Here is a 50016-nt window from a genome sequence, read left to right on the forward strand (position 1 = left end):
CCCGTCCCACCGGGGCGGGTGCCTCGTTCGTGATTCGTGTGGCGTGTGCCGGGAAGGCCTAGTGCTTTTCCTTCGGCAGGCCGTACTGCATGCTGAGGTTGTATGCGCCCCAGATCAGCAGGATCGCGCCCATGGCCATGAGCCAGAAGTGCCAGAAGGCGATACCCATGCCCAGGACACCGACGGCGCCGGCCATCCATGCCGGGTAGACGGAGCCCGGGGAGAAGAAGCCGAGGATACCGGCCTTGTCCTCGACCTCAGCCTCTTCCCAGTCCTCGGGGAGGACGTCAGAGCGGGAGTCGGTGAAGTGGAGGTAGACACCGAGCATGAGAGCCAGTGCGGTGGAGAGAACCAGCGCGGTGATGCCGACCCACTCGGTGCGTCCGCCGTAGCCGTCCTCTGCGATGAAGCCGGTACCGAAGGTGTAGATCACAGCCATCACAGCCAGGAAGGCCGCGATGCCGTACATCAGTTTAGAACCAGAGTTCATTGTGACAATCCTCCGTTAGATGTTGGCGTTGTGGTCGACGTAGTTCTCGCCGTCCCAGGTCTGACGGGACGAGTTGAACGGGTGGGTGGTGGTGGCGTACGGAGCCTCACCGATCGCCGCCAGTGCCTCGGAGTTCGGGGCATCCGGGTTGTCGATGCGGTACTGCATGTACTGGGTGAAGGCCTCCGGGGAGACGACACGCAGCTCGAAGTTCATCATGGCATGGTAGGTACCGCACATCTCGGCACAGCGGCCGACGAAGGCGCCCTCTTCCTCGATGGCCTCGATCTGGAAGGCACGCTGCTGCTGGTTGGCCTCCGGGTGAGCGTAGGCGTCACGCTTGAAGAGGAACTCCGGGATCCAGAAGGAGTGGGCGACATCGCCGGAGGCGAGCTGGAACTCGACCGGGGTGTTGCTCGGGAGAACCAGGACCGGGATCTCGTCGGTGGTGCCGACGGTCTCGATCAGGTTGTAGTGGAGGTAGGAGTGGTCACCCTTGGACATGCCGTGAATCGGGTTCGGGTTCTTCACGAGCTCCGGGTCGTCGTACTTGGTCGCCTCGGCCAGGGCCGTGCGCTCCTCGTCGACACCGTTGTACTCGGAGCCGGTCGGGCTGAGGTTGGCGGCGACGTTCTGGTAGCCGAACTTCCAGTTCCACTGGAAGGCGGTCACGTCAACGGTGACCTCCGGGTTCTTGTCCAGGGCGGTGACCTTCTGCTGGGTCTGGACCGTGAAGAAGAACAGGCCCATGACGATGAAGATCGGCATGATGGTCAGGACAAGCTCCAGGGGAACGTTGTACTGCAGCTGCTTCGGGAACTCGCCCTCGCCGCGCTTCTCAGCCTTCTTGGCGTTCCAGCTGAAGACGGCGACGAGCATGAGAGCCCACATGATGATGCCGATGATCCAGGCGGTGACCCACACCCAGACCCAGAAGTTGTACATGGCGGTTGCCTCCGGGGTGATACCCGTCGGCCAACCCATGCCGATGATCCTGCCGACGCTCTCCGGCGGAGCGACGTCACAAGCGGCGAGAGCGAGGCCACCAAGTGCCATCACACCGCCGAGACCCGCCTTACGGGCGAAGCCGCGCTTCTTACGCTGTTCCACGTGTGTCTGCCTTCCTGTCCACACTAAATCCTTGAACACTGGTTTAAGCATTCCTGATACAGCAGGATAGTTCATTCACGGTGGTTATCCATGCTGTTTCCCTCCTGCCGAGATCTTCCGGATGTCACCGGTGCCCCTCGAAGTACCCCGGATGTTACAGCCCATATGGGCTTACTCACGAATGACGGCCCACCCCCTCCCGATTCCGTGTTACCCATCTCACAATCCCCAGGTCATGGGATCATCCGAAAGTATCCACCCATATATCCGTCCTTTCTACCCCCTGCCCCACCTGCGGCGGAACATCCCCGACGGCCTGCCCGGCCGCTATCTCGTGCCGGTGTCGCTTCACGACGCCCCCGGGCCGTATCGTAGGACCGAACACTTCCGTTATATAGAGGAGAACATTTCCACATGTGCGGCTTTCTTGGCATGCTCACCGCCGGCGGTGACGCAGAGGCCTTCGTTGACGCTGTGACCCGGGCCCTGCCGTGCATGCGCCACCGCGGTCCGGACGACGCAGGCACCTGGCACGACGAGGACGTCATCTTCGGCTTCAACCGTCTCTCGATCGTCGACCTGGAGCACTCGCACCAGCCGCTGGTCTGGGGACCGGAGGAGTCGCCGGAGCGCTACGCCCTCATCTTCAACGGCGAGATCTACAACTACGTGGAACTCCGCGAGGAGCTCAGCGCTGCGGGGCATGAGTTCCGCACCCGCGGGGACTCGGAGACTATCGTCGTCGGCTACCACCACTGGGGCGAGGACGTGGTCGAGCACCTGCGCGGCATGTTCGCCTTCGCCATCTGGGACACCGAGGAGAAGGTCCTGTTCGTCGGCCGCGACCAGTTCGGCATCAAGCCGCTGTACTACGCCACGACCCCGGCCGGCACCGTCTTCTCCTCCGAGAAGAAGTCCATCCTGGAGATGGCCCCGGAGCTCGGTCTCGGCCTGGACCTTGACCGTCGTGCGATCGAGCACTACGTCGACCTGCAGTACGTGCCGGAGCCGGAGTCGCTCCACTCCTCCATCCGTCGTCTCGAGTCCGGGTGCACGGCGACGCTGCGTGCCGGCGACGAGGTCGTCGCCCGCCGCTACTTCAAGCCGCGTTTCGACGTCACCCCGGTCCCCAAGGGGAAGGAGCAGGACCTCTTCGACCGGATCGCCCGAGCGCTGGAGGATTCCGTCGAGAAGCACATGCGTGCGGACGTCACCGTGGGATCCTTCCTGTCCGGCGGCATCGACTCCACCGCCATCGCCACCCTGGCGAAGCGCCACAACCCGGATCTGCTGACCTTCACCACCGGTTTCGAGCGTGAGGGCTACTCCGAGGTCGACGTGGCCGCGGAGTCGGCCGCCGCGATCGGCGTGGAGCACATCGTCAAGGTGGTCTCCCCGGAGGAGTACGCCGACGCGATCCCGAAGATCATGTGGTACCTGGATGACCCGGTGGCGGACCCGTCGCTGGTGCCGCTGTACTTCGTGGCGCAGGAGGCTCGCAAGCACGTCAAGGTCGTCCTGTCCGGTGAGGGTGCGGATGAACTTTTCGGCGGCTACACCATCTACAAGGAGCCGCTCTCGCTGGCACCCTTCGAGAAGGTTCCCACCCCGCTGCGCCGTGGCCTCGGCCGCCTCTCCCGCGTGCTTCCCGACGGCATGAAGGGCAAGTCGCTGCTCGAGCGCGGTTCCATGACCATGGAGGAGCGCTACTACGGCAACGCGCGCTCCTTCAACTTCGAGCAGCTCCAGCGCGTGCTGCCGTGGGCGAAGGAGGAGTGGGACCACAAGGAGGTCACCGCCCCGATCTACGCGCAGTCCACCCACATGGACCCGGTCGCCCGGATGCAGCACCTCGACCTGTTCACGTGGATGCGCGGCGACATCCTGGTCAAGGCCGACAAGATCAACATGGCCAACTCCCTGGAGCTGCGCGTGCCGTTCCTGGACAAGGAGGTCTTCGAGGTCGCCCAGACCATCCCGCACGACCTGAAGATCGCCGGGGGCACCACCAAGTACGCCCTGCGCAAGGCCATGGAGCAGATCGTCCCGCCGCATGTCCTGCACCGTAAGAAGCTGGGCTTCCCGGTGCCGATGCGTCACTGGCTGGCCGGCGACGAGCTCTTCGGCTGGGCCCAGGACACCATCAACGAGTCGCAGACCGACGACATCTTCGACCGGAAGGCGGTGCTGGAGATGCTCAAGGAGCACCGCGACGGCATCTCCGACCACTCCCGTCGCCTGTGGACGGTGCTGGCGTTCATGGTGTGGCACGGCATCTTCATCGAGGACCGGATCGACCCGCAGATCGAGGAGAAGGACTACCCGGTCGACATCTGACCGGAGACAGAAAAAGCGCCCGCACTCCCTCGAAGGGGGAGTGCGGGCGCTTTTCGTCCCGTGACGAATGATTCCTAGTTGAAGGAGTCGCCGCAGGCGCAGGCGCCGCCGGCGTTCGGGTTGTCGATGGTGAAGCCCTGGGACTCGATGGTGTCGGCGAAGTCGATCTTCGCACCGCTGAGGTACGGCACGCTCATCTTGTCGACGACCAGGCGCACGCCGCCGACCTCGTCGACCTTGTCGCCGTCGAGCTCGCGGTCGTCGAAGTAGAGCTGGTAACGCAGGCCTGCGCAACCGCCCGGCTGGACGGCGATGCGCAGCGCCAGATCATCGCGGCCCTCCTGATCGAGCAGAGCCTTGGCCTTGGCGGCTGCGGCATCGGTGAGGACTACGCCGGTGCTGGAGGCGGGAGCGGTCATGGTGGTGATCTCCTTGCATACATAGGTGCTTCGTTACGCGCCCACCATACTCGCCGGGGACCGGGGTGCGCGCTTACACATTCATAACGCGCGGGTGCCCACCCGTATTCCCGACTCCCCATCTGGCCTTGTAGCCTGGGACTCGTGAAACTCCCCTGGCAGAAATCCGATGAATCCTCCCCGGCCGAGCCCGCCGCCTCGCCGACCCCCGCCCCGGCCGAGCCCCAACGCCCGGCGCACCCGAAGGGCTACACCCCGCCGAAGGGGCGCCCGACCCCGAAGCGTCGTGAGGTCGAGATCGAGCGCGGCATCATCCGCGACCCCCGCGCCCCGAAGTCGGCGGCGCAGGCCAGCGCGCAGCGCAAGGAACTGAAGAAGTCCATGTCCAAGGAGGAGTGGAAGGCCCACAAGGCCCGCGAGCGCGAGGAGAACCGGAAGCGCCAGCAGGAGGTCCAGCGGGCCATGGACGACGGCGACGAGCGTTACCTGCTCCCCCGTGACCAGGGGGCGGAGCGTCGTCACGTCCGCGACTGGGTCGACTCCCGCCGTTTCGTCAACAACTGGGTCCTCCCGGTGGCGCTGGGCCTGCTGGTGACGCTGTTCATCGGCACCTTCGCCCCGGATGTCGCGAACATCATGTCGCTCATCGCGATGTTCCTCATGCTCATCTTCTTCATCGAGGGTGTGTGGGCCGGCATGGCCGCCAACCGTTCCGTCCGCGAGAAGTTCCCGGAGACCCGGGCGACGGGTCTCGGTCTGGGCTTCTACACTTACTCGCGTATGACGCAGCCGCGTAAGTGGCGTTCGCCGAAGCCGCGTGTGAACGTCGGCGACAAGGTCTAGAGCCCAGGAGGCCCCCATGCTTTTCGACGCCGCCGAGCCCCTCACCACCCCGGATCCGCAGATCCGGGACGAGGCACTCGCATCCGCCGCACTCTCCGGCACGGGACGTCTCCGTGAGCTCGGGGCGTGGGTCGCCGCCTGCCAGGGCACGTTCCCGCCCCGCCCGCTGGAGCGCTGCCGGGTGGTGGTGTTCGCGGGTGACCACGGTGTCGCCGGGCGGGGCATGTCCGTCCTCCCGCCGGAGCACTCGGTGGCCACCGCGGCGGACATCGAACGCGGCGGCGGAGCCGTCAACGTGCTCGCGCGGGCCGCGGGGGCGTCGGTACGCCTCGTGGACGTCTCCCTCGACCACGACGCCTGGGGGGAGGAGCGCGTGCGTCGCTCCACCGGCTCCATCGACGTGGAGGACGCCATGGAGGCCGAGGAGCTGGCCCGCGCCGTCGAGATCGGCCGCCGGGTGGCGGACCAGGAGATCGACGCCGGCGCTGACCTGCTCATTCCGGGTGATCTCGGGGTGGGCAACACCACCGTGGCGGCGGCCGTCCTCGGGGCGTTCACGGCCACCGAGCCCGTCGCCGTCGTCGGCCCCGGCGCCGGCATCACCGATGAGCTGTGGAAGATCAAGGTCGAGGCGATCCGCGACGCCATGTTCCGCGTCCGCGGCACCACGGGGAATCCCGAGGAGGTCCTGCGGAGGATCTCCTCCCCGGACCTGGTGGCGCTGGTGGCCTTCATCGCGCAGGCCGCGGCGCGCCGCACCCCCGTGCTTCTCGACGGCGCCCCCGTCACCGTCGCCGCCTACCTCGCCGAACGTCTCTCCCCCGGCACCGCCCCCTGGTGCCAGGCCGGGCAGCTGACCCCGGAGCCCGCGCACCTCATCGCGCTGCAGGCCCTCGAGCTCACGCCTCTCGTCGCCCTGGACATGAACGCCGGCCAGGGCACCGGCGCGCTGGCGGCGCTCCCGCTGGTGCGGGCCGCCGCCGAGCTGCTGGCCGACTAGGCGTTCTCCGCCGGGACCAGCGTGTGCACCCAGCCGTGGGTGTCCTCGTGGAGGCCGCGCTGGATGTCGGTCAGGCGCTCGCGCATGGCCATGGTGATCTCACCCGGCTGGTTGCCGTTGATCTCGAACTCACCGTGGTTGGACAGGACACGTCCGACCGGGGTGATCACGGCGGCGGTGCCGCAGGCCAGGGCCTCGGTCATCTCTCCGGAGGCGACGTCGTCGCGCCAGTCGAACTTGGAGATCTTCCGCTCCTCCGTCCGGTGGCCGAGGTCGCGGGCGACCTGCAGCAGCGAGTCGCGGGTGACGCCCGGGAGCAGGGAGCCGGAGAGCTCGGGGGTGACCACCGTGGCGTCGTCACCCGAGCCGTACACGAAGAACAGGTTCATGCCACCCATCTCCTCGATGTAGGTGTGCTCGATGGCGTCGAGCCACACCACCTGGTCGCAGCCCTTCTCCTCCGCCTGTGCCTGCGCGAGCAGGGAGGCGGCGTAGTTGCCGGCGAACTTCGCGGCACCGGTGCCACCGGGGGCGGCGCGGACGTAGTCCTCGCTCAGCCACACGGAGACCGGCTTGACGCCGCCGGTGAAGTAGGCGCCGACCGGGGAGGCGATGACGAAGAAGGTGTACCGGTTCGCCGGGCTGACACCCAGGGAGACCTCGGTGGAGATCATGAAGGGACGCAGGTAGAGGCTGGCCTCGCCGCCGGCGGCGGGGACCCAGTCACGGTCGACGTCGACAAGCAGTCGGATGGCCTCGAGGAAGTCCGCGGTCGGCAGCGGCGGCATGGCCATGCGCTCGGCGGACTTCTGCATGCGCTCGGCGTTGCGCTCCGGGCGGAAGGTGGCGATGGAGCCGTCCGGCTGACGGTAGGCCTTGATGCCCTCGAAGATCGCCTGGCCGTAGTGGAACACCGTGGTGGCGGGATCCATGGGGATCGCCTCGTACGGACGCACGCGGGCGTCGTGCCAGCCCTCGTCCTCGGTCCACTCGATGGTGACCATGTGATCGGTGAAGTTCTTGCCGAACCGCGGATTCTGCAGAATCTCCTCGCGCGCCTCATCGGACGTCGGGGTGGTCGTACGGTTCACGGTGAAATTGAGAGACGTCATGGGGAACACGCTACACCGACGACCCAGAGGTGATCTCTATAAGCTGGGTTCATCGCTTGTCAATCTCAGGAGGAACTTTTCATGGCGAACCCCACTTTCACCCTTCCCGCCCGCGGCACCACCCCCGCCGTCGAACTGGCGAAGAAGGCCCCGAAGTCGACCGACGCGCTGCTCGTGCCCGTCCTCTGCGGGGAGGACGGCCCCGAGCTGCCGGCCTCCACGCTTCTCGACGACACCGCCTCCCGCCAGGTCCTCAACTCCCTCACCGCCGTCGGGGCCACGGGCAAGGCCAACGAGATCACCCGCGTCCCCTTCGAGGACCGCTCCGTGATCGCCGTCGGCCTGGGTGATCCGGAGGAACTCACCGATGAGATCCTCCGCCGCGCCGCCGGCTGCGCCGCCCGCGCACTGAAGAAGGTCGGCACCGTCGCCACCACCCTCGGTGTCTTCGGCCTCGCCGCCGCCGTCGAGGGACTCATCCTCGGTGCGTACCACTACCGCGGCATCCGGAGTGAGGAGGAGGAGAACGGCGGCGTCGAGAAGCTCGTGTTCGTCGGCGGCGACAAGGATGAGTTCGAGACCGCCCGCATCACCGCCGAGGCCGTCGTCCTCGCCCGTGACCTGGTCAACACCCCCTCCTCCCACCTCTACCCCGAGTCCTACGCCGGACTGCTCACCGACGAGGGCAGGGCCGCGGGCCTCAAGGTCGAGGTGCTCGACGAGAAGGCCCTGACCAAGCAGGGCTTCGGCGGCATCCTCGCCGTCGGCCGCGGCTCCGAGCGCGGCCCCCGCCTGGTCCGCCTGACCTGGTCCCCGAAGAAGGCGAAGAAGACCGTCGCCATGGTCGGCAAGGGCATCACCTTCGACACCGGCGGCATCTCCCTCAAGCCGGGCGCCAACATGGAGAACATGATCTCCGACATGGGTGGCTCCGCCGCCGTCGCCGCCACCGTCATCGCCGCCGCGCAGCTCGACCTGCCCGTCCGCATCACCGCCACCCTGCCGCTCGCCGAGAACATGCCCGACGGCCGGGCCACCCGCCCCGGCGACGTGATCACCCACTACGGCGGCCAGACCTCCGAGATCATCAACACCGACGCCGAGGGCCGCATCGTCCTCGCCGACGCCCTCGCCCGCGCCTCCGAGGACAACCCGGACTACCTGCTGGAGGTCGCCACCCTGACCGGCGCACAGATGGTCGCCCTGGGCACCCGCACCACCGGCGTCATGGGCTCCGACGCCTTCCGCGACCGCGTCGCCGAGACCGGCCGGGCCGTCGGCGAGCCCGCCTGGGCCATGCCCCTCCTCGAGGAGCACGAGGAGACCATCAAGTCCCCCACCGCCGACATGCGCAACGTCGACAACACCCGCTGGGGTGGCATGGAGTACGCCGGCCTGTACCTGTCGAAGTTCATCGACGAGGGCATCGAGTGGGCCCACCTGGACATCGCCGGCCCGTCCTTCAACTCCGGCTCCGTCCACGGCTACACCCCGAAGCGCGCGACCGGCGTCCCGGTGCGCACCTTCCTGGCGCTGCTGAGCGAGATCGCCGCCGAGTAGGGGTCCGCAAGGTAGAAAGGTGTGCAACTCCGGCTTTTCAGGGGCCTGAAAAAGACGGAGTTGCACACCTTTCGCCCTCCCCGGAGTCAGTCCGGCAGTTCACCCCGCTCGAAGGCCGCCCGACGGCGCCGCTGCTCCTCCCGCTTACGCAGGATGCGCTCGTACTCGATCCGCTCCCGCATGCGCTGGGGGTACCCGGTCTCCTCCACGTCATAGACCGGGACGCCGAGCAGCTTCTGCACGGCGTCGATGCCCTTGGGGCCGCCGATACGGCGCCGGGTGAACTCCCCGTTCTCGTCGACGAGCACCACGGACATCTCGTTGACCACGGTCTCCGGCTCAACGAAGGCCTCCACGAAGGCCCGCCCCTCGCACCAGCTGCGGAGGTGGTCGGCGTCCTTCTGACGGATGGTCTCGCCGGGGGCGCGGGGTGGTCGGAGACCGGACCGGGACTTGTTGCGACCGAATAGATTGAACACGACTTACAATTGTAGGTGCACCGAAACTTCTAACGGGATACTCGGTGACACCAGGCTGATCAAACCCGGTACGCTGGGGTCATTAGCTATCGATCAACTAACGACTTTCGAGGAGTCAGAAACACTATGGCGTTCTCCGTAGAGATGCCCGAACTGGGCGAATCCGTCACCGAAGGCACCATCACCCAGTGGCTGAAGCAGGTTGGTGACCGCGTCGAGGTCGACGAGCCGCTGCTCGAGGTCTCCACCGACAAGGTCGACACCGAGATCCCGTCCCCGAAGGCCGGCGTTCTGCTGGAGATCAGGGCCGAGGAGGACGACACCGTCGACGTCGGCGAGGTGATCGCCATCATCGGTGAGGAGGGCGAGGAGTCCTCCGCGGATTCCGCCGAGGCTGAGGCTGAAGCTGAGGAGGCTCCGGCCGAGGAGCCGGAGGAAGAGAAGAAGGCCGCCCCGAAGGCCTCCGGCAAGGCCACCGACGTGGAGATGCCGGAGCTGGGCGAGTCCGTCACCGAGGGCACCATCACCCAGTGGCTGAAGTCCGTCGGCGACACCGTCGAGGTCGACGAGCCGCTCCTCGAGGTCTCCACCGACAAGGTCGACACCGAGATCCCCTCCCCGGTCGCCGGCACCATCATCGAGATCCTCGCTGACGAGGACGACACCGTCGACGTCGGCGAGGTCATCGCCCGCATCGGTGACGCCGACGCCGCCGAGGCCGATGACGAGGACGTCCCCTCCGAGGAGGCCATCGAGGAGGCCGAGTCGAAGGACGAGAACGAGACCGTCGACGAGGCAGCTCCGGCTGAGGAGGACGCCGCAGAGGGCGAGTCCACCGACGTGGAGATGCCGGAGCTGGGCGAGTCCGTCACCGAGGGCACCATCACCCAGTGGCTGAAGTCCGTCGGCGACTCCGTCGAGGTCGATGAGCCGCTGCTCGAGGTGTCCACCGACAAGGTCGACACCGAGATCCCGTCCCCGGTCGCCGGCACCCTGCTGGAGATCCTGGCGGACGAGGACGAGACCGTCGACGTCGGCGAGGTCATCGCCCGCGTCGGTTCCGGTGCCCCGAAGAAGGCCGAGAAGAAGGCTGAGCCGAAGCCGGAGCCGAAGAAGGAGCCCAAGAAGGAGGAGCCGAAGGTCGAGGAGAAGGCTGCCCCGAAGAAGGTCGACAACGCCAACGTCCCGTACGTGACCCCGCTGGTCCGTAAGCTCGCCGACAAGCACGGCGTCGACCTCACCCAGGTCGAGGGCACCGGTGTCGGTGGCCGTATCCGTAAGCAGGATGTCCTGGCCGCTGCCGAGGGTGGCACCCAGGCTGCTCCGGCGGCCGCTGAGAAGGGCGCCCGCGCGAACTGGTCCACCAAGTCCGTGGATCCGGAGAAGGCGGAGCTGATCGGCACCACCCAGAAGGTGAACCGTATCCGCGAGATCACCGCCGCGACCATGATCAACTCCCTGCAGACCACCGCGCAGCTGACGCACGTCCAGGAAGTCGACATGACCCGCATCGCGGATCTGCGTTCGGAGGCGAAGGAGGCGTTCGTCGCGAAGCATGGCGCGAACCCGACCTACCTGGTCTTCATCGTCAAGGCTGTCGCCGAGGCCCTGGTCTCCCACCCGAACGTCAACGCGTCCTACAACGCGGAGACCAAGGAGATGACCTACCACGCGGACGTGAACATCGGCATCGCCGTGGACACCCCGCAGGGTCTGCTGGTGCCGGTGATCAAGAAGGCGCAGGAGAAGTCCCTGGTCGAGATCGCCGAGGCCATCACCGACCTGGCTGAGCGTGCCCGCAACCGCAAGCTGCGTCCGGACGACCTGTCCGGTGGCACCTTCACGGTCACCAACATCGGTTCCGAGGGTGCCCTGCTGGACACCCCGGTGCTCACCCCGCCGCAGGCCGGCATCCTGGGCACCGCGGCCATCGAGAAGCGTCCGGTCGTCGTCACCGATGACGGCGTCGACTCGATCGCCATCCGCCAGATGTGCTACCTGCCGTTCACCTACGACCACCAGGTCATCGACGGTGCTGACGCCGGTCGCTTCATCACCACCATCAAGGACCGCCTGGAGACCGCGGACTTCCAGTCCGACCTCGGCCTCTAAGTTCTCCCGCTGAGAGGGACCGCCATCCGACCTTCCCGGTCGGGTGGCGGTTTTCTTCTTATACTCGGGTCATGGACCTGCATGCGATCACGGATCCCGCCTCCTACCTGGCCCGGCACTCCGGTCCGGACGCCGCGGAGGAGCAGGTGATGCTGGGGGTGCTGGGGTTCGATTCCCTCACTGAGCTTGTCGACGCCGCCCTCCCCGCCGACATCCGCCTCACGGAACCACTCCCCCGGCATGAGGCCCTCACGGAGACAGATGCGCAGGCGCGGCTGCGCGGGTACGCGGAGCGGAACACGGTGCTCCGCGCCTTCTACGGCCAGGGTTTCTCGGACACGATCACTCCCCCGGTCATCCGGCGCGGCGTGCTGGAGGCGCCGGGCTGGTACACCGCGTACACGCCCTATCAGCCGGAGATCTCGCAGGGGCGGCTGGAGGCGCTGCTCAACTTCCAGACGATGGTCTCCGAGCTCACGGGGCTGCCGGTCGCCAACGCGTCCCTCCTTGACGAGGCCTCCGCCACCGCTGAGGCCGTGGGCCTCATGTCGCGGGCGCAGCGGAAAGGGCGTCGGGTGCTTCTCGACGCCCGCCTCCACCCCCAGGTCCTCGCCGTCGCCGCGGAGCGGGCCCGGGCGATCGACCTGGAGGTCGCGGTCGAGGACCTGTCCAGTCAGCTGGTGGGTGAGGATCTGTGCGGCGTCGTCATCGCCTACCCGGGCACGGAGGGGGATGTGGCGGATCCGCGCCCGGTGATCGAGGCGGTCCATGAGCGGGGCGGCCTGGCCACGGTGGTCACCGATCCCCTGTCGCTGCTGCTGCTCGAGTCACCGGGTGCGATGGGGGCCGACATCGCGGTCGGTTCCTCGCAGCGTTTCGGTGTGCCGCTGTTCTACGGTGGCCCGCACGCCGCGTACATGGCGGTGAGTGACGCCCTCAAGCGGCAGATCCCGGGACGTCTGGTGGGTGTGTCCGTCGACGCGGAGGGCACCCCCGCCTACCGCCTGGCGCTGCAGACCCGGGAGCAGCACATCCGTCGGGAACGGGCGACGTCGAACATCTGCACCGCGCAGGCGCTGCTGGCGGTCACGGCCGGCATGTACGCCGTCCACCACGGGCCGGAGGGCCTGCGGGCCATCGCGGAGCGGGTGCACGGCCTGGCGTGTGATTTCGCAGCCTCCGTCCCGGGGGTGCGTCACCACTCCTTCTTCGACACCGTCGCCGTCGAGGTGGCGGACGCGCAGGGGGTCGTCGAGAAGCTGGCCGCGGAGGGATACCTCGTGCGCCCCATCAGCGACACCCTGGTCGGCGTGAGTTTCGGGGAGTCGGCGGATGAGGGGGACGTCGGGAAGCTCGCCGCCGCCTTCGGCGCCTCCCCGGCGCGCGGTGACGACCGCATCCCCACGGCCGTGCGGCGGCGGACCCCGACGCTGACGCACCCGGTATTCTCCACCATCCACTCCGAGACGCAGATGATGCGCTACCTGCGCACGCTCTCCGACAGGGATCTCGCGCTCGACCGCACGATGATCCCGCTGGGCTCGTGCACGATGAAGCTCAACCCCACGGCCGGCCTGGAGACGATCACGTGGCCGGAGTTCGCCGACATGCACCCCTTCGCCCCTGATGAGCAGGCCGCCGGCTGGCTGGCACTCATCGGGGACCTGGAGGACCGGCTCGCGGAGCTCACCGGCTACGCGAAGGTGTCCGTGCAGCCCAACGCGGGCTCCCAGGGGGAGCTGGCCGGGCTGCTGGCGATCCGCCGCTGGCACGTGGCCAACGGGGAGATGGAACGGGACATCTGCCTGGTCCCGGCGTCGGCGCACGGCACGAACGCGGCGTCGGCGACGCTGGCGCACCTGCGCGTCGTGGTGGTCGCCACCGCCGGGGACGGCTCCATAGACATGGCCGACCTCGACGCCAAGCTCGCCGAGCACGGCCCGCAGGTCGCCGCGATCATGATCACCTACCCCTCCACGCACGGCGTCTTCGAGGACACCGTGCGTGAGGTGTGCGACAAGGTGCACGCGGTCGGCGGGCAGGTCTACATCGACGGCGCGAACCTCAACGCCCTGACCGGGCTGGCGCTGCCGGGGCGCATCGGCGGCGACGTCTCCCACCTCAACCTGCACAAGACGTTCACCATCCCGCACGGTGGGGGCGGCCCGGGGGTGGGTCCGGTGTGCGTCGCGGAGCATCTCGTCCCCTACCTGCCGGCGGACCCCACCTCCCTCGACGGGGCCACCCCGGCGGCGGTCGGCACGGGGGTGCCGGTCTCCGCGACGCGGCACGGCTCGGCGGGGGTGCTGCCGATCTCCTGGGCGTACATCGCCATGATGGGCACCGACGGTCTGACCCGCGCGAGCGCCGGGGCGATCCTCAGCGCCAACTACGTCGCCCGTCGCCTGGAGGACGCGTTCCCGGTGCTCTACACGGGCCGGAACGGGCTGGTGGCGCACGAGTGCATCCTCGACCTGCGTGATCTGACGAAGCAGACGGGCGTCACCGCCGCGGACGTGGCCAAACGGCTCATCGACTTCGGTTTCCACGCCCCCACGCTGTCCTTCCCCGTCGCCGGTACCCTCATGGTGGAGCCGACCGAGTCCGAGGACCTCACCGAGCTCGACCGCTTCATCGAGGCGATGCTCACCATCCGCGCGGAGATCGACGAGATCAGCGCCGGCGGCATCGCCTACGAGGACTCCGTCCTCCACCACGCCCCCTTCACCGCGTGGAGTGTGTCCCGCGACGACTGGGACCACGCCTTCACCCGCGAGCAGGCGGCCTGGCCGGTCCCCGGTCTGCGCCGCACCAGGTACTTCCCGCCGGTCCGCCGCCTCGACGAGGCCTACGGTGACCGCAACCTCGTGTGCGCCTGCCCGCCGCCCGAGGCCTTCGACTTCTCCGAGGAGCACTAGTGTCTGACCTGCGTACCAGTCCCCTGCATGAGCACCACGTGGCGCTCGGTGCCTCATTCACCCCCTTCGGCCCGTGGTCCATGCCCCTGAAGTACGGCAACGAGCTCGACGAGCACCGCGCCGTCCGCTCCGCCGCCGGGCTCTTCGACCTCTCCCACATGGGGGAGATCCGTGTGCGGGGCGCGCAGGCCGGGGAGTTCCTCGACCATGCGCTGATCTCCACGTTCTCGACGCTCCCGGTGGGTAAGGCGCGCTACTCGATGCTTGTCGACGCCACCGGCGGCATCCTCGACGACCTCCTCTCCTACCGCCTCGCCGACGAGGAGTACCTGGTGGTCCCCAACGCGGCCAACACGGCGGTCGTGTGGGAGGCGTTCCGGGAGCGGGCCGCGGGCTTCGACGTGGACCTGGCCGACGAGTCCGCCGACACCGCGCTGCTGGCGGTGCAGGGCCCGCGGGCCGAGCAGATCATCGCGGACCTCGTCGCCGGGGAGGACGAGTCGGTCGTGCGCGCCATGAAGTACTACACGGCGGCCCCGTTGACGGTCGCGGGTGTGGACACGCTTCTGGCCCGCACCGGCTACACGGGGGAGGACGGCTTCGAGCTCTACGTCCCCGCCGCCGACGCCCCGGAACTGTGGGACGCGCTGCTCAACGCCGGTTCCGCCTACGACATGCTGCCCGCCGGCCTGGCGGCGCGGGACTCCCTGCGGCTGGAGGCCGGACTGCCCCTCCACGGGCAGGACCTCACCCGCGACATCACGCCCGTCGAGGCGGGCATGGCGGCGGCGTTCCGGAGGAAGGAGTCGGACTTCTTCGGCCGCGACGCCCTCGTCGACCGGGAGCCGACCAGTGCCCTCGTCGGGCTCCGCGGACTGGGACGCCGCGCCGCGCGGGAGGGGGCCACGGTCCACCTCGGTGGGGAGCAGGTCGGGGTTGTCACCTCCGGGCAGCCCTCACCGACGCTCGGGCACCCGATCGCGCTCGCCCGTCTGCGTCCCGACGTCACCGCCCCGGGCACCGCCCTGGAGGTGGACATCCGCGGGAGGCGTCACCCCTTCGAGATCGTCGAACTGCCCTTCTACCGGCGTCCCGGGCGTTAAAATCACCCCATGAAGACCATGAAGGATGAGCACTCCCTGCCCGAGAACTACTCCTACTCCGAGGACCACGAGTGGATCGACGCGATGCCCGAGGAGGCCTCCGGTGCGACCGTGAAGGTCGGCATCACCTCCGTGGCCGCCGAACGTCTCGGGGAGGTCGTCTACGCGGAGCTCCCGCAGGTCGGCGACCCGGTCACCGCCGGTGAGCCGTGCGGCGAGGTGGAGTCCACCAAGTCGGTGTCCGACCTCTACTCCCCCGTCACCGGTACCGTCACGGCGGTCAACGACGCCATCCACGACGACTACGCCGTCATCAACGCCGACCCCTTCGGCGCGGGCTGGCTCTTCGCGGTCGAGGTCAGCGGGGTCGGACCGCTCATGACGGCCGCCGAGTACGCGGAGGCCAACGGCGTGTGACCGCCCGGGACCGGTACCCTGGTCCCATCATGACTGCACCCCGTGAGCCCTTCTTCCCCGCGGACCGTTCGATCCGTGCGTCCGGTGAGCCCCTCGAGATCCGTCACCTCGGTCTCGTCGACTATCAGGAGGCCTGGGATCTGCAGGCCAGGTTGGCGTCGCAACGCGCGGCCGGGGAGATCGGTGACCAGGTCCTCATCCTGGAGCACCCCAGCGTCTACACGGCCGGCAAACGCACGCAGCCGGAGGACCGCCCGACCAACGGGCTGCCCGTCGTCGACGTCGACCGGGGTGGCCGCATCACCTGGCACGGGGAGGGCCAGCTGGTGGCCTACCCGATCATCCGGCTGGCTGAGCCGGTCGACGTCGTCGACTATGTCCGTCGCCTCGAGGAGGCGGTGATCGCGACGGTGCGGGAGGCGGGCGTCGACAAGGCGGGGCGTATCGACGGCCGTTCCGGTGTCTGGGTCCCCGCCGATGAGACGCGCCGGGACCGGAAGGTCGCAGCCCTGGGCATCCGCGTCACCCGTGGCGTGACCATGCACGGGCTGAGCCTCAACTGCTCGAACACGCTCGAGCACTACGAGCACATCGTGGCGTGCGGCATCGACGACGCCGACGTCACCACCCTCAGTCTGGAGCTGGGGCGGGAGGTGGGCGTCGGGGAGGTCACGTCGTCGCTTGTCGACACCCTGACGGCCGCCCTCGCCGGTGAACTCGCCGTCGCGGACCACACCTTCGCCTCGGCGCCGGATCCGACGAAGATCGCGTCGGCAAGCCGCTGACCTCTCAGTTTATGCCTATCAGTAGAAAGAGTATGGTGGCGTTGTGACTATCGCACCTGAAGGACGCAAGCTTCTCCGGGTGGAGAAGCGCAATGCGCAGACCCCCATCGAGACCAAGCCCCGCTGGATCCGCAACGCGGTGAAGACCGGCCCCGAGTACGAGGACATGAAGAAGAAGGTGGCCGGGGCCTCCCTGCACACCGTGTGCCAGGAGGCGGGCTGCCCCAACATCCACGAATGCTGGGAGTCCCGCGAGGCGACGTTCCTCATCGGCGGAGCCAACTGCTCCCGCCGCTGTGACTTCTGCCAGATCAACTCCGCGAAGCCGGATCCGCTGGACCGGGACGAGCCGCGCCGTGTCGCCGAGTCCGTCCGTGAGATGGGTCTGAACTACTCCACCATCACCGGCGTGACCCGCGACGACCTCGAGGACGAGGGCGCCTGGCTCTACGCGGAGGTCGTCCGCCAGATCCACGAGCTCAACCCGAACACCGGTGTCGAGAACCTCGTGCCGGATTTCTCGGGCCGCCCGGAACTGCTGGAGCAGGTCTTCGAGTCCCGCCCCGAGGTCTTCGCCCACAACCTGGAGACCGTGCCGCGCATCTTCAAGCGCATCCGCCCGGCCTTCCGCTACGAGCGTTCCCTCGACGTCATCCGCCAGGCCCACGACTACGGGCTGATCACCAAGTCGAACCTCATCCTCGGCATGGGCGAGACCGTCGACGAGATCCGCGAGGCCCTCACCGACCTGCACAGCGCCGGCTGCGACATCATCACCATCACGCAGTACCTGCGCCCCGGCCCCATGTTCCACCCGATCGACCGCTGGGTGAAGCCGGAGGAGTTCGTCGAACACAAGGACTTCCCCGAGGACCTCGGCTTCGGTGCCGTCATGTCCGGCCCGCTGGTACGCTCCTCCTACCGCGCGGGCCGTCTCTACTCGCAGGCGATGGCCGCCCGCGGCCGGGAGATCCCGGACCACCTCAAGCACCTGGCCGAGACCTCGCAGGGCAGCACCGACCAGGAGGCCACCACTCTCCTGGCCAAGTACGGCCCCTCCCAGGACACACCGGTCACCTCGCGTTAGGCACGCACCGGACCCTGACCTAAAGTAGAGGCCATGGCAGACGACAAGCAGAAGGCGGCAGCTAAGGCCGCGAAGGCAGAGGCACGGGCCGCCAAGCGGGCGAAGAGCAGGGAGACGCGCTCCCAGCTCTGGCAGGCGTTCAACATCCAGCGCAAGGAGGACAAGCTCCTCGTCCCGCTGATGGTGCTGTCCGTCGTGGGCGTGGCCGCCCTCTTCTTCCTCATCGGCCTCGCCTGGGGTGGACAGTGGTTCATGCTCGTCCTGGGTATCGGCCTCGGCGCCGTCCTGGCGATGTACCTCTTCTCCCGCCGCCTGGAGAAGACCATGTACGACCGCGTCGGCGATCAGCCGGGTGCCGCCGGTTGGGCGCTGGACAACCTGCGCAACACCGTCGGCATCGTGTGGCACACCAAGCAGGGCGTGGCCATGAACCGCTCCCTGTCCGCGATCGTGCACCGCGTGGTGGGCAACCCGGGCATCGTCCTCGTCGCGGAGGGCAACACCAACGCGGCGAAGGAGCTGGTCAACCAGCAGAAGCGCCGCCTCGACCGCCTGGCCGGTGACATCCCGGTGTACGAGATGTACGTCGGTGACGGCGAGGGCCAGGTGCCCCTGAAGAACCTGCAGCGTGAGCTGCTCAAGCTGCCCCGCAACTACCGCAAGAACGAGGTCTACTCGGTCAACGCGAAGATCGAGGCCATGGACACCATCGGTTCCTCGCAGCCGGGTGGCGGCCTGCCGAAGGGTCCGCTGCCGAAGGGCGGCAACCTGTCCGGCATGAACCGTCGCATGCGTCGCGCCAGCGAGCGCCGCGGCAAGTAATCTCTCTGCCTCCCGGAACGTCCTGTGATTCCCGTCTAAGGGGAGCACGGGACGTTCTGCCGTTCCGGGGTCCGTCTGACACTATGTATTCCGTGAACATTTTCGTGGAGAACCCTCTTCTCGCCCTACTCGTGATCATGGCGGTCGGTCTGTTCCTGGGCCGTCTCCGGATCTTCGGGTTCCGTCTCGGCGTCGCCGCCGTCCTCTTCGTCGGTCTGGTGATGGCGGCGATCGAGCCCGCCATCCAGATCCCCCCGTTGATCTACATCGTCGGTCTGGCGTTGTTCGTCTACACGATCGGTCTGGAGTCGGGGCACGACTTCTTCGCGACGTTCCGCTCCAAGGGCCTCCGCAACAACACCCTGGCCATCGGCGTGTTCACCGTCATCACCGCCTCCGCCTACGGGCTGGTCAAGCTCCTGGACATCAACCCGGTGACGGGTGCCGGCATGTTCACCGGCGCGCTGACGAACACCCCCGCCATGGCCGCGGTGGTCGACGCCCTGCCCTCGCTCATCACCGACAGCGGTGAGCTGCGTGCAGTGGAGCCCCTGCCGCTGGTCGCCTACTCGCTGGCGTACCCGCTGGGTGTCATCGTCGTCATCATCGCCATCGCGGTGCTGGGCAAGATGTTCCGCGTCGACCACCAGCAGGAGGCCATCGACCACGGGGTGGCCATCCACGAGCTCTACACCCGCCGCATCCTGGTGCAGCGCGATGATCTCCACGCCATCGCCGATCTCCCGGAGGATCTGGGCCTGGAGGTCATCGTCTCCCGCCTCGAGCGCGACGGTGACCAGCGTCTGCCGGGTAACGGTGCCTGGGCGAAGCCGGGCGACGTGCTCTCCGTCGTCGGCACCGCAGAGGAGCTCGACCGTGCCGTGGAGCTCATCGGTGAGGCCCTGCCGGGTGATCCCTTCCACGGCCACGACCTGGACTACCGCCGCATCTTCGTCTCCAACAACGACCTGGTCGGCATCCCCCTGTCGAAGCTGCGTCCGCAGCTCTCGGGCATGCTCATCACCCGTGTGCGTCGCGGTGACCACGACATGGTGGCCACCCCGGAGACCATCCTGCAGCTGGGTGACCGCGTGCGCGTCGTCGCGGCGCACGAGCGCATGGGCAAGGTCACCCGCCTCTTCGGCGATTCTTATCGACGTCTCTCCGACGTCAACCTCCTCCCCCTCGTCATCGGCCTCGTCATCGGCGTGGCCGTGGGCATGATCGCCGTGCCGCTGCCGGGTGGGGCGTCGCTCAAGCTGGGTACCGCCGGTGGTCCGCTGGTCGTGGCACTCGTCCTCGGCGCACTGGGCCGTTCGGGCCGCATCGTGTGGCAGATCCCCTACGGCGCCAACCTGGCGATGCGTCAGCTGGGCATCACGCTCTTCCTGGCCGCCATCGGCACGACCGCCGGCGCGGGTTTCCGGGCGGCGCTCTCCGACCCGACGTCGCTGACGATCATCGGCGTGGGTGCGCTCATCACCCTGCTCATCTCCGTGCTGGTGCTGGTCATCGGCTACAAGGTGCTCAAGCTGTCCTTCGGTGAGACGGCGGGCATCCTCGCGGGCATGCAGACGCACCCGGCGGTGCTCTCCTACGTCTCTGACGTGACCAGGAACGACCTGCCGGCGATGGGGTACACGTCGGTGTACCCGGTCTCGATGGTCGCGAAGATCATCGCGGCGCAGATCCTGCTGTTCATGTTGATCTAGCCGCGGATGACGGCGGTGCCGGTGGCGCGGTCGTGGAGGCCGCGGCCGTCGGAGTCGACCATGGCGGCCGGGAGGATGAGGCCGGTGAGCAGGGTGCGCATGACGGCGCGCCAGAGGCCGACCTTGGCGCCGCCGACGTCGACACGCGCGACACCCATGCCGAGCAGCATGTGGCCCGGGGTGCGGGCGAAGAGCCAGCCGAAGATGATGCCCAGGATGACCCAGAAGATATAGACCACGGTGCCGGTGCCGCCCAGGGCGTGGGAGTAGTTGGTGAACACGATGGCCAGGCCGAGGCAGATGAACCAGTCGATGAGGACTCCGCCGGTACGGCGGGCCACGGAGGCCAGCGAGCCGGGACCGGTCTCGGGGAGGCCGAGTTTCTCGCCGGGGTACCTGCCGGGTGCGAAAGGGTCCTCGTGTTCGCCGGGGATCTGGGGGCCGTCGAGCCAGCTACGCTTGGGGTTCGCCATACCGTAGACATTAGCCGGGGGCGTGCGGGCAGGGGAAACCCAGTTTTCCCCCGACTATTGATCGGTCAACAGATAACAGTTTAGAATGAGCGACAGGTAATAGGGAGCGGTGCCCGCACCTGTAGACTGGCTGAGATACCGCACGACCGAGAGCGTCAACAACCAAGGAGTCATCGTGGCCTTCAACACGATCGAAGATGTCGTCAAGTACATCAAGGATGAAAACGTCGAATTCGTCGACGTCCGCTTCACGGACGTCCCGGGCACCGAGCACCACTTCACCATCCCGGCCTCGATGTTCGACGAGGAGGCTGCGGAGGAGGGCCTCGCCTTCGACGGCTCCTCCATCCGCGGATTCACCACGATCGACGAATCCGACATGAACCTCCTGCCGGACATCAAGACCGCGAAGATCGACCCCTTCCGTGAGGCCAAGACGCTGAACATCAAGTTCTTCGTCCACGACCCTTTCACCCGGGAGCCCTTCTCCCGCGACCCCCGCAACGTCGCCCGCAAGGCCGAGGAGTACCTGGTCTCCACCGGCATCGCCGACACCTGCTTCTTCGGTGCGGAGGCCGAGTTCTACCTCTTCGACACCGTGCGTTTCGAGACCTCCACCAACGGCGGCTTCTACGAGGTCGACTCCGACGAGGGCTGGTGGAACCGCGGCAAGGAGCGACGCCTCGACGGGCAGCGCAACCTCGGCTACACCAACCGCGTCAAGGGCGGCTACTTCCCGGTCGCCCCCTACGACCAGACCGTGGACATCCGCGACACCATGGTGCGCCACCTGCGCAACGCCGACTTCGAGATCGAGCGCTTCCACAAGGAGGTGGGCACCGGCGGCCAGCAGGAGATCAACTACCGCTTCAACACGCTGCTGCACGCAGCCGATGATCTGCAGACCTTCAAGTACATCATCAAGAACACCGCCTTCAACGCCGGCAAGACCGTCACGTTCATGCCCAAGCCGATCGCCGGGGACAACGGCTCCGGCATGCACGCCCACCAGTCGCTGTGGAAGGACGGGGAGCCGCTCTTCCACGACGAGTCCGGCTACGCCGGTCTGTCCGACATGGCCCGCTACTACATCGGCGGCATCCTGCACCACGCAGGTGCGGTCCTGGCCTTCACCAACCCGACGCTGAACTCCTACCACCGCCTGGTCAAGGGCTTCGAGGCCCCGATCAACCTGGTGTACTCCCAGCGCAACCGCTCCGCCGCGATCCGCATCCCGATCACCGGCTCCAACCCGAAGGCCAAGCGCATCGAGTTCCGCGCCCCGGACCCGTCCGGCAACCCGTACCTCGGATTCGCCGCGATGATGCTCGCCGGCCTCGACGGCATCAAGAACCGCATCGAGCCGATGGCCCCGGTGGACAAGGACCTCTACGAGCTCCCGCCGGAGGAGGCCGCCGCGATCCCGCAGGCCCCCACCTCCCTCGAGGCCTCCCTGGCCGCCCTGGAGAAGGACAACGACTTCCTCACCGAGGGCGACGTCTTCACCGAGGACCTCATCGAGGCCTACATCCAGCTCAAGTACGACAACGAGATCACCCCGGCCCGTCTGCGTCCGACGCCGCTGGAGTTCGAGCTGTACTACGACTGCTAGTCCCCCGCTCATCGACGCCCCCCGCGGGGTGTTCAGCCGGGCAACACAACAATACCGCGAAGGCCCCCTGGGAGAGTTCCCAGGGGGCCTTCGCGGTACGAAGTGGTTGACGCTCAGGCCTCGACGGTGGTGGCGGCGCGCTCGGCGGCGTCGATGAGCTCGTCGGCGACGTCCGCGAGCATGGCAGCACCGTGCTCACCCGGGGTGAACACGAAGTCCGGGAAGTGGTCCTGGAAGGTGAACTCGACCTGGGCCGGGGTGACGATCATGCCGACGCGGGTGACGATGTCGTTCCAGTGGGAGATGGCACTGCGGGCGGCGCCGGATCCGTAGCCGATGAAGCTGACCGGCTTGCCGGTCCACTCGGCGAAGAGGAGGTCGTAGGCGTCCTTCATCGGGCCGGGGATGGAGGCGTTGTACTCGGGGGTGACGAAGATGAAGGCGTCGTAGCCGCCGATGAGCTCGGCCCAGGCGAGGGTCTTCGGGTCGGTGTAGGCGCCGTTCTCCACCATGCGCGGCGGGATGGCTGTGTTCGGGTTGAGGTCCTGCTCGAGGAGGTCGACGATCTCGTAGGTGTGGCCGTCGTTGCGGGCCTCGAGCTGGTCAACGGCCCACTGGCCGATGCGGCGGCCGTTGCGGCCCTCGCGGATGGAGCCGACAAACACGGCGATCTTCATGTTTTCCCTTTCCTTAATGATGCATCAACATTAACGTCGCTGCGGACCGTCCACCAACTTTCGTGACAACCGTCACGCCCCGACCTCGGCGCCGGCCTTGGCGCGGTCGGCGGCATCGACAAGCTCGTCGGCGAGGGCGTGGAGCATGGCCGCACCCCGCTCGCCCGGGGTGAAGACATGGTCCGGGAAGTACTCGCCGAAGGGGAACATGGCGTCGGCGGCCAGGTTGACCATGCCGACGCGCTCGGTGATGTCGCGCCAGTGCTTCACGGCGCCGATACCGCCGCCACCGCCGTAGGAGATGTAGCCGACCGGCTTGTTCTGCCACTCGATGTGGAGCTGGTCGTAGGCGTTCTTCATCATCGCCGGCACGGAGGCGTTGTGCTCGCCGTTGACGAAGAAGTAGCCGTCGAAGCCGGCGATGAGCTCGGACCAGGCGGTGGTCTTCGGATCCTCGTAGACACCCTGCGCCATGCCCGGGAGCACCTCCGCGGTCAGCGGGTCGATGTCCTGGTCCAGGAGGTCGACGATCTCGTAGGTGTGGCCGTCGTTGCGGGACTCGAGCTCCCGCAGGGCCCACTCACCGACGGTGCGGGCGTAGCGGCCCTTACGGACGGATCCGACGAAAATGGCGATCTTCACGTTGTGACTCCTCAGCATGTTTGTTGACGCGTCTACCCTAACACCATGTTGTAGACATGTCAACATCAGGGGAGCAATTGCGTCACGACGGTGGCCCGGCGCCAGCGGACACGCTTGAATGGACTTATGAATACACGCACCGCCGCCAACCGCGCGAACCAGCACCCCGCCGTGAAGATGCTGGCCCGGGGCGGCTTCATCGTCCTGGGTGTCCTGCACATCCTCATCGGCTGGATCGCCGTCCGGATCGCCACCGGCTCCGGCGGCGGGGGGGCCTCGAACTCCGGCGCCCTGGCCACCATCGTGGAGGCCCCGGGCGGACAGATCCTCCTGTGGGTCGCGGTGGCCGCGCTCGCCGCACTCGCCCTGTGGCGTCTGACGCAGCTGTTCACCGAGGAGGAGCTGAAGGACAGGGCCAAGGGCGGCGTCCTCGCCGTCGTGTTCGCCTCCCTGGCCTTCACGACGTCCACCTTCGCCGCCGGCGGCCGCACCTCCGACGGCGACACCGCCACCGACGTCACCGCCCGGGCGCTGGCCCAGCCCTGGGGCGCGGCGCTCGTCATCATCGCCGGGCTCGTCGTCCTGGGAGTCGGCCTCTTCAGCATCTGGCACGGCGCGACGAAGGGCTTCAAGAAGGGACTCGAAGCGGGTGCCGGGGCGGGCGACGTCGGCACCGCCATCGTCGGCGCGGGCATGGCCGGCTACATCGCCCGTGGCACCGCCTTCGCGATCCTGGGCGTGCTCATCGTCATCGCCGGCTGGCGGTCCGACCCGGAGCAGGCCGCTGGTCTCGACGCCGCGCTGCGCACCCTCGGCGAGCAGCCTTTCGGCGCGGTGCTGCTCATCATCATCGGCGTCGGCCTGGCCCTCTACGGCCTCTACTCCATCGCCCGCGCCCGCTACATCCGGATGTAGCTAGCACTCCTCGTGGGGGCTGTCGATGAACAGCCCGTCATGCTCGTGGAGTTCGCCGAGGTTGTAGGCGTCCCGGAGGTTGGCCTCCGTGAGCACCTCCTCCGGCGGCCCGGAGGCCACCACCCGCCCCGACATGAGCACGACGTGATCGGCAGCCCGGGCCTCCGCCAGGTCGTGCGTGGTGAGCACGACGGTGCGCCCGTGATCCGTCTCGTCGTGGATGATGTCGTCGATGATGCGGGCGGAGACGATGTCGAGGCCGGTGAGGGGTTCGTCGAGAAGCAGGACGTCATGGTCCTGCGCCATGCCCTGCGCGACGTAGACGCGCTGACGCTGACCACCGGAGAGCTCCTCCAGGTGGCGCCTGCCGAGGTCGGTGACGTTGAGCCGCTCCATGACCTCGTCGATGCGCCGCCTGTCCGCGCTGCGGAAACGTCCGAACCAGCCGGAGCTCGGGTAGCGGCCCATGCGGACCACCTCCCGGACCGACAGGGGCACACCCTCCGGGAAGGACACCGACTGCATGACGTAGCTGATCCGCTCCCGCGGATAGGCCACCTCCAGGGTGCCCGCCTGCGGCTCGATGAGCCCGCCGATGGCGTGCAGGAGCGTGGACTTGCCTGAACCGTTCGGACCGATGATGGCGGTGAGCCTGCCCAGCGGGATGCTCACGTCCGAGGGACGGACGGCGACGACACGCTCATAACCGAGCTGCAGGCCGGTGCCGACGGCGAGATCACCCGTCATGCCGCCACCTCCCTGGTGACGAAGCGACGACGCAGGTACTGGTACTCCATGATCACCAGGAAGGCGGCGATCGGGACCAGCGCCATCGTCGCGGCGGCGGCCGTGCCCAGATGGAAGGACAGGACCAGACCCGTGACGACCGAGACGGCGCCGATGAGGGCGGACACCGCGATCATCGTGGGGATCGACCGGGACAGCAGCGCCGCCGTCGCCGGCGGGGCGACGAGCAGACTGAAGACGAGCATCGTACCGACGGCCTGGAAACTGCCGATCACGGACGTCGCGATGAGCACCAGCAGCAGCGCGTGCGTCAGCTTCGGACGCATGCCCAGCGACTCCGCCTTGACGGGCGAGAACGACAGCGCCATGAGCGGGCGGTAGAGCAGCAGCGAACCGAGGATGACCACCACCGCGAGCACCGCCTGCTGGCGGATCGCGTCCCACGACACACCCAGGGCGTCACCGAAGAGGATGCTGGTCAGAGAGCCGGAGTAGGAGTCGGAGCGCGAGATGATCACCACACCGAGCGCCATCATGCCGACGAAGAGCAGGCCGATGGCGGTGTCCTCCTTGAGGTGCGTGTGCCGGTGGATCACCTCCACCGCACCGACCATCACGGCGGCCGCGACGGCGGCCCCCAGGAGGGGGCTGAAGTCGAAGACGACGGCGGCCGCGATACCCGGCAGCACTCCGTGGACGAACGCGTCGCCGAAGAAGCTCATGCCGCGCAGCACGAGCCACACGCCGACGGTGGCGCTCATCACGGCGGCGATGAGCCCACCGATGAGAGCCCGCTGCTGGAAGCCCAGCAGGAACGGGTCAAGAAGCCAATCAATCACGAACTAACTCTAGTCCTCTGCTACCTCAGGCCAGTGCCTCGGAGATGAGACGGGCGTTCTCCCTCATCATGCCCTGGTAATCGGCCGCCGGTCCGTCCTTCGGGCCGACGGAACCCTCGTAGAGGGAGACGACCCGGACCTCGCCACCGACCTCGGCGGCGAGGGCGTCGACCAGGCGCTGGTTGACGGCGGCGTTGGTGAAGATGACCCGGACGTCTTCCTCGCGGATGACGTCGGCCAGGCCGGCCAGCTCCTGGGAGCTGGGCTGGGCCTCGGTGGAGCCGCCCGGGATGACGACGCCGGCGGAGTGGAAGCCGTAGGCGTTGTTGAAGTAGCCGAAGGCCTCGTGGTCGGTGACGATGACGCGGCGCTCCTCCGGGATGTCGGCGAGCGCGTCGCGGACCTCACCGTCGAGGGCGGTCAGCTCCTCGGCGACCTCTGCGCCGCAGGTGGCCCATTCATCACTGCCTGTGAGGGCGGCGACCTTGTCGCCGACCTGCTGTGCCGCGGCGGCCATGCGGGAGACGTCGAGCCAGAAGTGCGGGTCGTACTCGCCGTGGGCATGCCCCTCGTGACCCTCGTGGCCGTCGTGCCCGCCCTCATCCCCGTGGTCCCCGGCACCCCAGGGCAGCGGGTCGATGTGCTCGGCCACGCGGAAGACCTCCGTGCCGTCGGCGGCGACCTGCTGGAGGGAGGCGTCGAGGCCACCCTCGAGGCTGAGTCCGTTGGCGACCACGAGGTCGGCCTTGACCATGTCGGCGACCTGCGCGGAGGAGGCGGAGAACTGGTGCGGGTCGGCGTTGACCGGCATGAGGGTGTCGGCGGTGCCGCCGGCGCAGGCGGCGATCTGCCCGACGACGGACCCGAGGGGGGTGGTGGTGGCGACGATGGAGACATCGGTCGGGCCGCCGTCCTCGGCATTCGAGCAGGCGGTGAGGGCGAGGACTGTGGCAGTGGCGGTGGCCAGGCCGATGGCGATGCGTGCCCGCATGGGGGACTCCTTGGTTTCTTATTGAAAAGCTACTGAAAACTATTTCCAATAGTACTCCGGAAAGTCGCCCGACACCACCCGGAGCGGGGAAGGTGGCGTCGCCAAGAAACTCCGCCACCACCACCAGGATGGGGGTGACGTCCGAGGTCTCCCCGATTGCCCACCTCACCTGGATTGATCGCCCACCGCCCCGGCCTCCCGCCGGAGTCGGAAGGTTTTACTTATGTATGGTGGAGGGCTGAAGACTCCATCGCATGACTTTGTCACCGGGTACACGGCGGTCCACGTCTTCACGGGCCGCACGCCAGATCCGCGTGCCCGGGAGCGCCGCAGACCCCCTTGGAAAGAGGTATATGTGAGCTCCCCCTACGCAGACACCCCGCGTATCGACACCCTGTGGCTGTCCGAGCCCGACATGATCGAGGCCGGCGTCACCGACTCCGCCGCGTGTGTCGACACCATGGAGGAGACCCTGATCCTGCTGGCCGACGGCGACTACCGCATGGCCGGTGCCTCCGCGAACTCCCACGGCGCCCAGATCAACTTCCCGAAGAATCCCGAGCACGAGGGCATGCCCGCCGACGGCCCCGACCGTCGCTTCATGGCCATGCCGGCCTACCTCGGAGGCCGCTTCCGCGCCGCCGGAGTCAAGTGGTACGGCTCCAACGCCGAGAACCGCAACCACGACCTGCCGCGGTCCATCCACATCTTCGTCCTCAACGACGCGGTCACCGGTGCCCCGCTGGCGATGATGTCCGCGAACCTGCTCTCCGCCTACCGCACCGGCGCAGTCCCGGGCGTCGGAGTGAAGCACCTGGCCGTCGAGAACGCTGAAGAGGTCGGCATCATCGGCCCCGGCGTCATGAGCCGCACCATCTTCGACGCCGCGCTCTCCCAGCGCCCGTCGATCAGGCGCGTGAAGATCAAGGGCCGCTCCGCCGGTTCCACCCAGCGGGTCGCCGAGTGGTTCACCGAGACCTACCCGCAGCTCGAGTCGGTCACGGTCGTCGACACGGAGCAGGAGGCCATCGAGAACTCCGACATCCTCATCGCCGGCACCTCCACCTCCCCGGACGGCCCCTCCGGCTTCCCGTACTTCAAGAAGGAGTGGATCAAGCCCGGCGCGCTCATCCTGTGCCCGGCCGCCGCCCGCTTCGACGAGGACTTCATCACCTCCGACGAGGCCAACCTCGTCGTGGACTACACCGGCCTGTACGCCGAGTGGTTCAACGAGAACGGCCCCGACGTCACCTACGAGAAGCTCCTCGGCATCCCCGGCAACCGCTGGTGGGACATGTCCGAGGAGGGCATCCTGCCGAAGGAGCGCCTGGTCAACATCGGCGACATCGCCGCCGGCCGTGCCCCGGGCCGCGAGAACGACGAGCAGATCTTCTGCTACTCCATCGGCGGCATGCCCGTCGAGGACGTCGCCTGGGCCTGGGACGTGTACCACAACGCCCTCGAGAAGGGCCTCGGCACCAAGCTCAACCTGTGGGACACCCCCACCCTGAAGTAAGCACCTGAACACCACCATCTAGGAGCCCTGACACCCGTCGTGTCTTTCCCATCCACCGCTGACCTGATCGACTTCATGCGCGATGAGGGGGTGGAATTTCTGGACATCCGGTTCACCGATGTCCCCGGAACCGAACACGCGCTGACGGTCCCCGCCTCGGCACTGACCGAGGAGACCGCAGCCGAGGGCTTCGCCTTCGACGGCTCGTCGATCGCCGGTTTCACCTCGGTCGACGAGTCCGACATGACCCTCCTGCCGGACATCTCGACGGCCTACGTGGACCCGTTCCGTCACCGGAAGACGGTGAACATGCAGTTCTTCGTCCACGACCCCTTCACCCGGGAGGCGTTCTCGCGCGATCCGCGCAACATCGCCCGCAAGGCGGAGGAGTACATGCGTGCCTCCGGCATCGCCGACGAGTGCTTCATCGGCGCCGAGGCCGAGTTCTTCGTCTTCGACTCCGTCCGCTACTCCACTGACGTGCACCGTTCCTTCCACGAGGTCGATTCCGACGAGGGCTGGTGGAACTCCGACGCCGAGACCATGATCGACGGCTCCCCGAACCTGGGCAACAAGATCCGCGTCAACGACGGCTACTTCCCCGTCGCCCCCTACGACAAGACGATCCCGGTGCGCGACGAGATCGCACACAACCTCTCCCAGGTCGGTTTCGAGATCGAGCGTTTCCACCACGAGGTCTCCACGGGCGGCATCCAGGAGGTCAACTACAGGTTCAACACGCTCCTCCACGCGGCGGATGACCTGCAGAAGTTCAAGTACGTGGTGAAGAACACCGCCGACGCCCACGGCAAGGTCGCCACCTTCATGCCGAAGCCGCTTCTCGACGACGGCGGCTGCGGCATGCACGCCCACCAGTCCCTGTGGAAGGACGGCAAGCCGCTGTTCTACGACGAGGAGGGCTACGCCGGCCTCTCCGAGACGGCCCGCCACTACATCGGCGGCCTGCTGGCCCACGCCCCGGCGGTGCTGGCGTTCACCAACCCGACCGTCAACTCCTACCGTCGCCTCTACTCCGGTTTCGAGGCCCCGGTCAACCTCGTGTACTCCCAGCGCAACCGCTCCGCGGCGATCCGCATCCCGGTGACCGGCCCCTCCGCCGCGGCCAAGCGCATCGAGTTCCGTGCCCCGGACCCGTCGGGCAACCCGTACCTCGGTTTCGCGGCGCAGCTGCTGGCCGGTCTGGACGGCATCAAGAACCGCATCGAGCCGGGCGACCCGGTGGACAAGGACCTCTACGAGCTGGAGCCGGAGGAGGCCGACAAGGTCCCGCGCGTCCCGCACTCCCTGGAGTCCTCGCTGTTCGCCCTGGAGAACGACCACGAGTTCCTCACCGAGGGTGACGTGTTCACCGAGGACCTCATCGAGGCGTACATCGAGCTCAAGTACGACAACGAGATCAACCCGATGCGCCAGGGCCCGACGCCGAAGGAGTTCGAGCTCTACTTCAACTGCTAGGTTCGGCGGTCATGCGGCGCAGTTATGTTCTCGGGGCGACGGAGGCGCTGGACCTGGACGCCGTGCGGCGGGTCCTCGCGCGCCACGACCATGATGCGCCGTGGGTGCTTCTCGACGCCCGCCCCGTCCTCGACGTCTCCTGGTTCGGGGAGGGGGCGGTGTCGTTCTACGCCACCACTCCCCCGCTGCTCCCCGACGCCGCCCTGGCCCGTCTCCTCTTCGATCTGGGGTCCTGCGGGCTGCTGCTCGGGGTGTCGCCGGGCCCGCCGGATGTGGTGGTCTGCGGGGGTCACAGCACCCCGGAGGAGGTGGCCAATCCGGGGGAGATCGTGGTCGCGGTGCATGATCCGGAGCAACTCAATGCAATAATGACCGGCATGAGCGACACTAACTTCCCGCCCTGCCCGGAATGCAACAGCGAATACACCTACGAGATGGATCCCCTCCTGGTCTGCCCCGAGTGCGGCCACGAGTGGAACCCGGACGCCCCCGCCGCGGATGAGGCCGCCTCCGATGAGCCGGTGATCCGGGACTCCGTCGGCAACGTCCTCGCAGACGGCGACTCCGTGACCGTGGTCAAGACCCTCAAGGTCAAGGGTGCGAGCCAGCCGATCAAGGCCGGCACCACCGTCCGCAACATCCGCCTCATCCCGCCGGTCGACGGCCACGACATCGACGCCCGCGTCGACGGCTTCGGCCAGATGAAGCTGAAGTCCTCGATCGTGAAGAAGATCTAGGCGTCGCGCTTGCGGTAGCCCATCCGCGGACGGAATCCGCCCGGGTGCTTCATCTGGGCGACGGCGTCCGCGATGACCATGCGGTAGCGCGGGGAGATCGGCGGCAGCTGGGAGATCTCGAACCAGCCGACGTCCGTGGACTCCTCGTCGCCGACCGCCGGGGTGTCGTCACCGACGACGCTCAGACGCATCGACGTGTCCATGTAGCGGGCGACGTCCCCGTTGCCGTAGGTGACCGGCTCGATGGCGCCGACGCCGAGGAGGGCCTCCACGCGGGCGTCGAGAAGCGTCTCCTCCTTGACCTCCCGCACGGCGGTGACCTGGGGATCCTCCCCGGGCTCGCAGATGCCGCACACCGGCGTCCAGGCGCCGTCGTCGGCGCGCTTGACCAGCAGCACCTCCGGGACGGCCCACAACGGGGCGCCCGGCGGCACGTCGCGGACGACGACCGCGGTGACGGCGGGCAGCCACAGTTCGTCGTGGCCGACCTTCTCGCGGAGACGGAGGATGAAGTCAGGGGTGGGCACGTGGGGGTCCTTTCCTAGAGTCCGAGGATGAGATCGGCGATGTCGTCCTGCCGGCGGTGCCGGAAACGGGACACGGTGCGACGGCGCGGGGCCCCGGCGTCGAGACCGACGGCCCTGTTCAGCCGCTCGAGGGCCTGCCCGTCGGCGGCGGTGATCCAGGTGTCCAGGCCGGTGACGTTGAGGATCTCCGCCATCCCCGCCCCCGGGGAGCGCGGGGTGGCGCGCTGGACGTCGAAACGCCCGTCGGCGGTGAACTGCAGCCAGATGCGCTCGCCCTCCCCGATGCCGGCGGCCTCGAGGAAACGGCGGATGGTGCCGACCGTGGCACTGTTGCGCCCGTTGGCCACCGCCTGCTCGCCGAGGGCACTGTCCAGTGTCCGCTTCTCCAGCAGGGGGATGTCCAACGCGACCGCCAGACCGCGCGGCACGCCGGAGCCGGAGCCCCGCAGGTGCTCGGAGGTGACGGTGGTCAACAGGAACCAGTCACCGTGGACGCGGTAGAGATCGGGGGCCTCGTCGGGGTCGGCGTCGATCGCGGCGATCTCCTCGGCGCGGCTGACCAGACCGTCGACGGTCTGGAACTCGGCGGAGGACGCGTACTGCCGGATCGTCGACTCGGCCACACCGAGGGCATCGGCGTCCGCAAGCAGCCGCGGCAGCGGGACGGGCCCGTCCTCGACGCGGCGGCCGATCCACTCCGCCAGCGTGGAGTACTCCTCCATGCCCCAGTCGGCCAGGGCCCACCGGTCGCGGCCGACGCGGATGATCCGCGGATCAGCACCCATGGCGTTGTAGAGGGTGCGCGGGTTCGCGTCCCCCAGGCGTGCGACGAGCTCGGGACCGTCGAGGGGCTCCCCCGCGATGGCCAGCAGCGCCGCCGCCCGGTCCTGCGAGGAGCGGTTCCGGGTGAGCACATGCTCCCCGTCCATGATGAGGTGCCCGCTCAGACGCTGCGCCAGCAGCTGCCTGCCGACACCCAGGTTCTCCGCCACCGCCGCCAGTGAGACGACACCGAAGTCATCCGCGAAATCGGCCAGCGCCGCGGAGAGGTCGTCGTCGAAACCGGTGCGCTGGAACCAGCCGTCCTGCAGCTGCCAGTCGTCCGCCAACCAGGCCAGGGTCGTCAGCATGTCGTGGCCGGCCGCCGGGCCGTCCTCCGCCAGGGCAGGCAGGTCACGCCGCAGATCCGCCGCCGGGGCCAGGGCCCCGTAACGCTGCGGCAGGGCGTCGAGGATGAGGTGGAGGGTGTCGTCCGGCTCGACGAGCCGACGCTTGAGCTGCGTCTCCAGCTGCCGGATGCGCTCGCGGGTGACGCCGTGGTCGGCGCCGATCTCCTCCAGGGTGCGGGAACCCATGATGCGGCCGACGAAGATGTCGATGTCCCGCTGGTCGGTGCCGATGCGGCGGAGCAGCTCCGCGCGGGCGCGACGCACGGCGGAGGTGGCCGGGTCGGACCAGTAGGCGTCCGCCGCCAGGGTCCGCCACGCACGGTGGACCGGGGCCGGGGCGCCGTCCGCGGGGGCGGCGGGCAGGGAGCCGGTCAGGGCCAGCCACTCGGTGAGGGTCTCCACCTCCCGCTGCGGCGCCGCCCACTCGCCGGTCTCCTCTGCCCCGTCGTCGAGGTAGATGTCCTCGGCGCCGGCGACCAGGTAGTCCCCGGTCGGGGCGTCGAGGGCCGAGTGCACCACCGCGACGAGCGTGCGGTGTACGCGCAGGCGACCGAAGCCGGGGAGGTCCATGAGCTGGGTGGCCGAGGCCTCCAGCGGGCGCGGCCACCGGTTGAGCCAGCGGGCGACGACCGTGCCGGTACGCGGCAGGGAGTCGGGGACCTCGGTGGGGTCCAGGCGCGGGGACAGTTCATGCAGGGGCACGTTGCGGTGGCGCTGCAGCCAGGCCCGGGCGATGTCGTCGGCGCCGGCGGGCTCCACCCCCAGGGAGGCGAGCCACGGGAAGATCTCGGTGAAGGGGGTGCCCGGGGTGGCGGGTGCGTCCGGGGTCTCCGGGATGTCCAGCGGCGCGAGGTCCCGCAGCATGCGGGCGAAGGTCGTCTCATCGACGATGGGCACGCCGAACTCCCGGGCCCGGCGGGCCTTGCCGCTCATGGAGTCCGGGTTCGCCGCCACCAGCAGCGCGGAGCGCCGGGTGACGCCGCCGACGTCGAGTCCCGCGGCCCGGGCGCGCTGCTCCCAGGTGTCCCGGCCCAGGGTGAGGGCACCGGTGAAGGTGACACGGTCGCCGTGCCGCAGGCCGGTGTCCTCGGCCTCGCCGTAGACCGGCTCCGCCAGCAGCGCGTCGACGGATTCCGGGTCCACGGCCAGCTGCACCGCGATGTCGTGCAGATGCGCGCGTTCCGCGGCGGTGACCACCCCGTCGGCCCACGCCTCGACGGCGAGCTGACGCAGGTAGTCGAGGTGGATCTCCAGGACCTCGTCGCGGCTGAGGCCCAGCTCCCCGGCGGCGGCCACGAGCTGCTCGATCTCGCTGCGCGAGAGGTGGTGGTCCAGCAGGGCACCCCGCAGGAGGACACGGTAGCGGTCGATCTCGGCGACCCCGGTGTCCGGGACGTTCGCGGTCAGCCGCTCGAACCAGTGACCCGCCCCGTCGGAGGCCGGCTCCGTGCCGCGGACGAGGATCGCCTCCCGCGGCAGGTCAGGCACGGGCCACGACAGGGGTGCCACGTCCTCGCCACGGGCCCCGTGCTTCTCGACGAGCACCCGGAAAAGCTCCGCCGTCGCCGTCGCATCAGCCAGCGCCGCGTGCGGCAGCTCATTGTGCAGGCCGGCGCAGCTCAGGCAGTCCGCCAGCCGCTCCGGCGCACCCGGCAGGTGCGCCCGGGACAGGACGCGGGTGCACAGGGACCAGGAGCCCGGGTCGGGCAGGTCGACGTCGAGACGCGCGAACTCCGCCGCCAGGAAACGGGTGTCGAAGGGGGCGTTGTGGGCGATGAGGACGCGGTCGTCGAGAAGCTCGGCGAGCTCCGCGGCGATGCCCGCGAAACGCGGCGCCGACACCAGCTCCGAGGCGCTGATGCCGTGGACGTGCGTGTTGTCGATGTCACGGTCCGGCTGCACGAGCGTCTGCCAGGTGGACTCGACGGTGAGGTGTTCGTCGAGAAGCACCACGCCGACCTCGATGACCCTGTCCGAGGGCCCGAACCCGGTGGTCTCCAGATCGAGGACAGCGGACTTGAAGGGGACGGTCACTGATATTCAGCCTCCGGGATGACGCGGTCGATGACCGTCTGGATGGCGGGCATGGACGTGTAGGACATGGTCATGGGACCGGCCTCCGGGTCCGCGCAGGAGTGGTCCTGCGCGGCGTCGCGGGTGCCCGACACCAGCCCGATGATGACGCGCTGTCCCTCGAGTTCGGCGTAGACGGGCCCGCCGGAGTCACCGGCCCGGGCACACACCGCCGCGGTGGCGGCGACGGCCCGCAGCTCGACGCCGTTGTGGTCGGCGAGGATCTCCACGCCGGTGGGGTTGATCGGGGTGCCGCACGTCTCGCCGGTGGTCATGCCATACTTGCAGATCATCGCCGGCAGCTCACCGACCATCTCCGCGACGACCGTCGGCACCGTCGCCTCCGGGGACATCATGGGGTGCCACGGGTTCGACACCTCGATGATCCCGACGTCGAGACGGCTCGAGGCGTCGTCGTAGAGGTCCGAGTACAGGAACCGCCCGACCGGGGCACTGAAGTCCGCGTCGACGCCGTCGACGGTGGCCCACACGTGGTCCCCCGGCATGCCGCAGTGCGACGCCGTGACCGCGTACGTCTTCTCGTGCGCGGTGAAACTGTAGGCGATCGTGCACTGGCCGACCTGGATCGTCTCCCCCGGCTCAGGCAGGGTCTTCGTGATGGTCACGGCCGTGCCCGGCGCCCAGGGACTCGCCGTGGGGGCCCGGAACTCAGCCGGGACCTGCGCCGGTGCCGCCGCGATCACCTCTGCGATGGGCGTGGGGTGCTGCCGCTGGTCCTCGACGGACCAGACGATGAGGGACCCCACGCCGGCGGTGGTCAGCGCGACCAGACCCGCCCAGACGCGGATGTTCACTGCTTGTCGACGCCGTCTTCCTCAGCCGCCGCCTCTTCCGCGGCCTGCGCCCTGATCATCTCGGCGAACTTCTCCGGATCGAAATCCTGGAAGTACTCCTGGCTCATCTTGAACTCCATGCCCACGGTGGCTACACCTCGGTGGTGCGGATGGAGTCGGTGATGAACTTCTTGACGGTTTCCGCGTCGTTCGGCAGGTCCGTCACGTGGCGCTCGGCATCGAGGATGCCGGCGAAACGCTCCGGGGTCTCCGGACGGCCGCCGGTGGCCTCCTCGATGGTCTCCGCGAACTTCACCGGCAGGGCGGTCTCCAGGCACACGATCGGACCGTCGACCTCGGAACGCCACTCACGGGCGACCTTGACGCCGTCGGCGGTGTGCGGGTCGAGCATGATGTTGAGACGCTCCCACACGTCCTTGATCGTGTCGAGGCGGTCCTGGTGGGTGGAGCGACCGGAGGCGAAGCCGAACTTCTCGGCGGCGGCCGGGAACGCGGGATCGTCGCTCAGCGAGAAACCGTCCGCGCGGACGTCGACGCCGAAGTGCTGCGCGACACGGTCCGCATCGCGGCCCAGCAGATCGAAGACGAAACGCTCGAAGTTGGAGGCACGCGAGATGTCCATCGACGGCGAGGAGGTCTCCAGGGTCTCCGAGGCCGGGCGCGGACGGTAGTTGCCGGTGCGGAAGAACTCGTCGAGGACGTCGTTCTCGTTGGTGGCGACGATGAGACGGTCGATCGGCAGCCCCATCTGACGGGCGATGTGGCCCGCGCAGATGTCACCGAAGTTGCCCGTGGGCACAGAGAAGGAGACCTTCTGGTCGTTGCTCTCCGTGATCTTCAGCCAGGAGGAGACGTAGTAGACGATCTGCGCCATGAGGCGGGCCCAGTTGATGGAGTTGACCGCACCGATACGGTTCTCGGCCTTGAACTCCGCGTCCGCCGACACGGCCTTGACCACGTCCTGGCAGTCGTCGAAGACACCGTCGAGGGCGATGTTGAAGATGTTCGGGTCCTGCAGACCGAACATCTGCGCCTGCTGGAACGGGGTCATGCGACCGGCGGGGGTCAGCATGAAGACACGGATGCCCTTGCGGCCGCGCATGGCGTACTCGGCGGAGGAGCCGGTGTCGCCGGAGGTCGCACCCAGGATGTTGAGGGTCTCGCCGCGGCGGGCCAGCTCATACTCGAAGAGCTCACCGAGCAGCTGCATCGCCATGTCCTTGAAGGCGGCGGTCGGGCCCTCGGAGAGGTGGCCGATCCACAGACCGTCCTCCAGCTCGGTCACGGGGACGATCTCCTCGTGCGCGAACTTCGGGTGGGTGTAGGCGCGGGCCGCGATGCCCTCGAGGTCCTCCGCCGGGATGTCGTCGACGAAGAGCTTGAGGATCTCCGCCGCCAGGGCGGCGTACCCCTTCTCCTGCAGAAGTGTCCGCCACTGCGTCAGCTGCTCATCGCTGATCTGCGGGTACTCGGCGGGCAGGTAGAGGCCGCCGTCGGGAGCCAGGCCACCGAGCAGGATGTCGGTGAAGGTGGCGGGAGTACGGGAGGAGTCGCGCGTCGAAATGTAATCCACGAGGACAACCATACGTGGCGGAGCCGGGGGCATGCGCAACATCCCACCCGAGGGCATTCTCCCGGAAAGGGAAAAGGAGTTGAGTACGCTACTGGATACTGTCGCTGCCCGCACCTCCCGGATGCCGGGCAGCATCGTCAGCACTGCGTCATCGCGTCATACAGAGGAGTGAGCTCCACGTGGCAACCCGAGGAACCGGACGGACCGTCGCGGCCGTCACCGCCGTGCTGCTGGTACTCGTCATGGCCGTCGCGGTACTGCCCCGCATCAGCAGCGCCGACGACTGCGTACCCACCAGCACCCGGGAATGCGGCTGCCTCACGGAGAGCGCCGAATTCGAGGGACTGACCGCAACGGACACCAGGACCCTCTCCCCCGGGCAGATGACCTACGAGGAGCACTCCTTCCGTCACGCCGGCACGGAGAGCACCTACCGCGTGTTCTCCCACGGCATCGACTGGGACCGGCCGGTCGGCGCCGTCGTCCGCCTGCACGGTGACGGTGCCTACGAGTACCTGTACTCCAAGCGTCTCTCCTCCTGCCTGGCAGCCGTCGCCGCCGCCCACAACCTCATCCTCGTGCAGCCCCTCACCCCCGCGGAGGACCTGACGTGGTGGACGGACCTGGAGACCAACACCGACTGGCTGGAGGCCTTCCACGACGAGGAACTCAGCGCCATGGAGGGTGTCGACCCGGACCGTGTGTGGTGGATGGGCTACTCCGGCGGGGCGGAGATGATCAGCTACGGGCTGCTCCCCTCCGCCGGCCACGTCATCACGGGCGGGGCGATCCTGGTGGGTGGCGGCGGGGCCCCGAGCAGGAAGCGTCACAGTGTGCCGGAGGAGCGGGTCGCCGACCTGCCGTTGTACTGGGTGACCGGCCGCCACGACACGGGCGAGGACCCCCGGGAGACCTTCGACGCCCTGACGGCGGCGACCGAAGGCGCCGACGCCTACCGGTCCCTGGGCTTCGAGGGGGTGTCCACCGACTTCTGGAGGGACGACAACCACATCTCCATCGACCAGGTGGAGATCCTCCACTCGATCCTCCGGGAGCGCTGAGCCACCCCTGGACAGGGTGACGGCCCTTTCCTTCAGGCCCTCCGGATATCGCCCTGGTGTGGCTACGCTGGATGGTATACACAACAACTGTCGCTCGGGCAGCAGACCACACCCAGGGAGCTGTTTTCATGAACCATCAACTCACAGAGCAGGGGCGCCTCACCCGGAAGCCGTGGCTGGTTGTCCCCGCCTTCGGTGCCACCGTCCTCCTTCTCGCCGGCTGCTCCCAGACGGCGGACGTCGAGGAGCAGCCGGACCCCTCACGTGAAGCCAGCGGCACGATCTCCCTGGCCCCGTCCCGGGGCGGAATCAGCGGCGGGAACCTGGTCCTGGTGGACACCGGGGACGACACCACCGGGCCGGTCACCGCAACGTTCGGCGACTCCCCCGAGGTTGAGTGCCAGTTCGACCAGAGGTCGGCCATGCACGCCTGCACCGCCCCCGGCCACCCCACCCCCGGGACCGTGGACGTGACCCTCAGCGTCGAGGGGACGCCCCTGCCGCAGCAGCTGCCCTACACGTACACGACCAACGGCACCCAGGCCTCCCCGATGATGGTCATCAACACCGAGACGGTGCGGGAGCGGGCCCGGGAGGTCCGTGCCATCTACCCCTACGGGGTGAAGCTCGGCGTGGTCCTGAAGAACGGCGAGCCGGTGGACGTGTTCGGACGGGTGATCAACGACGCCATCGCCCCGGACCACTTCTTCGTCCCGACCCTGGATGACGCCATTTCCCTGCGCGAAGCCGGGATCGAGGCCAACATCGCAGTGTTGTACGTGTCCCCGGTGGAGGATCTTCCCCTGCTGCTCCACTACGACATCGAGGCGGCGGCCATCGACTCCGCCTGGGCGGAGGCCGCGGAACAGGTCGTGGCGAAGAGCGGCAACGGCCCCCTGCGTGTCCACCTCTGGATCGACACTGGCATGGGCCGGGAGGGCGTCGTCCCTGATGACGCATTCTCCGTCGCCCAGACCATCGAGAACTCCCCGCACCTGGAACTGGCCGGCATCGCCACCCACTTCAACGCCGTCACGGCAGACGACTCCGCGGCCATCGCGGCCAACGACACCACGAACCACACGGTGCTCCAGAAGACGCGTTTCGACGGCGCCGTGCAGCAGATCAGGGGCGCCGGCCTGGGGCAGAACGCGCTCATCCATGCCGGGGCCACGGACGTCCTGGTCAACGAGATCGAGGAGCTGCACTACGACCTCATGCGGATCGGCGGCGCCTTCTTCGGTGGCTCCCTCCCCGAGGAACGCATCTACTCCTGGACCACGGAACTCACCCAGGTCAAGACCCTGCCGGAAGGCTGGTGCCTCGACTACAACTGCACCACCCCCACCGACCGGCCGCTGCAGGTGGGTCTGGTCCACCACGTCCCCGCCCGGGAGAACGACGTGGTGTTCACCGTGCGCGGCGTCCAGGTGCCGGTCCTCCTCAACCACGGAACGGTGGTCACCCTGGATCTGTCCGGGGTGCCGGATGCCGTCGCCGGCGACGAGGTCGAGCTGGACTTCGATCCGAAGGCCTTCTACAACCCGGACGGTTCCGCCCCCCTGCCCGTCACCACCACCGGTTAGTGCGCCCGCGGAGAGCCGCGGAATGCGTAACGGAACAGGCGGTTTGCCCGATTTTATGTATGGACCTACATGAATTCAGATCTTTCTGAGAATGTGTCAAGCCTCTTATCCCCTTCTTTTTGTACATATATACAAGTAAAATACATGACATAGAAAGTTTGTGTCCTGCGGCAGACGTCTGACCATCAGGTTTGCCCCTGAATCGCGTGCAGGACACAAGAAGTCCCGACTCTGCGAAAGTGGGCCATGTCCAGATCAATCCCGCCCCCCGCATCTCTTCACCTCCGGGAACCAGGTGACTCTGACCACCCCGAACTGGCGATCTACGGAGTCATGCCGGCCTCCCCTCCGCGTACGCTCGTCGACATCCTCCGTGCGACGATCGCCGCGCACCCCGAGGTCACCGCCATCGAGGCGGCCGACGCCGCCATCACCTACGGCGAGCTCGAGCAGCTTCTCGACGCTGAGGCGGCCCGCCTCGCCGACATCGGCGTCACCCGGGGTTCCCGGGTGGGTATCCGGGTCCCTTCAGGAACCACCGACCTCTACGTCGCCATCCTGGCCACGATCTGGGCCGGCGCCGCCTACGTGCCCGTCGACTGGAACGACCCCGATTCCCGCGCTACCACCGTCTGGGAGGAGGCCGCCGTCGATGCCGTCTACGGGCGGGATCTGTCGCTGACCGTCATGCGCGACGATCCCCCCACCGGTGTGACACCCGCGGCCCCGGGGCTTGACGACGACGCCTGGATCATCTTCACCTCCGGCACCACCGGCAAGCCGAAGGGCGTGGCCATCAAGCACCGGTCCGCCGCCGCCTGGGTGGACGCGGAGTCCCGCATGTTCCTTCTCGACGCCCCGCTGGGCCCCCGTGACCGCGTCATGGCCGGTCTGTCCGTCGCCTTCGACGCCTCCTGCGAGGAGATGTGGCTGGCCTGGCGTTTCGGAGCCACCCTCGTCGCCGCCGACCGGGAGACCGTGCGGGCCGGCGACATACTCGGTGACTGGATCATCGAACAGGACATCACCGTCGTCTCCACCGTCCCGACCCTGGCCGCCTTCTGGCCCTCAGAGGCCTTCGACAAGGTCCGTCTGCTGATCTTCGGCGGCGAGGCCTGCCCGCAGGAACAGGTGGACAGGCTCGTGGCCGACGGCCGTGAGGTCTGGAACACGTACGGCCCCACCGAGACCACCGTCATCGTCAGTGGCCACATGATGACCACCGAGCCGCCGGTGCGGATCGGCCGGCCGATCCCCGGCTGGGAGTTGGCCGTCGTCGGCCCGGACGAGGAACCCGTCAAGTGGGGGGAGACCGGCGAACTCGTCGTCGGCGGAGTCGGGCTCGGCCGCTACCTCGACAAGGAGAAGGACGCCGAGGTCTACGCCTCCCTCCCCTCCCTCGGCTGGGAGCGCGCCTACCGCACAGGCGACCTCGTGCAGGCCGAACGGGAAGGACTCATCTTCCGCGGTCGCGCAGACGACCAGATCAAGTTCGCCGGACGTCGCCTGGAACTCGGCGAGCTCGACGACCATCTGACCGGACTCAGCGATGTCCGCGTCGGTGCCGCCGCACTCCATCAGACACCGGCGGGCTCCGACGTGCTGGTCGGCTACCTGGTTCCCGAACCGGGCATGACGATCGACCTCGCGGCTGCACGAGGCCAGCTGGCCACGACGTTGCCCGGCGGCATCGTCCCCACGCTCTGCGTCCTCGAGGAGATGCCGACCAAGACGTCCGGCAAGGTGGACCGCAAGGCCCTGCCCTGGCCTCTGCCCCGCGCGAACGAGGACTCCCCCGATCTGCCTCCGGAACTGGTCGGGCTCGCGGAACGCTGGATGGACCAGCTCGGCCCCGTCCCCCTCGCCCCGGACAGTGACTTCTTCGACATGGGCGGCAGTTCGGTCGCCATCGCCAAGCTCGCCACTGACCTGCGCCAGGATTACCCGGGCGCCAACATCGCGGAGCTCTACCTCCACCGGACCCTGGAGTCAATGTCCGACTATCTGCGCTCCCTGGAGTCGGAGACCACCGTCCGCCCCATGCCCGAACCACTGCCCTGGTTCACCGGACCGGTCCAGGCCGCCACCGTGCTGGGGCTCTACGCCATCAACGGCCTGCGCTACATCGTCGGCGTGATGCTGGTCATCTGGGTCCTCAGTGCCGGTCTCCACGCCAGCTGGGTGAGGACTCCCGCCCTGCTCACGCTGGCTCCGCTCATCGTGGCGTGGCTCCTGCTGTTCTCCAACCGCGGCAAGTTCCTCGTGACGGCCCTCGGAGCCCGCCTGCTCACCTGGAGACTCCGTCCGGGCAGCTACCGACGCGGCGGCATGACACATCTGCGGGTGTGGGCCGCCGAACGGCTGCTGACGCACCAGCGCCTGGATGCGGTACTGGGCACCCCGCAGATCCGGACGCTGTACCGGCTCCTGGGCAACCGCGTGGGCAAGCGCGCCGAACTCCACAGTTTCCCCCCGGTCACGGGTCTGCTCACGATCGGTGACGACGTCTCCGTCGAACCGGAGGTCGACCTGAACGGCCACTGGATCGACGGCGACAGATTCATCGTGGGCACGATCGACATCGAGGACCATGTCCGGGTGGGCACCCGCACGGTCGTCTCCCCGGACACGACCATCAGTGAAGGCGCCGAGATCCTCCCCGGCTCACACGCCTCCGGTGTCGTCGGAAGCTGGACGCTCTGGGGTGGTTCCCCCCTGCAGCCGCTGGGCGAGTCGGGTCAGAACTGGCCCCTGGAGGATGCGCACACCGATCCCGGCGTGCACCGTCTCGGTGGCGTCACCAACCATCTCCTCCATGCCGCAGGCCTCTTCTGGATCACGCTGCTGCCCCTCCTGGCACTCGGCCCCGGTGTCGGCGTGCTGTTCACGCAGATCCGGGGAATCGAACGCTACCCCGTCCTCTTCCCGGTCCTCTACGCGTGGGTTCCGCTGACCATCCTGCTGACCATCACCACCTGGCTCGTGCTGGTCATCACCACGGTGCGTTTCCTGTCGCTGCTCATCAGACCGGGCTACTACCCCGCGCAGAGCGCCACCGGATGGGCCCTGTGGTTCACACAGGCGCTCATGGAGCGCACCCTGACGTCCACCTACTTCATGTACGCCTCCTGGGTGACCCCCATATTCATGCGTCTGCTGGGTGCGCAGGTGGGCAAGGGCACGGAGATCTCCACCCTGGTCTCCATCCCGCACCTGACGCGTATCGACGACCACAGCTTCATCGCCGACCATGCCCTCCTCTCCGCACCCCGGCACCGGGACGGCTGGGTGCACGTGGGCACCACCACCGTCGGTGAAGGCAGCTTCGTCGGCAACTCAGGCATCGTCGGCCCGGACCGCGACCTGCCCCCGGAGTCCCTGGTGGCCGTCCTGTCCTCCGCGCCCTACCGTCCGCAGCGGGGCACCTCCTGGCTCGGCCGACGCCCCGTGGAGATCCCGCGGAAGAAGGTCGAGTCCGACGCGTCGAGCACGTTCGCACCGCTGCGCAGGCTGAAGATCGGCCGTGCCCTCGTCGAGACCCTGCGACTGCTGCCGGCGATCATCACGGCCTGGCTCGATCTCGCGGTCGTCTTCGTCGGCACCGTCGTCTTCATGCACTGGTTCTACCTGGGGGAGGCGGCCAAGGGGCTGCTGATCCTCATCCTCATCTCGGGACCGCTCGTCCTGTGTGCCGGAATGATCGCCTCGCTGATCCCGGTCGTCACCAAGTGGCTGGTGGTCGGTGTGTTCCGGGCGGGTGACCGGACCCTGTTCAGCACGTTCGTGTGGCGCAGTGAGCTCGCGGACAACTTCGTCGAACCACTCGCGGTCCCCAGCCTGGTGCGGATGAGCCTGGGCACCCCGATGTTCAACGTGTGGGCCCGACTGATGGGCACGCGCATCGGCCGCGATGTCTGGTGCGAAACCTGGTGGCTCCCGGAGTTCGACCTCATCACCCTCGAGGACCGCTGCACCGTCAACAGGGGCACCGTCCTCCAGACCCACCTCTTCCACGACCGGGTGATGTCCATCGAGCCCGTGGTTCTCCGACGTGGAGCCAGCCTGGGACCCAACAGTTTCCTCCTTCCGGGAGCGAGCGTCGGTGAGCGTTCCACCATCGGACCCGTCTCACTCGTCCTCCGGCAGGATTCCATCCCCTCCGACTCCGTGTGGGAGGGCAACCCGGTACAGCGCGTCACCGTGCCGTCCACTCAGACGAAAGAGGTCAGGGTGTCATGACCCTGGACAGTTCCTCTCCCCGCACCACCTACGAGGGGGATCTTCCCCCCGGATTCCGCCCCCGTCCGGGCCCGCGGCCCGAGCGCAGCGTGTGGATCGGCGGCGCCGATCCGGTGGCTGACGCCCCCGAGAAGAAGACCCGCGTCATCGGCATCGACGCCGCCCGTGGTCTGGCGCTCATCGGCATGATCGCGACGCATGTCCTGCCGTCGTTCCACACGGCCACCGGTGAGCCGACCCTGCAGTGGTCCCTGTTCGCCGGCAACGCGGCAGCCCTCTTCGCGCTGCTCGCGGGAATCTCCCTCACCATGATGACGGGCCGGACCACCCCTCACACGGGACGTCGCTGGGTCCGGAGCGCAGTCGCGATCCTCGTCCGCGCACTGCTCATGTTCTCCGTCTTCGGGCTGGTGCTCAACGTCCTGGCGATCCCGGTGTACAACATCCTCCCCTACTACGCCCTGCTGTTCCTGCTGGCGATCCCGTTCACGCTGCTCCGACCGCTGCAGCTGCTGGTGGTGTCGATCCTGTTCGGGGTGGGTGGCCCGGTGGCGATCTACCTGATCAACAGGAGCGTCGACTACACCGTCTTCTCCAGCCCCACCTTCACCGACCTCAGCGCTGATCCCGCAGGTGTGATGCTCAGTCTGTTCTCGGGCGGAGCCTTCCCGGTGCTCACCTGGATGACCTTCATCTGTCTCGGCCTCATGCTGGGGCGGATGGGTCTGGAGAGGCTCTCCGTCCAGATCCAGCTGGCGGCCTCCGGTGTGATCCTCATGGTCGCCTCGAGCGCCCTGTCCGGATTCCTCCTCAACGCAGGTGGAGGCTGGCAGCAGATCATGGCCTCCAACCCCGCCATGACCACCGAGGACGCCTTCGACATCTCCGTGTACGGAACGCCGGCGGGCAGCTTCCAGTTCTCCCCCACGACGTGGTGGTGGCTGGCGGTCGACGGGCCCCACACCAACACGCCGCTCTCGATCGGGTACAGCGCCGGTGTCGCCCTGCTCATCCTCGGCGGTGCTCTCCTGGTGAGCCGGGTGTGGGCGGACATGCTCACCCCTCTCATCGCGGCCGGCAGCATGACCCTGACGATGTACACGGCGCACCTGGTCTTCATCACCTTCGTCGACACGACGACCCTCCCGATGCTCTGGTTCGTCATCCAGATCGGCTTCGCCCTGCTCTTCGCCACCATCTGGAAGATGAGTGTGGGACGTGGACCGTTCGAGGGCTTCGTCGCCCGGGTCTCCAAGTGGACTGCGGGACTGCTGGTCCCCGGACAGGAATCCCCGGGTAAACACCGCTCGGATTCCTGACCCGGAACATTCACGACGGAGAAAAACCCGCACCGCACCCCCTGTGGTCTGACCGATGGGTATAAGGTGTGATGCGTGACTCATCCGATACTGACCCCACACCCCCGCGAACAGGTGACCCCTAAGGCGCTCATCGTCTGGGTGACCGCCGTGATGGTGTACGTCGTCGCCATCACGGGGCGCACCTCCTTCGGTGTCGCCTCCGTCGACGCGATCGACCGGTTCGGTGTCGACGCCTCCCGCATCGCCGTCTTCACCGCCGTCCAGATCGGCGTCTACGCCTTCGCGCAGATCCCCGTCGGCATGCTCATCGACCGCTTCGGCCCCCGCCGACTGCTCGTCGCCGGCGCCCTCGTCATGGCCACGGGGCAGGTGCTCCTCGGATTCACCAGTTCCTACTGGGTGGCCATCGGCGCCCGTGTGCTCATCGGTGCCGGTGACGCGACCGCCTTCCTGTCGGTCATGCGCATCCTCCCCTACTGGTTCCCGCTGAAGAAGACGCCGCTGTTCACCCAGATGACCGCGGCGATCGGCCAGACCGGCCAGTTCCTCTCCGCCGTGCCCTTCCTCGCGCTGCTCCACGGCCCCGGCTGGACCACCGCCTTCCTCTCCCTCGGCGCCACCGGAGTCCTCATCGCCATCGCCGCAGGCGTGGCGGTGGCGGACTCCCCGGAGACCTGGGCGGCGTCGAAAAGCACGGCGGACCCGGATGACGTCCGTGAGAAGCAGGCCCCGCCGCCGAAGATCCCCATCGGCACCCTGCTGCTCACCGTGATGAAGGAGCCGTTGTGCTGGCAGGGCTTCTTCAACCACTACTCAGCGATGCTCCTGCAGATCGTGTTCACGCTGCTGTGGAGCGCGCCGATCATCACCCTCGGCATGGGACTGGAGCCGTCCGCCATCGGTGTGATCCTGACGATCAACGTCGTCGCGTCGATCTTCGCCGGCCCGATCCTGGGGCCGATCTCCGCACGACTGGGACGCAACCGTGTCCTCGCGTCGATCACGTTCTCGGGATTCATCGGCCTGGCGTGGATCATCTTCTTCCTGCCGGAGGAGCCGCGCGGCCTCACGGCGATCATCATCGTCAACATCATCATGGCGCTGTTCACCCCCTCCTCGAACTTCGGTTTCGACGACATCCGCGAGGACCTCGACCGCCGCATCGTCGCCACCGCCACCGGCATGTCCAACATGGGCGGATTCTTCGCCGGCATGATCGCCGCCCAGCTGGTCGGTGTCCTCCTCGACCACTCCTCGCAGGGCGCGGCCTACACGTGGGCCGACTTCCGCTTCGCCTGGTGGGCCGTCATCGTCACCTGGGCCATCGGCATGGCCGGGCTGATCACCTTCCGGATCATCGTCGCCCGCCGACGCCGTGAACAGGCGGCGTCCGGCCGCGGAACCGTCCGCATCGTGGACACCTCCGAGGGAGAATAAGCCCGTCCGCCACCCCCGAAATAGGTGTTCATCTCTTCTTTTCCCTGGTGAGGCACCATGATCCTTATCCATGCGTAAGACCATCATCAGCCTCATCGCGGCCACCGCCGTGGCCTTCGGCTCCATTCAGCCGGCAACCGCCCAGTCCTCCTTCAGCTCGGAGGAGACCACGGAGACCACCACGTCGATCAGCTCCCTGAGCTCCGCGGACACCTCGTCCGAGGATTCCACGGACGACACGGACACCCCGGCCGACGGCATCTCCGCCGCCGGCTCCCTCGAGTCCTCTTCCGAGGACGACCTCGCCCTCATCATCGGTGTCGCGGCCGTCACCGGCCTCATCGCCGGTGGCGTCCACTGGGCCGTCCAGCAGCGCCTGATCCCGAACCCGCTCCCGGGCATCATCCCGGATCCGGCTCCGATCCACGCCCCGGCTCCCGCTCCGGCACCGCAGCCTGCACCGGCTCCTGCTCCGGCTCCGGCTCCGCAGCCTGCCCCAGCACCGGCCCCTGCTCCGGCACCGGCCCCGGCTCCGCAGCCTGCCCCCGGCCCGGCCCCGGGCGTGCGCATTGTGTCTGGGGGAGCCTTCTGCAAGAACGCAGAGATCGGACAGCGCGGCCAAACCACCACCGGCAAGCCCATGACCTGCACTAAGTACCCGGGTGAGACCCGCGCCCGCTGGCGCTAAAGCCTGAGGGCAGTGCCTGCGAGCAATTGCTTTAGTCACTGCGGCGAGTAATCTCATACGTGGACACCTTCCCAGGTGGCCACGTATTTTTCTGTGCTTTTCGACGTCAGCGAGGCCCCATGCCCACCAGGCCCCCGTTCTCCCGGTACCGGGTTCTGGCTCTTTCCATCACAGCCTGCATGGCGATGTCCGGCTGCGTCATCGACACCGCGGACAGCAGCCCGCAGCAGGCGTCCCTCCCGTTACCGCCGGTGACGACCACGGTGACCGCGACGACCACCGCCACCTCCACCTCCACGGTGACTGCCGAACCGGTCACCGAGACGATGTACATCATCCCTGATGCCCTCACCGAGACCGTCACGGTCACCCCGGAGCCTGTCGTCGAGACGGTATATCCGGAGCCTGTCGTCGAGACGGTGTATCCGGAGCCTGTCGTCGCGACGGTGGTCGTGACAGAAACCGTCGAGGTACACCTCCAGCAGCAGGGGATGCCCGCCCCTCCCCCGGTGGCGGCGGCCACGTACTACCCGAACTGCACCGCCGCGCGTGCGGCCGGTGTCACCCCCATCTATCAGGGCGAACCGGGCTACGGCACCCACCTGGACCGTGACGGCGACGGCATCGCCTGCGAGTGACCCCCGTTCCTCTGTGTTCTCTCCCTGACAGCGAGGTCCCATGACTCCCCTCTCCCCCACCCGGCCCCGGAAGCTCATCCGGAGGATCCTGGCGTTCGCCACGGTCGGTCTCGGTCTGCTCCTGTCGCTCACGTCCTTCGGCATGGGCGACTGGAGGGACATCCTCGGGGGAATCCTGCTGGGTGTGGCGTTCATGCTTCCCGGCGCGTGGTTCCTGTGGCAGGAGAAGATCGACCGGGACAAGCTCGCCGCCTACGACGAGGCCGTTCGGCAGCACTCCTATTACTCCGGTCTCCTCGGTCCGGAGGATCATTCGGTCGTGAGCGGCATGGGGACTCCGGTACCTCCGCAGCCGACGAATCGCCGCTGGGGTCTGGTCTATCTGGGGGCCGTCGTGATCTTCGCCGTGGGGGCGGCCGTCCTTCCTCCCGTGGAACCGAGGCCCGATGGCGGGACCACGGTGACCACCACCCCGACCAGCACCTCGCAGGCCCCGGAACGTGTCACAGAGACAGTGGTCGTGACGTCCACGACCGACCCGGAGCCGACCCCCACGACCGATGCCCCGTCCCCGGTGCAGGCGACGACGCAGGTGATGGAATCCCACCACACCCCCATGCACGTCCCCTCCCCGGAGCAGGCGGACACGCAGCCCCAGAACTTCCTGGCTCCGGCGCCGGCACCGGAGCCTGCCCCGGCGGCCACGTACTACCCGAACTGCGCTGCGGCCCGCGCCGCCGGCGTGGCCCCGATCTACGAGGGGCAGCCCGGTTACGGCACACACCTGGACCGTGACCGGGACGGCATCGCCTGCGAGTAGCTACTCCAGGATGTAGCGGATCGTCCCCTGCGGGTCCTCCAGGAACTCCCGGGTGGCGATGACCGCCTCCGCCTCCTCGTAGACCGTCTCCTCCAGGCCGTCCTCGGTGATGTCGATGATCGCCGCATCGGGGATGGCCAGGATGATCGGCGAATGGGTGGCGATGATGAACTGCGCGCCCCTCTGCACCGCCCGGTGGATCTCGGCGACCAGCGCCATCTGCCGGACCACGGACAGCCCGGACTCGGGTTCGTCGAAGATGTAGAGTCCCGGGCTGTTGATCTGTTCCCCGAGGATCGACATGACTGACTCACCGTGTGACATCTCGTGCCGGGACTCCGCGGCGTCGGGAAGCGTGTCGAAGACCGTCACCGTGTCGTAGTGGGTCTCCGCGCGCAGGAAGTATCCGCGTAACGGGATGTCGCGGCCCCGCAGGGAGAGCCAGCGGGACAGCGGCGAGTGCGTCGGGTGGACCTGCCCCCGGAAGGCGCGGTCACGGAGCGGACCACCGCCGGCGTCGAAACCGGCGGCGATGGCGATCGCCTCGACGAGCGTTGATTTTCCGGAACCGTTGTCGCCCACGAAGCAGGTGACCGGTGAGGTCAGACGCAGCGACTCATGCTGCAGCAGGTGCCGTACGACAGGCACCCGCGTGACGTAGGTGTCCTCCCTGATGGGCTCCACGCGCAGAGATCTGATGAACATACCCCCATGTTAGTGGCGGAGATCACCCTTTGGCTGAGTTCAGTCGTTGCGGCGCGGCGGCTCCTGACGTCCGGTGAGGATGTCGATGACGCTGCGGATCGCGGCGTCCCCGATCTGACTCCCCTGCCCACCCCAGTTTCCGGAACCGAAGGGACCGCGGGGCTGTTCGGTGCGGGGTGTGGCTGCACCGGCGGGTGCGTCGCCGGACCCGTCGCGGGCGGCGGTGTCGGTGGCGGTGACGAGCAGCGTGGTGTCCTCCAGCTCGAGGCGGACGTCGTCGCTGACGCCGGCGGTGCGGGCGGCGTCGACGAGAGCGCGCAGGTCGGCGAAGGTGGCGTCGGAAAGATCGATGGACAGGGACAGTGACATTGTCGGCTCCTCATGTTTCGGGTTCGGGCCCCAGCGTAAACGCGCGGGCCCCGAGGTGTCACC

The 50016-nt window shown here is 68.0% G+C and carries 43 protein-coding genes; 25 read left to right on the plus strand and 18 right to left on the minus strand.

Features of this window, described 5'->3' with window-relative positions:
- Nucleotides 1–58: 58 nt before the first annotated feature.
- Together GXZ33_RS10235 and GXZ33_RS10240 are read right to left on the minus strand one after the other, a co-directional pair.
- Nucleotides 59–490: a cytochrome c oxidase subunit 4 gene (locus tag GXZ33_RS10235; protein WP_291340932.1), complete on the minus strand. Its 432-nt coding sequence runs from the start codon at nucleotides 488–490 to the stop codon at nucleotides 59–61.
- A gap of 15 nt (nucleotides 491–505) precedes the next feature.
- Entirely contained in the window at nucleotides 506–1600 is a 1095-nt protein-coding gene (locus tag GXZ33_RS10240) for a cytochrome c oxidase subunit II (RefSeq protein ID WP_291340933.1), read from the minus strand.
- A gap of 414 nt (nucleotides 1601–2014) precedes the next feature.
- On the opposite strand from GXZ33_RS10240, the gene asnB reads away from it, so the two are divergent.
- The gene (gene asnB / locus GXZ33_RS10245) at nucleotides 2015–3937 is read left to right on the plus strand and encodes an asparagine synthase (glutamine-hydrolyzing) (RefSeq protein ID WP_291340934.1); all 1923 of its coding nucleotides are present in this window, start codon (nucleotides 2015–2017) and stop codon (nucleotides 3935–3937) included.
- 74 nt (nucleotides 3938–4011) lie between these two features.
- Here asnB and GXZ33_RS10250 read toward each other — a convergent pair whose 3' ends face one another.
- Nucleotides 4012–4356 (minus strand): iron-sulfur cluster assembly accessory protein, encoded by a 345-nt coding sequence (locus tag GXZ33_RS10250; RefSeq protein WP_291340935.1) that lies wholly within the window; start codon nucleotides 4354–4356, stop codon nucleotides 4012–4014.
- Nucleotides 4357–4500: 144 nt separating this feature from the next.
- Between GXZ33_RS10250 and GXZ33_RS10255 the strand changes: the two genes are divergently transcribed.
- A complete protein-coding gene (locus tag GXZ33_RS10255; protein WP_291340936.1) occupies nucleotides 4501–5199 on the plus strand; it encodes a DUF3043 domain-containing protein in 699 nt (232 codons plus the stop codon).
- A gap of 16 nt (nucleotides 5200–5215) precedes the next feature.
- Complete coding sequence (locus GXZ33_RS10260) at nucleotides 5216–6199, plus strand: nicotinate-nucleotide--dimethylbenzimidazole phosphoribosyltransferase (protein ID WP_291340937.1); 984 nt, start codon at nucleotides 5216–5218, stop codon at nucleotides 6197–6199.
- Here GXZ33_RS10260 and GXZ33_RS10265 read toward each other — a convergent pair.
- On the minus strand, nucleotides 6196–7311 hold the full coding sequence (locus tag GXZ33_RS10265) for a branched-chain amino acid aminotransferase (RefSeq protein WP_291340938.1): 1116 nt from the start codon (nucleotides 7309–7311) through the stop codon (nucleotides 6196–6198). The two genes, GXZ33_RS10260 and GXZ33_RS10265, sit on opposite strands and share 4 nt — an antisense overlap.
- 81 nt (nucleotides 7312–7392) lie before the next feature.
- On the opposite strand from GXZ33_RS10265, the gene GXZ33_RS10270 reads away from it, so the two are divergent.
- A complete protein-coding gene (locus tag GXZ33_RS10270) occupies nucleotides 7393–8871 on the plus strand; it encodes a leucyl aminopeptidase (protein ID WP_291340939.1) in 1479 nt (492 codons plus the stop codon).
- 86 nt (nucleotides 8872–8957) lie between these two features.
- On the opposite strand, the gene GXZ33_RS10275 is transcribed toward GXZ33_RS10270, so the two are convergent.
- Entirely contained in the window at nucleotides 8958–9350 is a 393-nt protein-coding gene (locus GXZ33_RS10275) for an oxidoreductase (protein ID WP_291340940.1), read from the minus strand.
- Between the two features lie 126 nt (nucleotides 9351–9476).
- Here GXZ33_RS10275 and sucB point away from each other — a divergent pair, with 126 nt between their 5' ends.
- From sucB to GXZ33_RS10315, 8 genes are all read left to right on the plus strand, one after another.
- On the plus strand, nucleotides 9477–11462 hold the full coding sequence (gene sucB / locus GXZ33_RS10280) for a 2-oxoglutarate dehydrogenase, E2 component, dihydrolipoamide succinyltransferase (protein WP_291340941.1): 1986 nt from the start codon (nucleotides 9477–9479) through the stop codon (nucleotides 11460–11462).
- Nucleotides 11463–11533: 71 nt separating this feature from the next.
- Nucleotides 11534–14380, plus strand: a complete 2847-nt coding sequence (gene gcvP, locus GXZ33_RS10285) for an aminomethyl-transferring glycine dehydrogenase (RefSeq protein WP_291340942.1) — start codon at nucleotides 11534–11536, stop codon at nucleotides 14378–14380.
- Complete coding sequence (gcvT, locus tag GXZ33_RS10290; protein ID WP_291340943.1) at nucleotides 14380–15483, plus strand: glycine cleavage system aminomethyltransferase GcvT; 1104 nt, start codon at nucleotides 14380–14382, stop codon at nucleotides 15481–15483. Before gcvP ends, gcvT begins: the two co-directional genes overlap by 1 nt.
- Before the next feature lie 18 nt (nucleotides 15484–15501).
- Complete coding sequence (gcvH, locus tag GXZ33_RS10295; protein WP_291340972.1) at nucleotides 15502–15900, plus strand: glycine cleavage system protein GcvH; 399 nt, start codon at nucleotides 15502–15504, stop codon at nucleotides 15898–15900.
- A 29-nt stretch (nucleotides 15901–15929) separates the two neighbouring features.
- Nucleotides 15930–16685: a lipoyl(octanoyl) transferase LipB gene (gene lipB, locus GXZ33_RS10300; protein WP_291340944.1), complete on the plus strand. Its 756-nt coding sequence runs from the start codon at nucleotides 15930–15932 to the stop codon at nucleotides 16683–16685.
- Between the two features lie 43 nt (nucleotides 16686–16728).
- On the plus strand, nucleotides 16729–17772 hold the full coding sequence (lipA, locus tag GXZ33_RS10305) for a lipoyl synthase (RefSeq protein ID WP_291340945.1): 1044 nt from the start codon (nucleotides 16729–16731) through the stop codon (nucleotides 17770–17772).
- Between the two features lie 33 nt (nucleotides 17773–17805).
- On the plus strand, nucleotides 17806–18594 hold the full coding sequence (locus GXZ33_RS10310) for a DUF4191 domain-containing protein (RefSeq protein ID WP_291340946.1): 789 nt from the start codon (nucleotides 17806–17808) through the stop codon (nucleotides 18592–18594).
- 92 nt (nucleotides 18595–18686) lie between these two features.
- A complete protein-coding gene (locus GXZ33_RS10315) occupies nucleotides 18687–20306 on the plus strand; it encodes an aspartate:alanine exchanger family transporter (RefSeq protein ID WP_291340947.1) in 1620 nt (539 codons plus the stop codon).
- Here GXZ33_RS10315 and GXZ33_RS10320 read toward each other — a convergent pair.
- Entirely contained in the window at nucleotides 20303–20779 is a 477-nt protein-coding gene (locus GXZ33_RS10320) for an RDD family protein (protein ID WP_040086283.1), read from the minus strand. The genes GXZ33_RS10315 and GXZ33_RS10320 overlap by 4 nt on opposite strands.
- A gap of 175 nt (nucleotides 20780–20954) precedes the next feature.
- On the opposite strand from GXZ33_RS10320, the gene glnA (GXZ33_RS10325) reads away from it, so the two are divergent.
- Entirely contained in the window at nucleotides 20955–22391 is a 1437-nt protein-coding gene (glnA, locus tag GXZ33_RS10325) for a type I glutamate--ammonia ligase (RefSeq protein ID WP_291340948.1), read from the plus strand.
- A 113-nt stretch (nucleotides 22392–22504) separates the two neighbouring features.
- Here glnA (GXZ33_RS10325) and GXZ33_RS10330 read toward each other — a convergent pair whose 3' ends face one another.
- Both GXZ33_RS10330 and GXZ33_RS10335 read right to left on the minus strand, forming a co-directional pair.
- Nucleotides 22505–23068 carry an NAD(P)H-dependent oxidoreductase gene (locus GXZ33_RS10330; RefSeq protein WP_291340949.1) on the minus strand — a complete coding sequence of 188 codons (564 nt, stop codon included), beginning with the start codon at nucleotides 23066–23068 and terminating at the stop codon, nucleotides 22505–22507.
- A 72-nt stretch (nucleotides 23069–23140) separates the two neighbouring features.
- Nucleotides 23141–23710, minus strand: coding sequence for an NAD(P)H-dependent oxidoreductase (locus GXZ33_RS10335; protein ID WP_291340950.1), 570 nt, complete (start codon nucleotides 23708–23710; stop codon nucleotides 23141–23143).
- A gap of 126 nt (nucleotides 23711–23836) precedes the next feature.
- Here GXZ33_RS10335 and GXZ33_RS10340 point away from each other — a divergent pair, with 126 nt between their 5' ends.
- Nucleotides 23837–24625: a DUF1206 domain-containing protein gene (locus GXZ33_RS10340; protein WP_291340951.1), complete on the plus strand. Its 789-nt coding sequence runs from the start codon at nucleotides 23837–23839 to the stop codon at nucleotides 24623–24625.
- Here GXZ33_RS10340 and GXZ33_RS10345 read toward each other — a convergent pair whose 3' ends face one another.
- From GXZ33_RS10345 to GXZ33_RS10355, 3 genes are read right to left on the minus strand one after another with little or no spacing between them, the layout of a single operon-like run.
- Entirely contained in the window at nucleotides 24626–25372 is a 747-nt protein-coding gene (locus tag GXZ33_RS10345) for an ABC transporter ATP-binding protein (protein ID WP_291340952.1), read from the minus strand.
- On the minus strand, nucleotides 25369–26211 hold the full coding sequence (locus GXZ33_RS10350) for a metal ABC transporter permease (protein ID WP_291340953.1): 843 nt from the start codon (nucleotides 26209–26211) through the stop codon (nucleotides 25369–25371). The genes GXZ33_RS10345 and GXZ33_RS10350 overlap by 4 nt, the downstream gene beginning before the upstream one ends.
- Before the next feature lie 25 nt (nucleotides 26212–26236).
- Nucleotides 26237–27202, minus strand: coding sequence for a metal ABC transporter substrate-binding protein (locus GXZ33_RS10355; protein WP_291340954.1), 966 nt, complete (start codon nucleotides 27200–27202; stop codon nucleotides 26237–26239).
- Nucleotides 27203–27557: 355 nt separating this feature from the next.
- On the opposite strand from GXZ33_RS10355, the gene GXZ33_RS10360 reads away from it, so the two are divergent.
- The 3 genes from GXZ33_RS10360 to GXZ33_RS10370 all read left to right on the plus strand — a co-directional run bounded on the left by GXZ33_RS10360 (nucleotide 27558) and on the right by GXZ33_RS10370 (nucleotide 30931).
- Nucleotides 27558–28718, plus strand: a complete 1161-nt coding sequence (locus tag GXZ33_RS10360) for a tyramine oxidase subunit B (RefSeq protein ID WP_291340955.1) — start codon at nucleotides 27558–27560, stop codon at nucleotides 28716–28718.
- Nucleotides 28719–28757: 39 nt separating this feature from the next.
- On the plus strand, nucleotides 28758–30194 hold the full coding sequence (gene glnA / locus GXZ33_RS10365) for a type I glutamate--ammonia ligase (RefSeq protein WP_291340956.1): 1437 nt from the start codon (nucleotides 28758–28760) through the stop codon (nucleotides 30192–30194).
- A 377-nt stretch (nucleotides 30195–30571) separates the two neighbouring features.
- Nucleotides 30572–30931, plus strand: coding sequence for a zinc ribbon domain-containing protein YjdM (locus tag GXZ33_RS10370; protein WP_291340973.1), 360 nt, complete (start codon nucleotides 30572–30574; stop codon nucleotides 30929–30931).
- Here the strand turns inward: GXZ33_RS10370 and GXZ33_RS10375 are convergent.
- From GXZ33_RS10375 to thrC, 5 genes are read right to left on the minus strand one after another with little or no spacing between them, the layout of a single operon-like run.
- Complete coding sequence (locus tag GXZ33_RS10375; protein WP_291340957.1) at nucleotides 30928–31458, minus strand: NUDIX domain-containing protein; 531 nt, start codon at nucleotides 31456–31458, stop codon at nucleotides 30928–30930. The genes GXZ33_RS10370 and GXZ33_RS10375 overlap by 4 nt on opposite strands.
- 14 nt (nucleotides 31459–31472) lie before the next feature.
- Nucleotides 31473–34661, minus strand: a complete 3189-nt coding sequence (locus GXZ33_RS10380) for an exonuclease domain-containing protein (protein ID WP_291340958.1) — start codon at nucleotides 34659–34661, stop codon at nucleotides 31473–31475.
- The gene (locus GXZ33_RS10385) at nucleotides 34658–35515 is read right to left on the minus strand and encodes a trypsin-like serine protease (protein WP_291340959.1); all 858 of its coding nucleotides are present in this window, start codon (nucleotides 35513–35515) and stop codon (nucleotides 34658–34660) included. The genes GXZ33_RS10380 and GXZ33_RS10385 overlap by 4 nt, the downstream gene beginning before the upstream one ends.
- On the minus strand, nucleotides 35512–35634 hold the full coding sequence (locus GXZ33_RS10390; protein ID WP_291340960.1) for a hypothetical protein: 123 nt from the start codon (nucleotides 35632–35634) through the stop codon (nucleotides 35512–35514). Before GXZ33_RS10390 ends, GXZ33_RS10385 begins: the two co-directional genes overlap by 4 nt.
- Nucleotides 35635–35645: 11 nt before the next feature.
- Nucleotides 35646–37088, minus strand: coding sequence for a threonine synthase (gene thrC / locus GXZ33_RS10395; RefSeq protein WP_291340961.1), 1443 nt, complete (start codon nucleotides 37086–37088; stop codon nucleotides 35646–35648).
- A gap of 179 nt (nucleotides 37089–37267) precedes the next feature.
- Here thrC and GXZ33_RS10400 point away from each other — a divergent pair, with 179 nt between their 5' ends.
- The 8 genes from GXZ33_RS10400 (at nucleotide 37268) to GXZ33_RS10435 (ending at nucleotide 48879) form a co-directional block, all read left to right on the plus strand.
- Nucleotides 37268–38149: a hypothetical protein gene (locus GXZ33_RS10400; RefSeq protein ID WP_291340962.1), complete on the plus strand. Its 882-nt coding sequence runs from the start codon at nucleotides 37268–37270 to the stop codon at nucleotides 38147–38149.
- A gap of 128 nt (nucleotides 38150–38277) precedes the next feature.
- Nucleotides 38278–39735 carry an alanine racemase gene (locus GXZ33_RS10405; RefSeq protein WP_291340963.1) on the plus strand — a complete coding sequence of 486 codons (1458 nt, stop codon included), beginning with the start codon at nucleotides 38278–38280 and terminating at the stop codon, nucleotides 39733–39735.
- Nucleotides 39736–40068: 333 nt separating this feature from the next.
- On the plus strand, nucleotides 40069–43974 hold the full coding sequence (locus GXZ33_RS10410) for a Pls/PosA family non-ribosomal peptide synthetase (RefSeq protein WP_291340964.1): 3906 nt from the start codon (nucleotides 40069–40071) through the stop codon (nucleotides 43972–43974).
- A complete protein-coding gene (locus GXZ33_RS10415) occupies nucleotides 43971–45293 on the plus strand; it encodes a heparan-alpha-glucosaminide N-acetyltransferase domain-containing protein (protein ID WP_291340965.1) in 1323 nt (440 codons plus the stop codon). The genes GXZ33_RS10410 and GXZ33_RS10415 overlap by 4 nt, the downstream gene beginning before the upstream one ends.
- A 75-nt stretch (nucleotides 45294–45368) precedes the next feature.
- The gene (locus GXZ33_RS10420) at nucleotides 45369–46733 is read left to right on the plus strand and encodes an MFS transporter (RefSeq protein ID WP_291340966.1); all 1365 of its coding nucleotides are present in this window, start codon (nucleotides 45369–45371) and stop codon (nucleotides 46731–46733) included.
- 70 nt (nucleotides 46734–46803) lie between these two features.
- Nucleotides 46804–47421, plus strand: coding sequence for a hypothetical protein (locus GXZ33_RS10425; RefSeq protein ID WP_291340967.1), 618 nt, complete (start codon nucleotides 46804–46806; stop codon nucleotides 47419–47421).
- Between the two features lie 185 nt (nucleotides 47422–47606).
- The gene (locus tag GXZ33_RS10430) at nucleotides 47607–48059 is read left to right on the plus strand and encodes an excalibur calcium-binding domain-containing protein (RefSeq protein ID WP_291340968.1); all 453 of its coding nucleotides are present in this window, start codon (nucleotides 47607–47609) and stop codon (nucleotides 48057–48059) included.
- 40 nt (nucleotides 48060–48099) lie between these two features.
- On the plus strand, nucleotides 48100–48879 hold the full coding sequence (locus GXZ33_RS10435) for an excalibur calcium-binding domain-containing protein (protein WP_291340969.1): 780 nt from the start codon (nucleotides 48100–48102) through the stop codon (nucleotides 48877–48879).
- Here the strand turns inward: GXZ33_RS10435 and GXZ33_RS10440 are convergent, their stop codons facing one another.
- On the minus strand, nucleotides 48880–49584 hold the full coding sequence (locus GXZ33_RS10440) for an AAA family ATPase (protein WP_291340970.1): 705 nt from the start codon (nucleotides 49582–49584) through the stop codon (nucleotides 48880–48882).
- A 39-nt stretch (nucleotides 49585–49623) separates the two neighbouring features.
- Nucleotides 49624–49953 carry a hypothetical protein gene (locus GXZ33_RS10445; protein WP_291340971.1) on the minus strand — a complete coding sequence of 110 codons (330 nt, stop codon included), beginning with the start codon at nucleotides 49951–49953 and terminating at the stop codon, nucleotides 49624–49626.
- Nucleotides 49954–50016: the final 63 nt, after the last annotated feature.

The organism is Corynebacterium sp. (genome assembly GCF_012838985.1).
GTDB lineage: Bacteria > Actinomycetota > Actinomycetes > Mycobacteriales > Mycobacteriaceae > Corynebacterium.

Bases quoted from the DNA above. Each gene is read 5' to 3' on its own strand.
- GXZ33_RS10235 (WP_291340932.1), bottom strand. From the start codon at position 490: ATGAACTCTGGTTCTAAACTGATGTACGGCATCGCGGCCTTCCTGGCT.
- asnB (WP_291340934.1), top strand. From the start codon at position 2,015: ATGTGCGGCTTTCTTGGCATGCTCACCGCCGGCGGTGACGCAGAGGCC.
- GXZ33_RS10250 (WP_291340935.1), bottom strand. From the start codon at position 4,356: ATGACCGCTCCCGCCTCCAGCACCGGCGTAGTCCTCACCGATGCCGCA.
- GXZ33_RS10260 (WP_291340937.1), top strand. From the start codon at position 5,216: ATGCTTTTCGACGCCGCCGAGCCCCTCACCACCCCGGATCCGCAGATC.
- GXZ33_RS10265 (WP_291340938.1), bottom strand. From the start codon at position 7,311: ATGACGTCTCTCAATTTCACCGTGAACCGTACGACCACCCCGACGTCC.
- GXZ33_RS10270 (WP_291340939.1), top strand. From the start codon at position 7,393: ATGGCGAACCCCACTTTCACCCTTCCCGCCCGCGGCACCACCCCCGCC.
- sucB (WP_291340941.1), top strand. From the start codon at position 9,477: ATGGCGTTCTCCGTAGAGATGCCCGAACTGGGCGAATCCGTCACCGAA.
- gcvP (WP_291340942.1), top strand. From the start codon at position 11,534: ATGGACCTGCATGCGATCACGGATCCCGCCTCCTACCTGGCCCGGCAC.
- gcvH (WP_291340972.1), top strand. From the start codon at position 15,502: ATGAAGGATGAGCACTCCCTGCCCGAGAACTACTCCTACTCCGAGGAC.
- lipB (WP_291340944.1), top strand. From the start codon at position 15,930: ATGACTGCACCCCGTGAGCCCTTCTTCCCCGCGGACCGTTCGATCCGT.
- GXZ33_RS10310 (WP_291340946.1), top strand. From the start codon at position 17,806: ATGGCAGACGACAAGCAGAAGGCGGCAGCTAAGGCCGCGAAGGCAGAG.
- GXZ33_RS10320 (WP_040086283.1), bottom strand. From the start codon at position 20,779: ATGGCGAACCCCAAGCGTAGCTGGCTCGACGGCCCCCAGATCCCCGGC.
- GXZ33_RS10330 (WP_291340949.1), bottom strand. From the start codon at position 23,068: ATGAAGATCGCCGTGTTTGTCGGCTCCATCCGCGAGGGCCGCAACGGC.
- GXZ33_RS10340 (WP_291340951.1), top strand. From the start codon at position 23,837: ATGAATACACGCACCGCCGCCAACCGCGCGAACCAGCACCCCGCCGTG.
- GXZ33_RS10345 (WP_291340952.1), bottom strand. From the start codon at position 25,372: ATGACGGGTGATCTCGCCGTCGGCACCGGCCTGCAGCTCGGTTATGAG.
- GXZ33_RS10355 (WP_291340954.1), bottom strand. From the start codon at position 27,202: ATGCGGGCACGCATCGCCATCGGCCTGGCCACCGCCACTGCCACAGTC.
- GXZ33_RS10370 (WP_291340973.1), top strand. From the start codon at position 30,572: ATGAGCGACACTAACTTCCCGCCCTGCCCGGAATGCAACAGCGAATAC.
- GXZ33_RS10390 (WP_291340960.1), bottom strand. From the start codon at position 35,634: ATGGAGTTCAAGATGAGCCAGGAGTACTTCCAGGATTTCGATCCGGAG.
- GXZ33_RS10405 (WP_291340963.1), top strand. From the start codon at position 38,278: ATGAACCATCAACTCACAGAGCAGGGGCGCCTCACCCGGAAGCCGTGG.
- GXZ33_RS10410 (WP_291340964.1), top strand. From the start codon at position 40,069: ATGCCGGCCTCCCCTCCGCGTACGCTCGTCGACATCCTCCGTGCGACG.
- GXZ33_RS10415 (WP_291340965.1), top strand. From the start codon at position 43,971: ATGACCCTGGACAGTTCCTCTCCCCGCACCACCTACGAGGGGGATCTT.
- GXZ33_RS10425 (WP_291340967.1), top strand. From the start codon at position 46,804: ATGCGTAAGACCATCATCAGCCTCATCGCGGCCACCGCCGTGGCCTTC.
- GXZ33_RS10430 (WP_291340968.1), top strand. From the start codon at position 47,607: ATGTCCGGCTGCGTCATCGACACCGCGGACAGCAGCCCGCAGCAGGCG.
- GXZ33_RS10435 (WP_291340969.1), top strand. From the start codon at position 48,100: ATGACTCCCCTCTCCCCCACCCGGCCCCGGAAGCTCATCCGGAGGATC.
- GXZ33_RS10440 (WP_291340970.1), bottom strand. From the start codon at position 49,584: ATGTTCATCAGATCTCTGCGCGTGGAGCCCATCAGGGAGGACACCTAC.
- GXZ33_RS10445 (WP_291340971.1), bottom strand. From the start codon at position 49,953: ATGTCACTGTCCCTGTCCATCGATCTTTCCGACGCCACCTTCGCCGAC.